Origin of the sequence: Parabacteroides sp. AM08-6 (genome assembly GCF_003473295.1) — a bacterium.
GTDB lineage: Bacteria > Bacteroidota > Bacteroidia > Bacteroidales > Tannerellaceae > Parabacteroides.
In genome coordinates, this window is record NZ_QRMP01000026.1 from 6,427 (window position 1) to 55,905 (window position 49,479).

Below are 49,479 nucleotides of genomic sequence, written 5' to 3' on the forward strand. Positions count from 1 at the left end.
GCTGTTGAACACTGAAATGCGTATTGTAAAATGGCGCATTAAGTACCCTGAACAATTCAAACAGCACGCAAACAAGCTGTTTCTTTCCCCTCTCCATTTAGCTGACAAAACAAGCCTTGTCAATATCATGGAAATAGTCAGCGGTTTATTTCTTTCCAAACGCATCGTATATCAGAATGGCAAACCCGTTCACCTGACGGACTTAGGCAAAGCCTTTGAATGGCTCTTTAATATAAAATTGGGGGACTATTACCAAAAACATGAAGATGTTATAAAGCGAAAATCTACCAAACTAACGGAATTTCTTAATGGATTAATAGCCTTTATCCGAAAGGAACACGAAAATAAAGGGTATAGATAATCAATGACTTAGCATCAATTTATACGGGGTAGCACATACTACCCTGTAATTTCTTTGCTTCCATTTTCTGAACTTTGCTTCATCAATCGATTGGTAATCATTTATGTGTAACCTGAAAAATGAAGCAAATATGTATGTAGATAGTTACGAGTTCAAAGACTGGATGCAAAAACTACTCGATAAACTGGAAGAAGTTGGCAAAGATGTAAAGAGTTTGCAAACCAACCCCGAAGTAATGCCGGGTGACAAGCTATTGGATAATCAGGACTTGTGCCTGTTGTTCAAAGTGAGTACCCGAACATTGCAGAGATTGAGAAGCAAAAAACTACTGCCCTTTATGATGATTAGCGGAAAAGCCTATTATCGGGCTTCCGATGTGCGTGAGTTCATAAAGGAAAGGTTTGATGTGGGTACGCTCCGCAAGTTTGAAAAACAACACGGAACGGACAACTAAGAAAGAAACTATCCCGAAGTTGTACACGTGGCAACTCCGGGATTTTTCTTGTTGGGCAAGCTGTTTTTATTCCTCCGCTGATATTGTCCCCTCTCTTTGGTAGGACTGTTCAAACCGTCTGCTTAACATTACTATCATTTCATTGGTCTTTATCAGTTCCAAAGTACATTGTTCCAGTTTATAAAGCAAAGCAAGTGCTTTCTTTTCTGAAAAATTGGAATGAAGTTCTTTCACTACCTGATTATAATTCTGTCCTATACTCCTGAATTGTGAGTAGAACTGTGTTAGCTGAATGTAATAATCAATCTTACTTTTATCCCTGACTATTACCTTAAACGACTTACCGAAAATACAGTTCTTAATGAAATGCGCTTTAACCGTATAACCTGACCTGTCAAAGAATGATAGGAATTTGGCGTTCTCCACATCGTCCAAATTAAACGAATAACGGTGTGTGCGTGGGTCAAGTTTAGGCTTGCGCCCTCCATTGTGTTGATACTTCTTTTTCTGTTCCATAATTATAATTTTTACAAGGTTTACGACTTCGGAGTAAATCAAACCACCTTATCAGGTGGCAAGGTTTTGAGGTGCAAAAAACGAAGTGCGGACCTCAAAACACACCTTGCTATGTTCTAATGAACATAAAAATCCTCCCTACGGTCAGATTGCCAAAGCAAGCGGTTCGGCTTCTTCCTCTGTCTGTTTATCGATTACAAAATTACAGACAGCAATTTGTCTTTGAAATATAGCCTACTACGCCAAATTGCGACACTAACCGTCAAAGTAACCCTATTTTAAAAAGCGTCTGTTTTTACCCTTTTCTTTGCCAAAAAATGATTGAATGAAAGCAATATATAAGACTACCAAACAATCTTTAGAAATGGCTTTAAACTATGCTTGAAAGCTATTTAAAGAAAAAGCGATATAGCTATAAAACTGGCTGGCTTTCTTTCAATCAGTACCAGAAATCAATCAACTTATTTATAAACCATTAAAAATTGAAAGCATGGAAGAAGTAAAACAATCATTACAACAGAAACAGGAGAACTACAAAGCGGCGTATCTCCAAAAGCGAACAATCTGCAACCGTCAAAGTGTGTATATAAGCGGAGAGGTACAGAAACGTATCATGCAGATTTTAGGCGTGATTACAGGCAAACAGGTAAGTATCGGAAATTTCATTGATAATGTACTGGAAGAACATTTGAATACGCACAATGATGTTCTTTCGGCTCTCTACCGGGAAGAAATGCAAAAAGGAATATTCAACCAGCCAAAAGAGAAAAACGTATGAATATCGTAACTGTTGAGGAACAGACCTTTAAACAGGTGTGCGGTCGGTTTTCCGGCTTCGCCAGTCAGGTGGAAAGGATTTGTAAAGGGAATACCCGCCAGCCGGATGAATGGCTGTCAGGTCGTGAAGTGTGTGCCCTGCTGGGTATCAGCATCCGAAGTTTGCAGAACTACCGGGATAGCGGTAAACTGGGCTACTCCCAAATAGGTAACAAGCTGTACTATAAATCTGCCGATATTGAAAGACTGATTGCAGAATGTACGGAAAACAAGATAACGAATTATAAATCAAATAATAAATAAATATTGTCCTATGGAAAAGAAAGAAGAAAATAATACGGAAGTAAACCAGTCATTCAAATTGTCTGCTATTGTCGGAATATGGGAAAGTTTAAACCTTCATCCTACGGTGATGATATACCAAAGCAAGAAAAAGTATTTCCTTTCGATGCTCCATGTATCTGATAACGGACAGGCGAAACCTGCCGTTTACGAGATACAGAAAGAAGATAACCGTTACTTTATCGTTGAAGCCTTTAAACGGCTTTATATCGGTTATGACAAGGCAAAAGACAGCCTTTCCATTTCTTATTATGGCGAGTATCTGCGTAATTGACGGGTGTATGTCTGTCAATCATTCAAACGAATTATAAATCAATATAACGATATAACAATATGGAATTGATAAACGGCAACAGTGAAATAATTAAAGATTTCTCTCAGTCTATGGATAGACTGTTAGACGGTATCAGCCGACTGGCAAAGGAAAACAAACCGCACTTGAACGGTGAAAAGTTTCTAAGCAACAGGGATGCAGCCAAATGTCTGAAAGTAAGTATCCGCACGCTGCAAGAATGGAGAGATACGGGCGTTATCCCTTACATTCAGATAAAAGGAAAGATTATCTACCGTCAAAGCGATATAGAAAGGCTTTTGCAGACCTACTATAACAAGGAACGGCAGGAATAACCTATCCCCCTTTAAAAAACACATTTTTTTCCGAAACTGACTAAGAACATTAACTTTATCAGTGTAGTAGTCCGTCTGTGCAAGCCTTTGGAAGAAAATACTACCCGAACATCGTGAGGTGTGGAGATTTTCTTTCAAACCCGCAGGGCTTGGGCTTGAACGGACGGAATACGGAGCTTACCTTTGTTAATGTTTTATTCAGCTTTGGAAAAAGTACGAAAGCCGGATAGTAATTGCTTGTATTTTTCTATCTTCGTGAAAATTTAAATTTTAAAGTATTACCAAAATGGAAGATTTAAGCGAAAATGAAAATACGGTTGCTATACTGACTATTTATTACAAGGAAAAACAACTGACAAATCTTGTTTTTAAAAGGCGTGAAATGGCTGATAAATTTGTTGATACCTTGCAACAACTATTGAATGAAGAGGGGAAAAAGGATTTTTCTTTCAGTGGTTCAATTACTACGGTTTATGACAGTCAGACGCTTGAAAATGAATTGGGCGGTTTTCTGAATGGAACAATCAAACCTAAAGGTACATTGGCAGAGATAATGCAACTAATCAAGGTGGCAGGAATGAATTAGCAGGACTGAATTAAAAAGAAGATAGGTTTTGCCTATCTTCTTTAACCAGTATTTTATTTCTTTTCAGGAAATATTTGTTTCACTTTCAGCCATTGAGAAAATTTCTTGTGTGCTATGTCCGAAGTAATGTCACTTTCAAGGACTTGGTATTTACCGCTTACTTTAGTAAAGAGTTTTTTCATATCCTCGTTTACTTTCTGATTGGTTATTTTGGCATATAACTGTGTCGTTTGAATAGAACAGTGTCCCATGAGTTTGGAGAGCGTTTCTATCGGAACTCCCTGTGAGATACACGTTTGAGTTGCATATGTATGTCTTGCCATGTGATAGGTTAAATTCCGGTCTATACCGCATAATTTGGCTATTTCTTTCAGGTTGATGCAGATATTGGAAAGGCTTATCATGTTAAACACCTTATCCGTTTTCCGTTCGTCCTTGTACTTCTCAATAATCATCAAAGGAATACTTAATAGTTTGATGCTGCATACCGTCCCTGTCTTTTGGCGTGGTATCTTTATCCATGTGCTGCCATCCTGTTCCGTTATCAGGTTATCAACCGATAAGGCGCACATATCCGCATAAGACAGACCCGTAAAAGACGAAAATACAAACCAGTCCCTTGTACGGTAGTATCGTTTGGTTGTTATAGGAGTGGTGAGTAACTTTTGAAATTCTTCTTCCGTCAAATGTCTGTACTTTTTCAAAGGCTGTTCCACTACATAGTTCATAAACGGGTTACGTCTTAGTGTTCCCTGATTGATGGCACGGGTGATTATTTTTTTCAATGCAATCATACGTCCTAAAACGGTGCTTGCCTGCATACGCTTTTCTACCCTCAAATAGAAATCAAAATCATTTACAAACTTATGTGTCAGGCTGATTAACGGTACATCTTCCGAATTGTATTTCATGCGGATAAAGTTTGAAAGATGCTTGTACGTCAGCAAATAGGAATAATAAGTATCATAGACACGGTTCACGCCTACACGCTTTTCAAATTCGGTATTGTGTTCCTGAAATAGCTGTAACAGGTTGGATGCTTTTTCACCTACCCCGTTCATGGCGTTCTTTACCCTTTCGGCTGTTACATACCCCTCTGTTTCCACTATCCGGGAATAGTGGGCTTTTACCTGCTTTTCCAAACGGTCAAGTGTCCGGTTTATCTCGGAAAGTTCTTTTCTTTCTTTTTTCGCCCGCCCTTTCTTTGCGTCCCAATCAGGGGAAGAAAGATTGATTTTCGTGCTGAACTGTACGGAATTTGTATCTACCGTTATACGTCCCACTATCGGACAAGTACCGTCTTTTCTACGTTTGGACGTATTGAGATAAAACAAGATAGCAAAGGTGCTTCTTTTGGCTTTTGTATTCTTTTCCATATTAATAGTTATTTAGAATGATTTATTTATTGTTCTACGTCAACCAACCGGAATTTATCTTTTATCCGTTCTTCCAGTTTGTCGGTGTCTTCCGAAATTTTATTATTGCTGATTTTGGCGTATATCTGCGTGGAACGTAAATCCCTATGTCCTAACATACGGCTGACGGTTTCTATCGGTACGCCTTGCGACAGGCAAATTTCCGATGCGTATGTATGCCTTCCGGCATGAAAAATGAGTTTTCGTTTCAGTCCGCAAAGTTGGGCGATAACTTTCAGGTTCTTGTTCAGCCTGCCACAGCTTTGCATTGGTAACAGTTTACCGTCAGGGGCTAAACCCTTGTATTTGTCAAGGATTTGCAGGGGGATTTCCATCAGGGGAATTTCACAAGGCGTTCCGGTTTTCTGCCGGGTGGTTTCTATCCATAGCACGCCATCGGAAGCCCTTGCAATATTCTTTTCCGTAAGGTTGCAAATATCCCTGTATGCCAATCCGGTGAATACAGAGAATAGAAACATATCACGGGTTAAATATCTGCATGGATGGTCTAAGGGTGTGGTTATTATCTTGTCTAATTCTTCACGTGTCAAATATTTCTGTTCGGCTTTTGGTCTTTCAGGTGAATAACCGTCAAACGGGTCACGGATTATAATTCCCTCACCAATGGCGAGTTTTATCATTTTACGCAAGTGGCGCACGATACCCAATATTGTGTTGGGCTTTAATTTCAATTCCACACGCAGATAAAAATCGTATTTCTCGATGAAAGGAAAATCAAGCTGTGTAAATGGAATATCCGATAACTTGCATTTCAGGGACATAAACCGTTTAAGATGGTTCAGGGAGTTTTCATACTGTACCTGTGTGGATAACTCACGGTTCACGCCTACACGTTTCTTAAAATCTTCATTGTGGCGTGTAAAGTATCTGATTAGTGTTTCCTGCTGGGATGCGATGCCCTGAAATGCGTTCTTTACCTCGCTTGCGGTGATAGTGTTCTTTTCTTCCTGCAATTTGCGGTAACTGGTGTTTATCGCCACGCTTATTTTATCCAATGTAGCGTTTATTTCGGTGGCGTGTTTGCTCTTGCCTGTCACCCTGCCTGAAACAATATCCCAAAGGGATGCTTTGGCGGTAACTTTTGCACTGAACTGTGCAACGTCTTTTCCGATGGTGATTTTTCCGATTACGGGACACTCACCGTTTTTCTTTTCATCGGTCTTTCTTAAGTAGAAATGTACTTTCAAATCTGTTTTCATATCTCTGTTTTTTAAGTTGATAAAATTACTTCCAACAGAGTTATTTGAAATGATGCAAGCCACTGACAAACAGACCGTTCAAAGGTCTAATGAGGACAGCGAAAAGAAAGAAACGAGCCGGTTTGCAGAAGTCCGTCCTAATTCCTTGTTTTGCTGTCTGTTGCCGACCTCTAAAAAGGGTAACGGATAAGCAACGGAACTACTGCCTGAATACGCTCCTTTTTTCTTTTTCAAGGGTGGACAGCTAACGACTACAAACGACAAACATACATGATTATCTGCGCTTTACGTTCTATTGCTAATGATTACCTTTTCTGTATATACTTTTGCCACGACCACCACGCTGTCAAAGGGCGTACCCATTGAAACGGTTTCCAAGATGCTGGGACACACCAATATCGAAACGACACAAATCTACGCCCGCATCACCAACAGCAAGATTGGCAGCGATATGCAGGGGCTTGACAAGAAGTTTGTCGGCATCGAGAAGATTTACAAGGAAGCCGCCATGTAAATTTCCAGTTACCTATATACCGTTGGTAACAGAACAGGTAACGATTTCGGTAACGAAATTTCACCTAACAAACTATATCCCAGCATTGTACATTTTTCCACCTTGCGGGCAGTCCACCGACTACCCGCATTTTTTATATCCTTTTCCAACTGGCACATTCCCCGAAACGCCAGCCGTGCGTGGCATGGCTGACTGTATTTCGTGAAAAGAGCCGTTGGAAACCCGCACAAGCGTACCGCAAGGTAAACTTGCCATACCCTTGTCTTTCCCGCCCGCATGGAGTGTTCCCTAAAAGATGAAAGGGAACAGGCACTTTTCCCCGGTTTCCCTATCTGTAAATCTTCCTCTTACGCAGTCCCCCAGCCGGGACAGTCGTTTTAATCATTTCAATAGGCAAAGGTAGCTACGGGGGCTTTTGGCTCTGCAAATTGGGTTTCATCGAAAAAAATTGTTCCAGCTTCCCGTTGGTCGGAAAAAATTTTTGTCGGAAAAATTTGCATAGCAAGACCCCTTCACAAACCAGCCTATGTGAAACGAAAACGACCGACCCGACCGGAAGACGCATAAAAAAAAAGTCGGATTTACGGGAAACAGGAAAAAAGTTCAGTGAAACTTCAACTCCCTCACCTCTCAAATCCGCATAAAATTAAAAACATTAAAAATCAAAAGGATATGGAAGCAAAGGTATTATCAGAAGCAAAAGTTTATGTAGGCACTTACGGCAAGTACAACAACGGTTCATTGTTCGGGGCATGGCTCGACCTTTCGGACTATTCGGACAAGGAAGAATTTTACGAAGCCTGCCGGGAACTTCACAAGGACGAGGAAGATGCGGAATATATGTTTCAGGACTGGGAGAACGTGCCGGAGGGCTTAATCGGCGAAAGCTGGATTTCTGAAAACTTCTTCGCCCTGCGTGATGCGGTGGAGGATTTGGACGATACCGAGCAGGAAGCCTTTTTCGTGTGGTGCAACTACAAAAGCCATGATTTGAGCGAGGAAGATGCGGACGACCTTGTGCGTGATTTCCGGGACGAGTATCGGGGGCAATATGACGATGAAGAAGATTTCGCCTATGAAATTATCGAGGAATGCTACAACCTGCCGGAGTTCGCAAAGACCTATTTCGATTATGAAAAGTTCGCCCGTGACCTGTTTATGTGCGATTACTGGTTTGATGACGGTTTTGTGTTCCGGGCGGCATAACCGAATACTAATCCGGGCGGGGTGTCAAAGCCCTGCCCGCCAAAATAACAAAGTTCATAACCATTAAAAAATAGAACATCATGCAGTCACTTAACAAAAACGGGGTAAGCATTACCCAAACACCGGGAGAAGAAAAGTTCGTGAAATGCTGTTTAGGGGCTTTCAGGGGACAGATTTATATTCAATACGACTACCGCCATACCGATATGGAACTTTTCAGCACGGTAGCCAAAACGCTGGACGAGTGCCGCCGCAGGCGTGACGAGTGGGTAGCGAAGAAAGAACGGGGTAATAAATAAGTAAATTTTAGGGACATGAAAACAACAGAAGTAAACAAAGGGCTTATCGGCAGACGTTGCGAGTGCATTTTTACAGGCTTAATGGTAACGGGCGTTATCGAGGACATCCAAGACGAGCAACATTCGGCGGCGGTCAAAGTCCGTTTCGACCACCCGCACCAGTGGGGCGATGATTTGTATAATGATGTGTGGGCGTGGGGGCGCAAAATTGACGGGTTCGGCACGTTGCGCCATTTGCAACTGCTGGAGGACAAACCGGACTTTCAGACAATGACCGTAGTTTTCGGCGAGCCAATCAGCCGGATAGACCGCAGTGTTTTTGAAGATGTTGCAACGTGGGGCGTCTGTTCCCTGCAAGGCTGGGTAAACAGCTACGAGAGTGTCCGGTTTGTAGCCATAAACGACCATACGGCAATTATCACGGGCGAATACAACATGGAACAGGTAAAGGTGTGGTTAGAGAAATATACGTCCATAAAGAGCCTTAAAACCAGTTGATAGAGAACGGCGGCAAACAGCCGCCGTTACTTTCTTCCGTGAGCCTGCCAGCGGGTGAAGAAAGTAACAAAGAAGCCGTCCGTTTTCCCTATCATGGAAACAGCCCGCCGATGCTTCCCGGCGGGCTGTCTGCCCGATATTTACGCCTTGCGTATCATTCCATATCCGGTTTCCCAAAAGGATGATGAAAACGAATGTCACGACTATAAATCCTCACAGTGAATAAATTTTACACTAAGTATGCACACGGTTTCTTCTTCCTCTATGTCGTATTTCCATGTCCGCTTAGTGACAAGCATTTCCGTGTCGCAATCGAACCATACCATTACGGGCGCATCATCTTCTTCGTCCGCCCATTTGAAAACCTGATTGGACGGCGTTTTCCACAATTCAGCCCCGTCACGTTCGGAAATACAGTCCTTGTCCACAATGATGATGTCACCTACTGCCGGAACTATATCCGTTTCCAACGTGGTTTCTATATACCACGAGATGCCTTTTATATCCAATTCTATTTTTACCATGTCATTTTATCTGTTTAGGGGTTATTGTTTCCGTTTCTTCCCCGCTGTTGTCATTATTGAACGATAGCGAAAGTTGCTGCACCTGCCCGAAGCAGTCGATGATATAAATGTCAATCGTCTGCTGGTCGGTCGATGCCGAGGTGTAGTAGAGCCGGAACGTTTCTTTTTCCAGCGGGTACAGGTCATTGGGCAGGAACACCGTGCCGTTATCCATTTCCAGCTTCCCTTTGCCGTCCGGCTGGAAGTACCTTATTTGATAGGTAGTCGGCTGGTAATAGCCGCCACGCACCAACTGGCAGCGTATTTCGGCGGTTTCCCCGACTTTCAGCCTTTTGGGTACTGGCAGCGTTTCGATGCTGAACGGGTACGCCTGCTGAATATCCAAGTTGTCATTACAGGCGGTGACAAGCACAAGGGCGGCCACGATGTAGCAGCCCATGATGATTTTATACATTACATTCTTCATATACATTATTATATAGCGGTCAGTTGATAATGAATTTCAGTCCCAAAGATACCTGCGTGTGGAACTTGCCTATGTCCGAGCCGAACAACGCCCGTTCCCTTGCGTTCAGTAGCAGAGCCACCCGGTCAGTCAGATAGGCTTCCAGTTCCAGCGTCAGCGCACCGCCGTAAATGAAGCAGTCCTTATCCAGCAAGGTAGAGCCGTCCGGCAGCAGCTTTTCGCTGCGGTTGCTGGTTTCATACCCGGCGAGAGCCGACAATCCCAATGAAAGGAAAAAGGTCTTTCGCCTGTCCGATAGGAATTTCAGGTAATAGCCGCCCTCTGCGGTGAACTGTTCGACCGGAATACGCATATCCTTGTAGTCATACTTCTTGTGCAGGTATTCCCCGCCAATCACCCAGCGGTTGGCGTTCTTGGTGTAAACGCTGTACGCCGCCCCGATGTGGTAGGCGAAATCCGTGTCGGAGTTCCAATGTACCCCGTCCGCCATGCCCGCCGTGACCTGCAAGCCTTTCATGCCCGGCAGGTATCTTTGCGCGTGTGCCTGAAACGAGGTCAGGCACAGCGCAAAGAGCATCATTATAAAGACGTGTCTTTTCATTCCCTATTTGATTTTTAGTTCGTCAATCACTTCTGCGTTCACGATGTCGGCGTTTTCCACCCGGATAACCTGATGCCGCCCGCCGTTCTTCTCGTAGAGTTCCACCAACAGCAGTTTGTCGTCAGGAATGGTGAACTTCGGCAGGGCGTACACCGTGCGCACGGTACTTTTTCCTGCAATCTCTACCACCTCGTTGTAGCTGCGTACCGCATCCAGTACCGTTTCCTGAATGGCGGTGCGTTTCGGCACTTTCTTATCGACTATCTTAAACCTGATGAAGTCAGTATCGAAAGGCACGTTGGAACTGTTCTTTGTCTGCGTGTGTACATAGAGCATCCCGTTATAGGTATAAATGCCCTTGATTAAGAACTGTATGCCGAAACGCTTGCTACCCAAGTGGCGCACTTTCCGGTCATTGTTCTTGTAGATGCTTTGCATTATCAGTTTCACCAGCAGCGGGCTTTCATTACCCAGTTCCCGGAAATAGATGTTCATGCGGGTATGCGAAAAGTCGCTGGTGTCCTCGTTCTCCAAGAAGTCTTTCATTTCGATGTTGAGCATTTCCGGTTCACGGGCGTACTTGGCGTTGAACGAAAAGAAACTGCCGTCCTCGCAAATGACGGAGAAGTTCGTTTCGCCCGGAAAGCCCTCTGTCGTGGCTTTCACCCGGATTACGTTCTCCGCTCCGTCCGCCTTGCCCGCTATGATGTGGTTGCTTCCCAAATCGACATAGCGGACGGCGGCGGGAAAGATGATATGCACCGTCTTGGCAAAGGTCACTTCCACACCGTAGGGCGTTACCATTTGGCGGTACGGGAGTTTCCGGGTAATACCCCGGTACAAGTCGTTTCCAGCCGCATACTTCACGGTGTCAGTAGTTTGTGCGTTTGCCGCACACACGCCCAGCAAGAGGGCGAACAATACAAAAATCTGTTTCATCGTTAATTGAAATTTTAGTGGTTGAATAATTATTGTTGTTTGGCGTAAAGCATGACTTTATAGCCTGCTTTCAGTTTTACTTTTACAATCCTGAACTTTTTCGCAAGATAGCCGGACGTTCCTTGCAGCAAGCCCCTTGTCACGTCCATAGCCACCTGCTGCCCTGCACTCCGTGCAAAGGATATGCTTGTGCCCAGCCCGCTGCCTATATTCGCCATTGCCTCGTTGAACGCTTCCTGCTCCATTGAGGACGGGACGGAAAGCCCTTTTTGCCCGTCCGTATCGAACACGGCGAGTTCAACCGGAATAATGTTGCCCGCATACTCAATCGAGGACACCTGTATATCGAGCCGTTCACCCTGCACTTTTGCCGTCCCCGCCACAAGGGTATTCTTCGGCACAACGATGTTCCCCGCCTGCATGGGTTCGAGCAGCCGTAGTTTCACCGCCTGCCCGTCCACCAGCGTTTGGTCTTGGTGGATGCAGGCGGCTACCGTGTTCTTTCCCATAGCGTACCCCGTGCCTACCGCCGTGTTGAAGCCGTAGTTTCGTGGCTGGCTGTAAGCCCGGATGAAGTCGGCATCGCTCATGGGCTGCTGCAATCCCGAAACGGTCGTTTCCCTGACAGCCTGCACCGCCACCGCATCCGGCTTGCGGTTAATGTCGCCCGTTACCGGGACTTGTGCGACTTGTCCCTGCCCGCCGTTCATGTACTTTGCCGCCAGCTCGTAGGACTTTTCCAAGAGTGCCATTTGGTCGTCAGCCGTAGGCGTGGCATTCTGCTGCTGTTGCAGTCGGTCTGTCAGTTCCGCCACCTGCCGCTTCAAGTCCTCTTTTTCCTCGTCCACCGCCGGACTTTCATAGAACGTGCTTAACTGGCGGTTGATGTCCCGGTAAGCGTATGCCGAAGAAGCACCGCCGCCCCTTTGGGGCTTCATATCTTCTTCTTCCGGCATCAGGTCGATTTCCGCTTGCGGTTCTTCCGCTTCATCGTTCCCGGTGAAACCGAAGTCCTGCAAGGATTGTATCTTGTCCTGCTGTTTGCGGCTCATCATCGCCTGCTCGTATGCCTTTTGCTTGTCGGCTATAATCCCGTCCTCTGCGGGCAGGGGTATGTCGGCGTTGAAGCCGCCCACGCTCTCCACGTTCACGTCCTCTTTGCCGGAGGGGGCGAATATCAGGTACATGCACCCGGCAAAGGCAAGGAACATCAGCGGGAAGACTATCATTTTCCTGCGCTGCTGCACTTGCTGGGGTGTCAGTTCCTTTTCGGGCTTCTTTTCCTTTTCAGGCTGCTTGCCCGGTTGCTGCACGGTCGTGCCGTTCTCATTCTTCTGTACTTCTTCCATGTTCCGGTCTGTTTAAGGGGTTGATACTGTTGATTGTGTCGTTGCCTTGCAACGGCAGTTGTTTGATATGTTCTATTTGCAGCCGCCTGCCGTCCCGTTTCCCGATATTGTAGATTGATGAAACGGTGATGTAGATAGACAAGCCGCCGAAAAAGAGGAACATCACGAGGATAACCGCCAGCCTTTTGCCCGGCGTAATCCGTCCGCACATTCGGCGCAGGCGGTCGTCCGCCCAGTCCTGCACCGTTTCGATATAGTTTCGTTTTCTCTCCATAAGGCTATCTCTTAATGGTTTGTAAATCCTTGTTCTCGGTAATGGTGAACGCTTCGATGATGAAGCCGTGCGGGTTGTTATCGCTCCGTGTGGCGTTGAGCAGGCGGCACGAGGTCACAAGGCTTCGCACCGTCAGGCTGCTTTCCCGGACAATCAACTGGCGGGCATACGTGTTCACCTTGTAGGGGTACTGGTCGAAGTTGCACTTTACGCTGTCAATCTCAACCGTCTGCGTGACGTTTCCGGAAATCACCCGGTTGTAGTAGCCCTTTTCCGCCAAGTCCTTGTAATAGTTGAAAGCGGTCTTATCGGCGAGGAACAGCGAGCGTTTGATGTTACTTTCGATAGCCCCCTTGTCGGGCGAGAGCGTGAAGAAAAGCTCGTGGAAACGCCGCACGTGCGATTTGGCTTCCACGGGTCTGTTCTGTGCCATGTCCTGCGAAAGAGCCAGCATCAGGCTTTTACCGTTGTCGAGGACGTAAATCTTCTGCCGTTGCTTTTCGGCGAAGCTGTACGAGTTCCACACGGCAAAGCCCGTCACCAGTGCGCACAGGCAGATGAATACCAGCGCAAAAAGCCGGATTTGCCGGAAACTCGTTTCGATGTTTGTCAATGACTTAAATTCCATATTCTAAATTTTGATGTTGGTTATTTGAGTAGTTTCCCGGCTACTTTCCCGGTTGCCGCACCGACCGCCGCCCCGGTTATCGCCCCCGCTTTCGCCCCCGCTTTCGCCACGTTCCGGTTGTAGGCGGTAGTGCCGCCAGCCGACACAATCCAGCCTGCCACCGTTGGAATGGTGAAGTAGCCCACGATGCCGATAATCATAAAGATTACGTACACGGTGCTGCTCCCGTCAGGAATGAAATTCGGGTCTGAAAGCTGCTCGATGTCCTTTTGGAGCATCAGCGTTTGTATGCGTGCCAGCACGCTGCTGAACAGGTCGGACACGGGCAACCACAGGTAAATGGAGATATAGCGTGAAATCCACTGGGTCAGCGTGCTTTGGAAACCGTCATAGACGGAAATCGCAAACGCCAGCGGACCCAGTATCGAAAGCACAATCAGGAAGAACGTGCGCAGCGTGTCTATAATCAGCCCCGCCGCCTGAAAGAGCATTTCCAGCAATTCCCTGAACCAGTCCCGGACGGACTTCTTGATGTTGTAAGCCGCCCTATCCATATACATACCCGTCATAGTCACCATGTCGGACGGCGACCAGCCCAGTTCTTCCAGTTGTCTGTCAAATTCCTCGTCCGATGCGAGGTAAGCCGTTTCGGGGCTACGCATCAGGGCTTCATATTCCAGTCGGTCTTTCTGCGCCCGGTACTCGTTCATGTCGAAAGTCTGCGTTTCCATAAGCTGGTTGCACCCTTTCACCACTGGCGACAGCACCGTGTTGATAGTCCCTAATACGAACGTGGGAAAGAACATGATGCACAGCCCCAGCGCAAAGGGGCGCAGGAGCGGGTACACGTCTATGGCTTCCGCCCTTGCGAGCGACTGCCACACTTTGGCGGCTACATAGAACAGCGCACCCAGCCCGGCTATCCCTTTGGCTACCCCCGTCATGTTGCTGCACAAGGGCATCATTTCATCATATAGCACCCGCAACACTTGGTGCAGGTTGTCAAAATCCACCGCTGCTAATAACATAGGCATACCGATTTATATGTTACCAGTAGCGTTCATCCGCCGAGCCGTAGAGAGCCAGCACCCGGTCGGTGTCGTTCTTCTTCTTCGCCCGCAGGTAGGACACGGATATGTTCTTGCGGGTGTAGTAGTTCACGAGGTTGCGGTAATTCAATAGACTTCGGTAGGCATTATCAATAATAGCCAGCCGTTCGGCATCCGTCAGCGACATACCCGTGATGTTCACTACATTCTTCAAGTCCTGCAACACGTCCGAGCTTTCCGACATCAGTTTGGCATAGCCGAACGAGATTGCGGAAAGTTCGTCAGCCGTGAAATTCGGGTCTGCCAGCATGTTTTGGAAGTTGCGCACGTAGATTTCGGAGATTTCCGCCACCAGTTCGATAGACTTTCCCACCTTGACACCGCCCTTGACAACATCGTGTACCGATTTGAGCGCATCGTAATATTTTTTACCCTGCTGGAAAATCTTCTGCGCTTCCATGAATCCGTCCAGCGTGTTCTTGGCTGTGGTGGAAGTCTGCACTATCTGCTTGGTGGTGTTGATGATACCCTGCGCCAAGTTGCCGGGGTCTGACACCACCCATTGGGCGGATGCCTTGCCGATGAAACAGCAGCATACCGCCATAAGGAGAATTGTTTTCTTCATCTTTTTCTGTTTTTAGGGTTTGTAACTCGTTTGTATTCGCCGCCGGGTGAAAGGGTTATCCGGTCACGTCCCTTGTCATACGTCAGCAGTATGGCAAAGCCTGTTTCGATAAACAGCTTTCCGTCCCGTTCCGACACTTGATAGGCGGTTTCCAGCACCCTGCCCCTGACATTCGCTTTCCGGGTGACGGTGTATCTGCCGCCCGTTTCCGAGAGCGTGAAAGCCGGGTGTCCCTTGACGTGTACCCATTCGCCACGCATCTTTTCCAGTTGTTTTTCCCCGCTGCCAGTACAGCCAGCCAATGACAGGCAGGCGCATAGCAGCATGGGAAACAGTCTGTTTGTCCGTTTCATGTTTCTTTATTTTAAGTTGTTGATGATTGGGGATTACGTTTGCTTTCGGCAAGCCGTTTGATAGCCAGTTCAAGGTTGCCGCCCAGCTTCTCGGCGAGGGCGAACAGTTCCATTTTCTCGCTTTCCTCTGTCGTGTACGTGTAGTATTCTTCCAACGAAACTTCTGTGGCATATACCGCCGACTGCGTGCCGCCCAGCGAGAAGAAAACTTCCTTGTACTTCCGTCCGGGGTGGTTCGCCATGTTGATAGACAATATCTGCGAACGTTCCTTGTCGGTCAGTCCGAGCAGATTTTGTATGCTGTCGAACTTGTTAAGATATTTTCTTTGGTCTAACAGGATTTTGCAGTCCGAGTTATTGATGATACTTTCTTTCACGATAGGGGAAGAAATAATATCTTCCACTTCCTGCGTTACCACAATCGCTTCCCCGAAATACTTCCTGACGGTTTTGTACAAATATTTTATGTAGTCCGCCATGTTCGCCGATGCAATCGCTTTCCACGCTTCCTCAATTAGTATTAACTTCCTTATTCCCTTTAACTTGCGCATCTTGTTGATGAACGCTTCCATGATGATGATAGTCGTTATCGGGAATAAAATCTTGTGGTCTTTGATGTTGTCCAACTCAAAGACAATGAAGCGTTTATGCAGCAAATCCAGCTCCTTGTCAGAGTTCAGCAGGTAGTCGTATTCACCGCCACGATAGTACGGTTCAAGCACGTTCAGGAAATTGTCAATGTCAAAATCCTTTTCCCTGACGTTCTTCTGTTCAAGCTGTCGGCGGTAATCATCCCGCACAAATTCGTAGAACGTGTTGAAGCAGGGCGTTACCGACCTGTCGCCCGTGATACGTTCAATATAGGCACTCACGGCGTTTGACAACGCCACTTCTTCCGACCGCTTGGGGGCTTCATCGTCCCGCTTCCATAAAGTAAGGATAAGCGTCTTGATACTCTCTTTCTTCTCGATGTCAAATACCCCGTCCTCGACATAGAACGGGTTGAACGCTATCGGGTTCTCGTTGGAGTACGTGAAATAAATCCCGTCCTCGCCGTGCGTGCGGTTGTGGATAAGCTGGGACAGCCCCAAATAGCTGTTACCCGTATCTACCAGCAGCACGTGCGCACCCTGCTCGTAATACTGACGCACCATGTGGTTGGTGAAGAAAGACTTTCCCGACCCGCTCGGCCCAAGTATGAACTTGTTGCGGTTGGTCGTGATGCCTTTCTTCATGGGCAGGTCTGAAATATCAATGTGCAACGGTCGCCCGCTTACCCTATCCACCATTTTGATACCGAACGGGGAAAGCGAACTCTTGTAGTTCGTTTCTTCCACGAACAGGCAGAGAGCCTGCCCCAAGAACGTGTAGAAACTTTCCTCTGCCGGGAAGTCGGATTCGTTGCCGGGTATGCCCGCCCAAAAGAGCGTGGGCGTGTCGGTGGTGTTGTGCCGGGGCTTGCACTCCATTAGCGCAAGCTGGCTTCCCACATCGTTGCGTATGCGTTTGAGTTCTTCCCGGTCGTCACTCCATGCCATGACGTTGCAGTGGCAGCGTACCGATACAAGCCCCTTGCTGTGGGCTTCGTTCAGGTACTCGTCTATCCACTCCTTGTTCACTTGGTTGGCACGGGAATAACGGGAGAGCGATTGCATATTCCTTGCGGTCTGCTCGAAGTTCTTCAGGTTTTCGGAGTGGTCGTCTATGAAGATGAACTGGTTATAGACGTGGTTACACGACAACAGCACGCCCACCGGGGCGGCGAATGACAGTCGGCAGTCGCTCCGGTCGGTGGACAGCTTCTCAAATCGGCAGTCCGTCCCGACCTTGCCCGGCAAATCTTCCACGTCCGAAAGCGTGTGCAGGCACAGTATGTCGTCCCCGACACGCATTTCTTCCGGGTACAGCCCGATGTCTTTCAGGCAGGTGGTATCTGTCTGCGAGAGCGAGAAGTATTTCTCGATGATGCCCGCCTTTCCGTCCTGCCCGGTGATTTCCGATGCCGCCAGCCGGGTAAGGGTGACAAACCCGCTGTCGTTCATGATGCGCTCAAACTGCCCGACCGCCTCGATGAACTTTGCCGCCGCTTCCTTGTCGGCTATCTCCTGCGGGACAATCCTGCCCCGGCAGAGGGTGGAGAAGTCGCTCTGTCGGCGGCTTCTCTCCCTTGTCGTCTTTGTCAGGAACAGGTAGCAGTAATGGTTCAGGAACGGGCGTTCATTGAAGTGCCGTTCAAAGGAGCGGCTTAAAAAACTAAGTTCGTCCCTTTCGGTGTCGGGCTGGTAGTTCTCCTTGATGAAGAAGTCCTGCTTGTGTACTATGGAGTAGTCGGGCAGCACCTTGATTGCCTTGTACCACGCCGAATGTATGGCTTCGTACTCGGCACTGGTAACGGTGAACAGTTCGGGCAGTTCCACCCTGAAAGCCACCGTTATGTCGGCATCCTTTGAAATGATGCAGCCGTTCTCCACCGCCAAAAGGGGAAATTTCCTTTCCAGCGTGGTAGCCTTTAATGTATTCCTCATGTTCTTTCTTCCTTTCTTCTTTTGTAGTTGAACAGCCGGGGTATCGCCTTTCGGCTGATAATGAAGCGTGGGTGTCTTTTGCGTGCGGCTGCTTTCATCAGCCCGTGCGTGCCGTACCGTGCGTTGAGCCGGAACGTCTGCCACACGAGCAGCAGCGAAGCCGACACGATGAAACCGATACATAGCCACTGATTCACGCCTGCCATGAACAGGACGATGAACACTACGAAGACGGCGAGCAAGCCGCCGCAAAAGATAAAGAGGTACTGGCTTTTCAGTCCCTTGAACTCCACCGGCTTCCCGATACCCCTGTTTACCGGATATTCAGACATAGCCGCCGTTTTAGAGGAAGAACGAACGCAGGATAGTGGCGGCGACAATCAGGAAGATACACGCCCCGAACCAACTGGCGGCGGTCTTTGAGGTGTCGGGGTCGCCGCTTGAAAACTTGTTATACACTTTTACCCCGCCAATCAAGCCGCAGACCGCCCCGATTGCGTACACTAATTTTGTTCCGGGGTCGAAATACCCGGTTATCATGTTCGTGGCTTCGGTGATGCCCGCCTGCCCGTTGCCTTGTGCGTAGGCACTTACCGCAGCGGCAAGGATAGCCGCCGACAAGAAGATTTTCTTTCTCATTGTGATTTGTTTTTAATGCCGGGCGGCGGGTGGGAAGTCCGCCTTTCCCGGCTGGTGAATAATTTGAAATTTTAGTGGTCGGGAACACTCCCGTTTGTCTGTTTGGTTTTCAGGTTGCCAATCAACCGTAATCACGTTGTTTCATGGTGTCAGGTTATACATTATTATATTATAGGAAGTCGTTCATGTCGAACGCTTCGTGTTCCTTGCTTGTATTGCCAACTTCGGCAGGGACGGCAGCCGCAGCCAGTTCCGCTTCGTTGCGTCCCAGCAGTTCCGCCACCTTTGCCAGCCCGCCGTTGATGTTCTCCACCACCGCATCGTAGAGGTTCGTTCCCTCAATCCTTTCCAGCGTCCCGGCGGCTTGCCACTGTTCCGCTTCGGTGGGGTTGTCGGCGTTCGCCGTGCGTACCGCTTCGCCCAGTTCATCGAAGCTCACGCCCGTAGCCCGCCCGGTATCATCGTCACCGTCCATGTACCCGGCTATTTCCTCGTCCTCGTAGTCGGGTTCGTCATTCTCGTAACCGGGTGTTTCATCCGCTCCGGGGGCTGCTTCCGAAATGTTTTCTTCCGGCTGTCCGGCAGCCTGCGGCGCAAAAATAGCATCATTTTCAGCCGCTTGCGGGAGGTGTCCCGATTTGTCCTGCGCTGTCTGAAATTGTCCGCCCTTGTATCGGCTTTCTCCTATCAGCGTGTAACCTGAAACCCCGTTTCGTGGAAGCGGCGCATCATCCGTTTTGCCCGGTGATGTCTGGCTGTCCGTGTAGCGATACCACAACCACAGGGCGATATAGTACACCGCCAGTCCGGTAAGTATGAAATAGACTGCCATAGCTAAAAGGGTTTTTGGAAGTGGCTTTCGTACAGAGCGTTTATCTCGTCTTGGTATTGCTCAAAGTGGCGCAGCAGAATGTTTTCCACGTAGCTGCTTACCGTCACCTTTCGCCCGCCTATCACCGTCACGATACGCATCAGCTTCTCGTGCGTGGTGCGGCTTACATACAAGGGCTGTCGGTCTGCCAGTTCCACTTTCTGAAAGTAGGTTTCTCGGTAGTCACCCGAACCGCCCTTGCGCTTGCGGGGTGTCGTTTTCTCCACCCGCACCGTTTCCGTCTGCCGTCCCTCTTGGGCAGTTCCCGTTTCGCCGCCGGGCTGCGGTGCATCATCCGGCTGGCTTTCCCGCTTGGCGGGTACGCCCTGCGAGATAAGTTCTTTCATGAAATCCTCGTCTATCTTCGGCATCCCGCCGCTTTGCTTTGCCATATCATTGTAATTTGATGTAGTACACTATTTCGGTTATCAGTTCTTCCAAGTTGCTTCCCCTTACCAGCGGGCGGCTGGCGGGAAAGAGCGTGGAGCGGAACACCGCCTTTTTATCCGCCACCAGTTCCTTTTTGTAGCGTTTGGTGTCGGGGATAAAGGTTCTCATCAGCGGCAGTTCCAGTTCCTTAATGGTTTTGTCATAGGCAGTGTAAAGGTCTGTTTTCTCCCGACCGTCCACCATGTTCCAAAAGAGGTACAGCCCGGCAAGTCGGCAGGCTTCATTCTTCACTAATAGCTTTTGGATAGCCATTGCGAACGACAGGCTGCTTTCCAGCACCACCTTGTCGGCTGAAATGGGGGTGAAGATGTAGTCCATGCCCGCAAGGGAGTTTATCACGCCCTCGCTGTTCACCGTGCCGGGCAGGTCGAAAAAGACAATATCCGGCACGTGTCCGGCGGCTATATACCCGTCAGCCGTTGCAATCGCCTTTTCAGGTGAACTGCACAATACCGGGTAGGCTTTCTTTCCCAGCTGGGTAAACTGTTCATACGCCATGCGCTTGTAATCTTCATCCGCCCCGACCTGCTCGGCATCCCGCTTGCGCATCCCGGCAATGGAGTGTTGCGGGTAGTCGCAATCGACCACCGCCACATCGTAACCTTTGAGGTAATAGAGGTAGCTCGCCGCCAGCACGGTAAAGGTGGTTTTGCCGACCCCGCCCTTTTGGGTGGAAAAGGCGACATAAAGGGGTGTTTTCTCGTTTTCCATATTTCTTTCAATCTTGGTTTGTTTATTTCTTTCAATCAATCTTTCATTCTATCAACCTTTCAATCTTGAAATATTGAAAGACTGTTTTATTTCAATCTTGTTTTCTTGTTTTCATTCTTTCTTGGAATATTGAAATCCTGCAATCCTGCTTTCTTGAAATCATGTTTTCAATCATTCTTTCCTGATTGGAATATTTCTTTCAATCTTGCTTTCAATCTTGAAATCCGATGCAAAAAAAAGGAGAAAAAACGTCCCCTGAAAACCTTGTCCCGATTTGTCCTGCGCTGTCCCGATTTGTCCACCAACTACCTATTTTACAGCATTATAAATCACCGTTACTTTGCAGCGGAGTAACGAACCGCAGGAGGCGGGGTGTAAAACCGGGCTGGTGAACGACCGGGCTTGCCGCTTCACGCTAACCCCAATCCGTCACGGACGGATTTCGATTTTCGTCAGAAAATAGCAAGGTGTGTTCTATGGCACATAGAACCGTTTTCCGTGCCTGAAAACGCCTTGCCCCTTGCGGGGGTAAAAAATCACTCCGAAGTCGTAATTTTTTAATTCAAAGAAGTATGGAAACAAGGAAACCCAACAAGGGCGGTCGTCCCGCCCTCGCAGACCCGGCGAAGCACCGCCATGTCCTTTACCTGAACGACCGGGAGAACGCCCGCTTCCTCTCGCAGTGGGAGCAGTCGGGTGTCACGAGCAAGTCCCGTTTCATCGCCGCCCGGCTGTTCGGCGAGCCGTTCCGGGTGGTAAAAGTGGACAAGTCGGCGGTCGAGTATTGCGCCCGGCTGACTGAATTTTACGCCCAGTTCCGGGCGGTAGCGGTCAATTACAACCAAGTTGTAAAGGCGTTGCACGGCAATTTTTCCGAGAAAAAGGCACTGGCTTTTCTCTATAAACTGGAGAAAGCGACCACCGAACTGGCTATGTTGAACCGTCAGGTTATCGACCTGACAAACGAGTGCAGGGAACTATGGTTGCCAAAATAAGCACGGGCGGCAATATGTTCGGCGCACTGGCTTACAACCAAAACAAGGTGGACAGCGAAGAAGCAAAGGTGCTTTTCTCCAACCGGATGCTGTTAAGCGAGGACGGGAATTTCTCTATCGGCGAGTGTATGCGCAGCTTTGAGATGCAGATGCCCGTCCAGCTATCCACCAAGAAGCCGATACTTCATATTTCCATAAACCCGCACCCGGAAGACGTGCTGACCGACCAGCAGCTTTCCGACATTGCCAAAGAGTATATGCGGAAGTTGGGCTATGGCGACCAGCCTTATTTGGTTTACAAGCATACCGACATCGACCGCCACCATATCCACATCGTTGGCTTGCGGGTGGACGAGAACGGCAAACCGCTGAATGACAGGTTCGAGCATCGGCGCAGCAAGCAAATCACCCGTGAACTGGAAAAGAAATACGGGCTGCACCCGGCAGAGCGAAAGGAGCGTGCCGAACGCCCGGAACTTAAAAAGGTGGACTATGCCGCCGGGGACGTGAAGCACCAAATCGGCAATACCGTGAAAGCGGCTTGCTACGGCTACCGCTTCCAGTCGTTCGGGGAGTACAAGGCTTTGCTTGCCGCTTACAACGTGTGCGCCGAGGAAGTCAAGGGTGAGATAAACGGCAAACCCTATCAGGGCATAGTCTATTCCGCCATGAACGACAAGGGCGAAAAGACAGGCAACCCGGTAAAGGCTTCCCGCATCGGCAAGTCGGTGGGTTATGAAGCGGTGCAGCGCAGAATGGAGAAATCGGGCGAAGTAATCAGGAATGGAAAGCTGAAAGAGCGCACCCGGAAAATTGTCGCCGCCACCATGCAGACCGCCCGCAGCCGCAAGGAACTGGAACAGCAGCTAAGGAAGCAGGGTATTGACGTGGTATTCCGTCAGAACGACAGCGGGCGCATCTATGGCGTTACGTTCATCGACCATGACAGCCGGGTGGTGCTGAACGGTTCACGCTTGGGAAAGGAGTATTCGGCGAACGTGTTCAACGAACTGTATTCCGATGAAAGAAAAACGGATATACGGCAGGAACAATCCACGCATCAGGAACAGCCGAACTTCATATCGAAAGCCGACATCGTTTCGGGCGTGGCTTCCTTAGTAAGTGCGTTCGGTGGATTGTTAGGCGGCGGTGCATCAGGCGGTGACGAGCCGCAAGACATAGCCCGCCAAAAGAGAAAGAAGAAAAAGAAGCGCACAAGGCGCATCGACTAACTTAAAAACATACAATTATGCAGCAAGAAGATGATTTAAGAGGGCTTGCAAGGGTCATGGACTTTATGCGGGCTGTCAGTATTCTATTCGTGGGAATAAACGTGTACTGGTTCTGTTACTCCACCCTGAAAGAATGGGGAGTAACCTTTGAAGTGATAGACAAGATACTGTGGAACTTCCAGCGCACCACCGGGTTGTTCTCGTCCGTTCTTTGGACGAAACTTTTTGCGGTGGTGTTCCTCGCCTTGTCGTGTATCGGCACTAAGGGCGTGAAAGAGGAAAAGATAACGTGGACGAAGATACATTGCAGCCTTACAGTAGGAGTAATTTTGTTCTTTCTGAACTGGTGGCTGCTGGAACTGCCACTGCCACATACGGCGGACACCGTGTTTTATATCGCCACGCTGTCGGCGGGCTATATCTGTATGCTCATGGCGGGTACATGGATGTCCCGGTTGTTGAAAAACAACCTCATGGATGATGTCTTTAATACGGAAAATGAAAGTTTCCAGCAGGAAACAAGGCTTGTCGAGAACGAGTATTCGGTAAATCTGCCTACCCGGTTCTACTATAAGAAGAAATGGAATAATGGCTGGATAAATGTTGTAAACCCGTTCCGTGCCAGCCTTGTATTGGGAACGCCGGGCAGCGGAAAATCTTATGCGGTGGTAAACAGTTACATAAAACAGCAAATCGAGAAAGGTTTTGCACTCTATTGTTATGATTACAAATTTCCTGACCTTTCAGAAATCGCTTACAATCACCTACTTAATCACTTAGACGGTTACAAAGTCAAGCCTAAGTTCTATATTATCAATTTTGACGACCCCCGCAAGAGCCACCGATGCAACCCTATAAACGCCAGCTTCATGTCGGACATTGCGGATGCCTACGAAGCCAGCTACACGATAATGCTTAACCTCAATCGCAGTTGGATAAGCAAGCAAGGCGACTTCTTCGTGGAAAGTCCGATTATCCTGCTTGCAGCCATTATTTGGTACTTGCGCATCTATCAGGGCGGCAAGTATTGCACGTTCCCCCATGCCATTGAACTGTTGAACAAGAAATATGCCGATGTTTTTACCATTTTGCGCAGCTATCCCGAACTGGAAAACTATCTTTCCCCGTTTGTAGATGCTTGGGAATCAGACGCTCAAGAGCAGTTGCAGGGTCAAATAGCAAGTGCAAAAATCCCGCTTTCAAGGATGATTTCACCCGCTCTTTACTGGGTAATGACGGGTGATGATTTTTCGCTGGACATCAACAACCCGAAAGAGCCTAAAATCTTGGTTGTCGGCAACAATCCCGACCGTCAGAACATCTATTCGGCGGCACTGGGATTATATAATTCCCGTATCGTGAAGCTGATAAACAAGAAAGGTCAGCTTAAAAGTTCGGTGATTATAGACGAGTTGCCAACGATTTATTTTCGTGGGCTTGACAATTTGATTGCGACCGCCCGAAGCAACAAGGTTGCGGTTCTGCTGGGCTTTCAGGATTACAGCCAGCTTACCCGTGACTACGGGGACAAGGAAAGCCGGGTAATCCAAAATACTGTGGGCAACGTGTTCAGCGGTCAGGTAGTCGGTGAAACGGCAAAAATACTGTCGGAGCGTTTCGGAAAGGTGTTGCAGAAACGGCAGAGCATGACGATAAACCAGCGGGAAAAGTCCACCTCGATAAGCACTCAAATGGACAGCCTGATACCCGCCAGTAAAATATCCAACCTCACGCAAGGTATGTTCGTGGGTGCTGTGGCGGACAACTTCGATGAACGGATAGAGCAGAAGATTTTCCACTGTGAAATCGTGGTGGACAATGAAAAGGTGAAGCGGGAAACCGCCCGTTACGTGAAGTTGCCGCAGATAATCGACTTCACCGACAAGGACGGCAACGACCGGATGCAGGAGGAGATACAAGCCAATTACGACCGCATCCGTCAGGAAGTCCGTCAGATTGTCGAGGACGAGATAACCCGGATTAAGAACGACCCGGAGCTATGCCACCTGATAAGAGAGGAAGAATAACCGATATTCTTTCCTGACAGACAGTATTTTTACTAATTTTGCAGACAAAGAAATGATTATGAACGAAAACCAAAATACGGAATGGAAAGAAAGCTGGCGTGACGAGTATCTGAAATGGATATGCGGCTTTGCCAACGCCACAGGCGGCAAGATATATATAGGTATGAATGACGACGGTGAGGTAATTGGCGTTGCCGATGCCGACAAACTGCTGGAAGACATACCGAACAAAGTGCGTGACGTGCTGGGTATCATCGTGGACGTGAACCTGCTGGAAGAAAACGGGCTGAAATATATCGAGATTGATGTGCCGCCTTATTCCAATCCTATCAATTACAAAGGTCAGTACCACTATCGCAGCGGCAGCACGAAACAGGAGTTGAAAGGTGCGGCGTTGAACCGTTTTATCCTGCAACGTACTGGCAGGCATTGGGACGAATTTCCCATAGAGTGGGCGGGCATAGAAGAACTTTCCACCAGCGCATTAGACCGTTTCCGCAAGGAAGCGGCGAGAAGCGGGCGTGTGGACGAAGATGTGTTGAAAGATACTACCGAAAATTTGCTGCACGATTTGCGGCTGATTGACACTCAAACCAACCGCCCGACCCGTGCCGCCTTGCTGTTGTTCCACCCCGACCCGGAACGCTTTGTAACCGGGGCTTATATCAAGATAGGTTTCTTCCGGGATGATAAGGGTAACTTGGAGTTTCAGGACGAGGTTCACGGCTCTTTAATGGAACAGGTAGATAAGGCAATGGACTTGATAAAGACCAAATACCTGATTTATCGCATTTCATACGAGGGCATTTCCCGGCGTGAAACACCGCAGTTCCCGGTGGAAGCTGTCAGGGAGTCACTGATGAATTGTGTGGCACATAAAGACTATGCCAGTGCCGTCCCCATTCAGATTAGTGTGTTCCCCGACCATATCACCTTTTGGAACGCCGGGCAGTTGCCGGAAAGCTGGACGACCGAAAAACTTTTTGAAAGCCACCCGTCCTCTCCCTATAACCCGTTAATCGCCAACGCCTTTTTCAGAAGCGGGGATATTGAAAGCTGGGGACGTGGTTACAAGCGTATCTTGGAAGCTGTCAGCGCATACAAGTTGTTGCCGCCCAAACTTGAAATGTTAAGCGGTCTGATGATTACCTATTATACCGATATACGTTCGCAGTTATTGGCGCAGCGGGTGGATGAAAGGTATATACCCATTATTGAGTATGCAGCCCAAAATGGAAGCGTTACCAACTCGGACGTTCAAAGAATATTGAACACCAATCGGACTACTGCATATCGTTTGTTGCAACAAATGGAAGCGTGGCTGGAAATGCAGGGTGTTACAGGGAAAAGCACTTATTACACAATCAAAGGCTTGCCAAACGCTTCACAAACGCTCCAAAAATAAGCTGTATTTCAGTCTTGTTCTATGTGTATGGCTCATTATTAGCTTGTTAGCAAGACGGCAAACGCTTCATAAACGCTTCACAAAAGGCTCACCCCAAGAGAGTGATTAACTTCGCTCTCTTTTTTTATGCCCTTTTCAATTCTGCAACCAATGGTTGCGGAATTTCGTCCCACCCGGACAATTTGGGACATCGTAGGACAAATTCGGACAGCCCTTGCCGCCCGTCCAAATATAGCATATTTAGTCGCTACCTTTGGACGGGACTATTCCCGTAACCACTAAAATTTCAATTATTTATGGCAAACAGAATGACCCTGCCCGCAGAGGGACAGGAAAAAGACGTGCTGCTGGTCTTGGATAAACAGCAGGGAAAGGTGAGTGCCGTTAAGGGTATCGACAAGGACGGCAATTTGCAGACCGTACCGCCGACACGTGGCGGCGAGTTCATGCAGGTGGACAGGAACAGCGATGTGTTCAGCAACTTCATTTCCAATTTCTTCCGCAAGTTCCAAGACACTTCCGGGCTGGAACTTTTCAGTGTCAGGGCTTCCGAGGTGGAGCTACACGCAAAGGCAATCGAGGACAACCACCGCAACCCTACACCGGAGGGCAACAAGCGGGCTGAAATGTTACGAGTTCCGAAGCCCGACTTCCACGAGTTCAAGCAGGGCTACCGCTTCGACCCGGCAAAAATCGACTGGGAGAACCTGAAAAAAGTCGGCATCACCGCCGACACCCTGAAAAACACGAGGGACTTCGACCGGGTGATGCGTGGCTATAAATCACGCAACACCTACACCGTTTCGGGAACGGTGGGCGGCTTCTACCTCAAACCTACCGATGTAAAACTATCATTCTATCAGGCAAAAGACGGCACGGTAGTACCCAAGCTGCACGGCGTACAGCAGGACGAGAAACTGTTGCAACGCCCATACAACGGACACGAGTTTACCAAGCAGGAGCAAAGTAACCTGCAATCTATCGGTAACTTAGGAAGCATCGCCCAAATCAAAGACCCGAAAAGCGGCGAGCCAATCCCCGTGTTCGTCAGCCGGGACAGGTACACGCACGAACTAGAGTATATGCGGGCTGACAAGTGGAAATGCCCCGACACCATTTGCAACGTGAAAGTCAGCCCGGAACAGAAAGCCGCCTTTGAAGCTGGGCAAGCGGTGAAAATGGAAAACCTGCAATTCAGGGACGGCACGAAGCGCAGTGCCTATTTGCAGGTCAGTGCGGTGGAGCGTGGCTTGGAATTCCTGCCGAGGTCTGCCGTCCAGTTCTTGCAGCAGGGACAACAGCCCGCAGAGCAACAAGTCGCTGGCATAAAGGACGGCAAGGGCGTTGAGTTCAACGGTCATGTGCAGCCCGGTGCACAGGGCAAATCCCCCGACAAGATACAGCCGAAAGACGTTACCCCCGCCGCCGAGAGCCGGACGCAGGTAGCGGTCAATTCGGAGGGCAAGACCAACGAAGCCACCAAGCAGGGCAAAGAGCCGCTGAAACAGGGGCAGGACAAGCCCACCGCCAAGCAGAAAGAGAAGCAGGAGAAAGCGCAGGACAAGAGCCTGAAAGCGGACAAGCCCAAGAAGTCCAAAGGAATGAAAATGTAATATCCACCATTAAAAAGTAAAGAATTATGATTGCATTGATAGCAGAGAAGCCCAGCGTGGCAAAAGACATCGCCCGCATCATCGGGGCGACCCAGAGTAATGACGGTTATCTTTCCGGCAACGGGTATATGGTGACATGGGCGTTCGGCCACTTAATCCAGCTTGCCATGCCGGAAGCCTACGGCGTGGCGAACTTCCGCAGGGAGAGCCTGCCCGTACTGCCGACCGATTTCCAATTAATCCCCCGTCAGGTGAAAGCGGAGAAAGGTTACAAGGCAGACCCCGGCGTTCTGAAACAGTTGAAAGTGATAAAGGAAGTGTTCGACCAGTGCGACAAGATTATTGTAGCCACCGATGCCGGGCGAGAAGGTGAGTTAATCTTCCGCTATATCTTCCACTACCTGAACTGCCGCAAGCCCTTTGTCCGCTTGTGGATAAGCAGCCTTACCGACAAGGCAATCCGTGAGGGGTTGGAAAACCTGCAACCGGGCGGGCGTTACGATAACCTCTACCTCTCTGCCAAGTCCCGTAGTGAAGCGGACTGGCTGATAGGGATAAACGCCACCCAAGCGTTGAGCGTGGCAGCCGGGCAGGGCGTGTTCTCGTTGGGCAGGGTGCAGACACCCACGCTCGTGATGATATGCAGCCGCTATTTGGAGAACAAGAATTTCGTACCCGCCAAGTTTTGGCAACTCAAAAACCATACCACCAACGGGGAAATAAGTTTCACCGCCCAATCGACCGCCAAATGGGAGCAGCAGCCCGAAGCCATAGCCGCCCTGCAACGGGTAAAGGATGCCGGGCAACTTGTAGTTAAATCCGTTGAGAGGAAAGAAGCCAGCCAAGAACCGCCGCTTTTGTACGACCTTACCACGCTGCAAAAGGAAGCAAACACGAAGCTGGACTTTTCGGCAGACAAGACGCTTTCCATAGCGCAAAGCCTATATGAAAAGAAAGTGATGTCCTATCCGAGAACCGGAAGCCGCTATATATCTGAGGACGTTTTCGATGAAATGCCGGAGCGTGTCGCCCTGCTGAGGCAATACTCCCGCTTTGCCGGGTATGCCGCTGGGCTGGACGGCACACCCCTGAACCGCCGCAGCGTGAATGACGGCAAAGTGACCGACCACCACGCCTTAATCATTACCGAGAACCTGCCCGGCGAACTCTCCAAAGACGAACGGGCGGTTTACGAGCTGGTAGCCGGGCGTATGCTTGAAGCCTTTTCAGGCAAGTGCGTGAAAGACGTTAGCACCGCCGTGCTGTCAGGGGGAGATACCGACTTCACAGTGAAAGGGTCTGTGATGAAAGAAGCCGGGTGGCGTGCCGTGTTCGGCGAGCAGGAAACGGGCGGTGATGAAGAAGCCGCCAGCCTACCGCCACTCCAAGAGGGCGAAAGCCTGCCGATTTCCAACGTGGAACTGTTGGAGAAGCAGACCAAGCCGAAACCGCTGCACACGGAAAGCAGCCTGCTTGCCGCAATGGAGAACGCAGGCAGGGAACTGGAAAATGCCGAACTGAAAGCCAGCCTGAAAGATGCCGGGATAGGCACGCCCGCCACCCGTGCGGCGATTATCGAAACGCTGTTCGCCCGCCAGTACATCGTGCGTGAGAAGAAGAACCTTGTGCCTACCGAGAAAGGGCTTGCCGTTTACAAGATTGTCAAGGACAAGAAGATTGCCGATGTCGAAATGACGGGCATGTGGGAAACCGCCCTTTCCAAGATAGAAGCGGGCAGCATGGATGCCGACACGTTCCGAAAGGGCATCGAGGTGTACGCCGCCCAAATCACGGCGGAACTGCTTTCGGTGCAGTTGTCTGTCGCCAATGGCGAAACTTGTTCCTGCCCCAAATGTAATAACGGGCGTATCTTGTTCTACCCAAAAGTGGCGAAGTGTTCCAACGTGGACTGCACGCTTACTATATTCCGTAACAAGTGCGACAAGCAACTGACTGACAAGCAGATTGTCGAACTGGTAACGAAACGCAAGACCGGGCTAATCAAGGGGTTCAAGGGCAAGAACGGCAAGGCTTTCGATGCCTCGCTGGTACTGGACGGGCAGTTCAATGTCGGTTTTTCATTCCCCGAAAAGAAAGCGAAACCGAAGAAATAGCCTATCTTTACCGCTGAAATTTCATTGTGATAGGTTTTGCCACTTATGATAATTGAAATTTTAGTGGTTGCGCCCGGCGGGAACCGGGCGCATTTTTTATACGCACCCACTAAACAGGTAGGTCGAGCGGACAACCCCGTTATCCAGCACCCCGCTTTCCGAGAACTTCCACAGCGAGCCGAGTGTTTCCCCTATGAAGCCGATGCCTTTTCCCACCATGACCGGGACGGTGTAGATTGTCAGGCTGTCCAGCAGTCCGGCTTTAATCAATGAAGTAAGCAGCTTGCCGCCGCCCACCACCAGTATGTCGGTTTCCTGTTTCAGTTCATAAATCCTTTGCAGCGGTTCTTCGGTCAGGAACTCCACGCCGCAGTCAGGTGTCACGTTGGTATCATAGTGTGACACCACAAAAGACCGCTTGCTTTTGTGCGGCCACCCGCCCCAGTGTTCAAAGATGTAGTTGTAGGTGTTCGCCCCCATAAGCAGGCAATCTGCATCCAAATAGTATTTGCCGATGATAGCTTTTACTTCATCAGGCAACCAGTCCAATTCTTGGTCTAAGGTGGCTGTATGTCCGTCAAGAGATACGGCGATGTGCGCTTTAATTTGTTTCATCCTATCAGGTGTTAAACAGTTGATAATTCTTTTCAAATCGCCCGCCTGCATCTCAAAAAAGAAGCGTGAACTTACACTGCTCCAAAGTAGAGGTACTGGCATACCTTAAATGACGAAACAGGCAAGCCCACGCTATGACAAAGCATAGCATAGACATTGCGCTGAAAATCTCGTCATTTTTGAAAAGTGCCAGTTTTCTACTTTGAGATATTCGGCGAACGAATATGTTATATATAAAGACGAAATTACAACCGAGGCTGTTCAATCGCCGTTATTCTCTTATATTGCTTTTGCAAAAGTAGTTAAAATCACCGGAATAACCTTGTAAACAGAAAAAATCCTGCCGTGTTTCACAACAGGACAGGACACAAGCACCTAAAAATACACAAGTTCCGCCCATACGCCTACGGGCAGCTTGTGTTCCATTGAAGATTATATGACCCGATGACAAAATAGCTTTGGTTCGCCATGTCTTTGGTGATGATGTCCCTTTCCCGCATGAAGCGGATATAACTCTTTGCGGTACGTTCCTTGATGTCCAAGACCTGCTGCAACTGCTCGCAAAGGTCTATGTAGGTGATGCGTGTCTGTCGTCCAAAAATGTCCCGTGCGACATTCACCAGCTCCCTTTCCTTGCGCTTTTCCTTTTCCTCTCGTGGTTTCTCGCCCTTGTACACGTGCATCCCGGCTTCCTTGTCCCATGCAAAGAGCATCAGCGGCACGTCCAGCGGGCTTCCGTCCCTTACTTTCAGGGCTTTCACGACCGACTGGGCGGGTTCATCGTCTTTTTCAATGGACAGGATAGTAGCCGCCTTGCGTTGCAGTTCGCTACCCAAATGCCCACGCAGCTTCAAGCCGTTTGGGACAAAATGCAATACACACAGAATACACGTGTTATAGATGCCCGCCAACCGATAAAGTTCATCTATCACCGCCACGCTTTCCGCTTCATCGTTGGCACTTTTCACAAGGTCTGCGATGCCGTCAATGACGACCAACCGGATGCCGCCGTATTGGTAGTGAAACTTGTCCATGCTCTGTACAATGGCGTTCAGGCGTTCTTTGCGTGACATACCCGTCAGGCAGAACGCTTTCAGTTCATCGGGTTTGTCCGGCTGTTTGGCACGTGCCAGCAGGTTGCTTACGTTCTTGAACAGTTGCACTTCCGACTGTTCGGTGTCATAGAGCAATACTGCCTTGTGCCTGCTATTGGCGGTTATCTGTATGCCCAGCGTATCTGTTTCCGCACCAACCGGGCAGATACAGCCCGCCACGATTGCGGCTACATAATTGCTCTTTCCCGTTCCCTCGCCCCCGGTGATGCCGAACAGGTTGCCTTGTGTTCCTAACGGAACTTCACCCGCCGAAATAATCACTTGCGCTTTGGCGGGCGGGTTGTTGAAATCTATCTCGCACGATTTAAGCATAATCAATGTGTCGCTATACAGGTTGTCTAAAAATTCGATAAACAGCTTCAGGAAATCTTCACGGGTGTTCCCGGCTTTGAAGTAGTCGGATATGTCTTTTTCCTCTTTCGTACCCGGAAGCGGGAGCAGCAGGCGTTTCACGCCAAATTCTTCCAGTAGTTTTTCCTGCTTGCATGAACTCTCCCTGCCCGTCTTGTCCATGTCAAAGAGCAGGACAATGTGCTTGAAGCGGAACGTCAGCCGGTAAACCAGCGTGGGCGGTATCGTCACCGTTTCGCTGTTGAAGCAGATAGCGTGAAAGCCGTGCGCCGCCAGCGAAAGCACGTCTTTCTCGCCGCCCGTGATGAATAAGGTATCGCCTTTGGCTGGCAGTTGTTCCAGCCCGAAACAGTAGTTTTCGCCGAAGCTGCCGCCGTAGAGGAAGCGGGGCGTGGAGAATGGGCGGTACAGCTTAATGTGCTGTTTGCCCTTGTAGCCGTACATGGGTTCTGCCACCGATGATGTGTAGGTGTACGGTTTGCCTTCTGCCGTTTCGCTGTGGTATTCCCGGAGCGAGCAGACCTTGTAACGTTCCAGCAGTTCGGACGTGATGCCGTACTGTTGCCAGTACACCAGCTCGGCAAGCGGGAACTTCTGTTCCCGGAACTGGTAGGGCTTGACGGGCTTTTGGGTTGTTTCTTCGGTTTTGTCCGGCACTGCCCGACGGACGGTTACCGGGGGAACGGAAACCGGAGTGCCGGAAGCCAGCCCCAAGCCCAAATCCCGGTCGATGATTTCCAGTATCTCCACGAAGTCAGCCGCCCGGTTGCAGTCCAGCCCCTTTAACTGCCCCACGAGGAAGAAACAATCGCCGCTGTAACTGTCGTTGCCGAAATCTTTCATCTTGTATATGCTGCTCCGGCGGTCGAAATAGATGTTGCAGGAAGCCTTGCTGTCCCCGTACAGCGGGTTAAGGAAGTTGCGACCTATGCGCCAGTTTCCGGGCAGGTAGTGTTTGAACACCGCCAGCCCGTTACTTGTTCTTTCTAAGATTTCTTCTTTCCTTAGCATACAGTTGGTGGTTGGTTATCAGGTTGTCGATGTTCTCCTTGTTGCTCCTTATCAGGCGTTCTTCCAGCATCCGGCGTATCTCGCTGACCTTGTAGAAGTAGCGTCCCCTGATGTTGGAATAGGCGATAGTCCCCGATACCCGCAGGCGTTGCAGGGTCTTTTCGCTTATTTTCAGGAACGTGCAGACCTCGTAACTGTCCACCCACATATTTTCCTCGCTTGTCTTTTCCACTTCCGAATGATTGAATACATAATCGGCAATGGCGGTAATCTTGTTATCCAGTTCCTTGTAGGCTTTGGACTCGAATGTTATTATTTCCATAATGGTAACTGATTGATTTGCCGCAAAATTGCATCTTTCTGCGAGATAAAAAATACAAGGTTGTACCAACTTGGTTGAAATTTTTTTTAGTGCTTTTTGGGGTGGAATTTAAAGGTGCATTATACTTTTTATTCCTATTTATGTGCTTAATTTGTGTAAAAAGAAAAACTACCAAGTTGGTGGTAACTTGGTAGTTTTCTAATCAGCTAAATATCTTATTTACAAATTATCATCATCCATACGCTTTTGTAGTTGTTCTACTATGAATGTGAAAAAAGCTGTTCGGTCTTTCTTCCGGTTTTTAAGGCTTAGGTAGGTTCGGTAATAGTCGCCCAGTTCGATGTCAAAAGTATCTTCTACAAATGTCATTACTTCTTTTATTGTAGCATTACCATTATTCAGAATTTTAGCAGCAAATAGTCCATATCCCCATTCTATTGCTTCCGATTTCGTCCCAGTCCATTTCAACTTGAAGTTTGATAGTTCCGTTTGGGTTTTGTCTGACTGCTGTTTCTTATCCAATAATTGGAGTTGTTGGTTTAGATAGATATTCAGCATATCATTACATAAAATTTTTGCTACTTTATAATCAAAGCCTGTCGAAAATGCAGGGTCTTTATCAAGAAAGGAACTATCGGTGCATAGTTGGAAATTCATATATCCCCTTATAAAATAGTAATTATCTAAATGGGTTGCTTTTGAACGGTAATACTGGTAGAAGTCTAAATTCCTGTCAAAGAAATATTTCAAGTTCCCTAATTCGCTTGTAAAGTATTCCCTTTGGGTTTCTGTACTGCCAATAGGACATTTCGTTATGATATTGCATATTTTGTTGTAATAAAGGTATCTGCTTAATATTTCTGGCTTTAATCTCTTGAAGAAGTCTATTTCGTCTTTTTCATCCTCAAATTTAAAGAGTGATACGTTTGCACGAAGTTCCCAAAATAGTGGTTTGATAAAGTTTACCATATGTGAAGTTTGTTCCAATGAAAACATATCATCGGAACAAACTTGTGCTATTTCATTCTCTATCTTTTGCAATATATCTTTCGCAAACTGTATCATCTATCCCTTATTCATTGACTAATTCAAAAGTCACATTTATGTCACCTGTATTTTTAAAGGCTTCCACACCGGAGTTGATTTTACCTAACTTCTGCATACTGAAATGCTCTCCGTTCTGTGCATACATAATCACGAAACTGTGCATTGGCGGGTAATAGACAATTTCCCCCACTTCATAACCACTATTATTTACATCATCCGTAGGTAGAGCTTCGGGAAAGCGGTAACACATTTCCCGGTTATATAAGTCCAGCATAGGTAGAGTTATCGGAAGTTTTTCCACGAATGCCCGTGTAGTGGCATTGTTTAACAGTGTAGCGGAAAGTTCTTGACTGCCAAATTTTACTTTAATGTTAAATGCTGATTGGTTCATATTATCTTCTGTTTGATTATTATTGTCTTTTCTTTCAATTACCACATCAATAGTAGCGTCCAATTCCCTTATTCTATCAATATCATCTGTCACGTGTCCAATGACAACAATATTCCCAGTAGATGATGATGTTTCTTCATCATCGTGGAAGATTACAAAGTCATTTCCTGTAACCCAAAATGCTAAATCCCCGTCTTTCCAGCCATTCTGTATTTCTTCTTCCTTGTACGAAAGGGCAGGGGTGATGTCACCGCAATAGTCGTGACCTGAATTTGTCAGACGTACCGTTACAGGCAATCGTGATAATAAATCTGTTGCCGCCGTATTGTTATTCAGATAAGCGTTCAAGACTTTATCACCTATGGTAAGTGTAATAGCTGTTTGCTCTCTATCCTCATTGCTACTTCCGGGATTTTCTATCGGATTTTCCGGTTCTTCTTGGAAATCATTCTCGCTGCCACAAGCAGAGAGGGAAAAGGTCAGTAACATAGACCACATCATTAAGAATATTCGTTTCATACTTTTTTATTTGATTGTTCTTAAATCTATAACATAACGGAATTTCACTTTTCCGTCTATCACATCTTGATATGCTTTGTCTATGGCAGAAGCATCAGCAGGAATAACCACTGTTTCAGGGTAGATGTCGTGGGCTACCGAGTAATCGACTACTTCCTGTGTTTCCTTGATACCACCAATAATGGAAGTCGTGAGGTAACGACCACGCAAGGCTGTCACGCTGATATGGGGCGTTTCCTTAGCCGCAGGCATACCGACCACAGCTAATGTGCCACCCACTTTTAAAATATTTATATACATCATAGGATTGTAGTTTGCTGGAATAGTGGAAAGGATAAACCGTAAAGTGTTATTCATTCCCTGCAACTCTTCTTCACGTGTTACGTTGATATATTTCTTTGCCCCCAAGCGTAAAGCATCCGCACGTTTTTCTTCTGTAATATCGAATACGGTAATTTCCGCCCCCAAGCTAACAAGGTATTGTACAGCCATGTGTCCCAAACCGCCGAAACCTGCTACGCCTACTTTATCGCCAGCCTTGATGCCGCACTGCATAATGGGCGACCAAGTTGTAATCCCGGCACACATCAGCGGTCCGATTTTCTCTAACGGAGCATTTTTAGGGACGCAGATTGCAAAAGCTTCATCTACTACCATATTGGTTGAATAGCCGCCTTGTGTCATTTCACCGCCATGATAGATGTCTTTATTGGCGTAGGTCAGCACACGTCCGTCTGTACAATATTGTTCTTGATTATCCTCGCAATATTCACAGTGACGGCAGGAATTTACCATGCAGCCTACCCCGGCAATATCGCCTACCTTAAATTTGCTTACGGCACTGCCCACTTTTACCACCTCACCTACAATTTCGTGACCGGGAACTATCGGATATGTTTCCTCTTTCCAATCGCTATGTACTTGATGAATATCGCTGTGGCAGATGCCGCAGTATAAGGTGCGAATAAGTATGTCATGTTCACCTATGGAATGGCGGGTAAACTCATAGGGTTGGAAACTTCCGTCCTTGCTGAATAGAGCATAGCCTTTGGACGGTATTCTGTTCTCTTGTGCTGAAACGTGTGTACACATAATGATTGTTGTTAGAATTAATATTATCTTTTTCATCGTTTCAAAGAATTAAAGTTTTCTGATTACCCGGCAAGGATTGCCCACAGCTACACATCTTGCCGGAATACTGCGTGTCACGACACTTCCTGCCCCGATAGTAGTGCCCTCTCCGATTTCCACTCCGGGTAGAATGACTACCCCGCCACCTATCCACACCTTTTCCCCTATTTTGATAGGTCGTACCGATGCTTTCCCGGCTGTCCTTTCTTCGGGGTCGATAGGGTGAATAGTGGTATAAAACTTCACGTCCGAGCCGATATATACATTATCGCCAATCTCCACGCCGCCTGCGGGCTGAAAGGTACAGTTGGCATTGATGAATACACGATGCCCGAAGCGGATATAATTGCCGCCATAGTTGCAGTGCATCGGCGGAGCAATGCTGACATCTTCCAACGATTGTCGAAAAAGTTCTTTCAATACTTGTTTATCTCCACTTGTATTGAAGCGAAGCATCGCTTTATGCGTTTCGTCCCTCAATGCTACCAGTTCTTTATCCCATGCCCGATATTCCGTTTCGGGCAATAAATTCTTTTCGTTCTTGTTTTCACTCATGGTTATTGTCTTTTTTATGTATTTTATATTTCAACCATACGACACCGTCCCTGCATTGCTTTATATCTATTAGCTCAAGTGATTGCCCATAAGCAGGATATGCGCAATTCTTTCCCTTGTATTCATAAATGGAGGAAATGCCGGAAAGCGCATCAATACCCGGATAGATAACCAAGCTTAATTCGTCTATAAGCTGCTTTTTGAGGAATAGCCCGTTCAGCACACCGCCACCGTCCAATAACACAAGGCGCATGGCAAATTCATCGTATAACGTATGCAGTGCTTTTTTGTAATCGTGTCCGTCCATTCCGGCAAAAAGATAGGATATGCCCGCTTGCCGCAGATGTTCCAAGTATTCCTCACTTACATTTTCGCCCAATACAGCTATAATGTTGTCGCCAAACACCTTATCATCCGTATATCTGATAAGACCTTTGGAATCGAATACGACAAGAGAACGTTTGCTATTCCGATGTCCGATGTAGGTTCGGGGAGCTGTGACAGGTGTAAATGTTTCATTGTCGAATGTTTCCGGAAAGAAGTGTTTCTGCACACTGTTTCGTCCCAATATCCACGCATCGGCGGAATATCCGTCTTTGATTTCTGTATAAACAGAAAGTACATCTTCGATGTCTTTGCCGTTGAAAGGCAACGTCCAGCGGTCTGCAACCAAGCGACCGTCCACAGAACTGTTTATGTGGCTTATTATTTTAGGTAATCGTTTCATATTTATTTATCTTCTAATTCATTAAGCCAATTATCTATTTCAGCTTTCCAATCTCCCGATAGTGTGTAGCCTAAGCGTAATCCTTGTTTAATATCCGCATCCGGGATAGTATTTCTGAAATCATCCATGCTTTGTTCTATTCCTACCGCCATGCTCGTGCAGAAAGGAATGACAGTCTTTCCCTTAAAATCATATTCGTTCAAGAAAGTAAGCACAGCCATAGGTTCACGATATACCCAAATGGGGAAACCGACAAAGACAATGCTATATTTCTCCATATTTTCTACATGGGAAACCAGTGCAGGACGGGCATTGTCTTTTACTTCTTGTTGGGCGATAGCGGAACAGTCGCTATGTGATACAGGATAATTTCGCTCTGGGATAATCTCAAAAATATCTCCCCCGATTTGTTGCTCAATATAGTAAGCTACGGTTTGTGTGTTCCCTGCTTTATTGGTCGCACCGGAAACTCCGTCTGTGCCTTCCGGCACATAGTTCGCACGAGAGAAATAGGCAATAAGCACTTCTTTATCATCAAAAGATATAGTATCTTCTGTGTTAGTCGTATCGTTATTGGAGTTATCCGTTTCTATTTCTTCATTTTTACTACAAAAAGCGAAAAGAAGCAGCAACAATGATAGCATACAAGCTGATAGGATGAATTTTACAAATGCTTTCATCTTCAATTATTTTAAGAGTTGATAATCTTCTTCATTTACTGCTTCCAACCATGTGTCCTTATTCTTTTCGGGATTGGGAATGACAGAAAGGTGACTGAACTCATGGCTTGCAGATGCCCCGTGCCAATGCACTACTCCCGGACGAATGACAACAACATCTCCGGCTTGAAGTTCACGGGCTGATTGCCCTTGCTCCTGATACCAGCCTTTTCCGGCAGTACATAACAATATTTGTGTCCCGGTATGAATGTGCCAGCGAGTACGTGAACCGGCTTCAAATGTTACATTACTGGCTTGGCATTGAGTGACGCTATCGCTCGATACTAAACGCTGGTTCCATACGGTTCCCGTGAAATAATCAGCAGTTGATATTCTACCTTTCGGAAATACATCTTCGATAGGACAGCCCATTGAAAACTTACGTTCGTATGCTGCACTCATTACCTTATTGGCACGGTAGGCTTCTTTGTTGCCAACTTGTTCTTTCAGCACATCTATGATGTTCCAAATTTGCATTTCGTTCAATCCTGCATTGTTGGCGTAGCGAAGATGTGATTTAAACTGCCCCTCTGTCCCCTCTAAGGCAGACAAGGCAGAAAGGGTTGCCAATTCCCGGTCACTTTCGGAAATGTTGTCACGTCCGAATATATCGCCAAACAGATGTGCTTTTAGGTAATAATCTATTACCGGAGCAAAATTCATAGCACCACCTGTTACGGGATTGCCTGAAAGTCGGGTTTGTACTTCTGTCCCCAGTTCCAAGCTACTTTTATTATCAGGAAGTGGTGTTGCTTCTTTTCCTGTTTCATCTACAATTCCTTTGTCTGTTCGTTCTTTCAATACCGACATAAAGCAACTTATTCCGTTTAGGCTTCGAGGGAATCCGGTATAAGCATAAAGGTGTGTAAGCACTTCTTTGATTTCATTTACAGTCAGTCCGTTGTCCAGCCCTTTATTCAAGGCTGTACTTAAATTTTTCATATCTCCTTTGGCTGTAAAAGCGGCAATGGGGATAATGCTCTGTTGCCTTTTTGTCAATTCATTTTCCATATTTTGCGCCATTAAAGGATTGCATAAAGCCAATAGCAATACCCACGCAATCCACATTTTTCTGTTGATAAAACATTCTATTTTCATACTATTTTCTCTTTAATCATTTATATGTTGCAAAATTAGGGGATAGTTGGGAGGTGCTTTGTATATAAAACTCTGATGTTCCTACCATTTTCTCTGATGAATGAAGTATATCCAAATAATGTAGTAACTTTGTGACAGTTAAAACAATAATAGAGCTATGAATGAATTGATAAAAGCAGATAATATCTGCATCTATAATGAATGGGCAGGAGTAGAAACCAAGCATCCTTTGGTTAGTTTCATAGACTTCTCTACGGTGAAACCGTTACGTCATGCTCGCAAATTATACGGTTTTTATGCTATATTCCTGAAAGATGTAAAATGTGGGGAACTTCGTTATGGTAGGCAGTATTATGATTATCAAGACGGAACTTTGATTTTTGTTGCTCCCGGTCAAGTTTTTGGAGCAGAAGATAACGGAGAAGTGTTTCAACCTACGGGCTATTTATTAATGTTCCACCCTGATTTATTAAGAAATACCTCATTGGGCAAGTTGATGATGAAAGACTATACATTTTTTTCATACGAAACGAATGAAGCCTTGCATCTAAGTAGTGAGGAACGACAAGTGATAATGGATTGCTTTCACAAAATCCAATACGAATTGCAGCATCCGATAGATAAGCACAGTAAAGGTTTAATAGTGGATAGCATCAAAATGTTTTTGGATTATTGTACCCGTTTCTATGACCGCCAATTTATTACTCGTGATAATGTGAATAAAGATGTTCTTGTTCGTTTTGAAGCACTACTGGAGGACTATTTTATGAAAGGGAGAGCAGAAAAGACTGGATTGCCGACTGTTCAATATATAGCGAACGAACTTAATTTGTCTGCTAACTATTTGAGTGACCTTTTGAGAAAGGAAACGGGGAGTACCGCTTTACGTTATATTCACGACAAGGTAATAGATGTAGCTAAGACGCAAATTGTTTCAACAGATAAAACTATTAGTGAAATAGCTTATTTGTTAGGTTTTCAATATCCCCAACACTTTACACGGCTTTTCAAAAAGGAAGTAGGGTGTACGCCTAATGAATATCGGTTGCAAGTTGGATAAAAACTTAGTGCAAGGTGCAAGTATATATTTATATATATAGCTTGCACCTTGCACTAATCGCAGAAGATTTATTATCAATGATTTGCGTATTTCAAAAGAAAGACTTATCTTTGAACCCGAAAGTTAGGCAGACAAACAGCGGTCAAAGTTGGACAGGCTTAACGGTTGAAAATCGTTACTGTTTCGTTACCTATTTGAAATTTTGAAAGCAAAGTAGCTGAAATATAAGCGGTTAGAGTTATAGGTTCAAAACCCTATCTCTCCGCTGAACTAACCGGACAAAGAACAGTCAAGTTCCACAAATTCAACGATTTGTGGAACTTTTTTTTATCCCCTTATTTCTACACTACCGGACATCATTTAGCCCTTATTTGTATATTTCAGGAATGACAATCGTGTATGATAGCTTACTGCAAAAGATATAGGTATTTATTGTATATATAAGAGTTTCCATGTACTTTTATGGCAGAATGAAAATAAGATATAATTTTATAGATGGATGAGTAAACAACAACCTCGTTATTATCTACAGAAAGGTGCGACAACTATTGTAATCTTTATACATGGTATAGTTGAAGGACCGGATCAGTTTCTGGATTTAATGGAACTGGCTTCCGGATATGGCTTTGCTATAGCTTCTTTATTATTGCCCGGTCATGGAGGAACAGGAGAGGAATTTGCACATAGTTGCAGGCAGCAGTGGATGAAACATGTGAATTCTGAAGTAGGTCGTTATAAAGAAATATACGATTCGGTTATCCTTGTGGGGCACTCTATGGGTAGTCTTCTTTCGTTTATCACATATGTGGAAAGTCCGGAGCAGGTTATTGGTATTGTGGCGATAGATACACCTTTATATGTAAAGGTTAAGGGAAGAGCGATTCGGAATAATCTGAAAGTTGCTTTTTCGAAGCATATCGCAGAAGATGATCCGGCTTATGCTTTGCTGAAAGCGAGTAGTGTAGCCCCTTGTTCAATTTTTACTTATTTGACTTGGGCGCCGAGGATGATCGATTTGTTTCGTCTGATGAAGAAGACTAGGAAATTGCTATGTCAAGTATCTGTGCCTACGTTAGTTTTCCATGCTGCTGATGATGAATTAGTCAGCGCTTCCAGTGTGAAAGTTTTTAAGAAAACACTCCCCGCAGACTATTCCAGGATTGTTCTTCTGAAAAATTCAACCCATTTTATTTGTGAACAAGAAGACTTGGCATTACTGCATAAGACTTTTTGTTCTTTTCTGATATCTATTAAAGAAAGACATTTTTGAAGAACTCTTCTCAATTATTTTGTAGGAATAGATTCAGGTAATTCTCTTGCATGGCTGTTTTCAATGGCATGATATTCTGCTTTTGAATTACCATTTCTTAACCTCGCCTTGTGAGGTTTTCATGTCTTTATTTCCATTATAAATAGCAAAACATTGCTCAGGAGTTGCACCCGATAGCTTTGCCCATTTGGAGATACCCTTGAAAAAGTCAGAAGAGTATGTGACTCCTGATTTTATTTCATAGGCATATTGTTTGCCTTCCTCCGTGCACAATAAATCAACTTCATTGCCTATACTGTCTCTCCAAAATGAAAGGTTGGGCTCTTTTCCTTTATTATATGCTTCTTTGATAAATTCATTAATCACAAGATTTTCAAATAAACCTCCACGAAGGAAATGAGTCGCTATTTGGTCGGCATTTCTTATGTCGAGCAGTGAACATGCTAATCCTGTGTCATAGAAATAGAGCTTTGGAGCTTTTACCAGCCGCTTAGCATAGTTGTTATGATCAGGTTTTAATAAATAGCAAATGTAACTTACCTCCAAAATAGAAATCCATGAGGTTGCTGTGGTTACGGATACTCCACATTCATTGGCCAACGACGAAATATTGAGGAGTTGTCCAATACGTCCTGCACACAATTTAAAAAAACGGATAAATTTACTTAAGTCACCAATGTTCCGCATCAAGCGCACATCCCGTTCTACGTATGTCTGGGTGTAGAATGGATAGTAGTCAGAAGGAGCAATGTCTTTATCGTAAAGACGAAGATACGCTCCTTTGAAAATCTCTTCGTTCACAGTAGGGGGAAGTATATTGCTTTCTTTTATTTCAAGATGAGAAAAAGGTAATAACCGAAGAATTGCTGTTCTACCTGCAAGTGATTGGTTGATGCTCTCCATTAAAAGAAAGTTATGAGAGCCCGCAAGCAGGTACATTCCTACCCTATTCTCTTTATCGGTATGAGTCTGGATATAGGAAAATATAGATGGCACTCTTTGTACCTCATCAATAATTGTTTTATCAGGATACGTAGTAAGGAAACCTCTTGGATCTTCAGTTGCAAACAATCTCATATCCAGTTCTTCTAATGATACGTATTTATACTCTGGAAATGATGTTTTGAGTAACGTCGATTTACCCGATTACCGTGGTCCCGTAAGGGTAACAATCGGATACTTTTCCGTTAGCTCCAATAGCCTGGTTCTTAATATTCTTTCTATCATATCGAATCTGTTTTATGCAAATCTACTATAAAAAAGTGGATTTGCAATTTATTACAGGGTTATTTTGATAAATGAATGATTTGTACTATCGTTGTGCAGTAATGTTTAGATGAACGGACACCATTTAGCCCTTAAAAGAGAATTGTTAGTAACCGAACTCATTAACAATTATAATTAATCATTAAAATCTAAAACCATTTGGTTGTTTTCAGCTTCAGATTCTTCGACTAATAATGGCGGCATATGCAATATCCTATCAGTTATTTGTTCATAATTGAAAATCAAATCTGTTCCATTTTCATTAATATCACTAAAATCAAATTTTTTGTTTTTTATTTGCTCTAAATTAAGCTTTAAAACATTATCCCATTTATCATTTATATGTGCTATAATTTGTTTTCTTTCTCTTAAAGAAACAAGTAATCTTTTTACTATACTATTTTGTTCCTCAAGAGCTGGTATAGGGATTAGTGTTTTTTCGACATCACTGTCAAGGATTGCAGGATAACTTGACCCTGTTGCAAATTTCCTAAACTGTTCCATTGTCGAATCTAGTCTTAACGCATAATGCAAATATAATGGATTCACATTATGTTTAGCCCTAATTACAGAAAAACCAGTAGAACAAATTTGTCCATGTAAATTTTCTGGGATAACAGCAATTGCTCTTCTTGTCGGGCGACAAGTCGAAATTATAATATCATATGCTTGGACTAGTTTACGTGCTCTTGATGGTGCTTCAGCTCCCGTTAATTCTTGGATTCTTTCAACTTCACCTGTATCAATATTTATACCAGATATATCTATATACTGAAATATAGTATTAGCTTTTTTAGTTGGATCTTTTTTAATATGTATTACATCTGCAACTTCTGAAACTTTTTTTACAATACTTATATCAAATTGACGTATTAAGACTGGTGGTTCATGATAGTCATAATCCCAACGTTCAGCTTTTATCAATTTCTTTTTGTATGTTTTCAAATATTTCATTTCCAGCCTATTTCTTTGTGAAATAAATCTATAACATCTTGTACTTCACTTCCTGTTTTACTACGTCCAGTAGCATCATATCCCAAATTTTCCACTTCTACAAGTAGTGCTGTACTATTAGGATTATGGGCCTCACTATTTTCTAGTTTTCTAAAAATACACAATGAAGTTTTAACCATTGCACCATAAGCATTAAATGCTTCTTCTGGAAGACTAATAATAGCTTTTATTTCCGCCACTTGTTCCACCCATTTTCTTACAAATTTAGCATTTTTATTTTTCAATAATCCATCGGGTAAAACAATTGCCATTCTACCACCTGGTTTAAGAAATTGAAAAGAACGCTCAAGACCCAAAATCTCCAATGGCAAAGATTTTTTCTTATCTCCCAAACTAAAACGGCCTATCATTTCTTTTACCTCTCCCCTCATGATACTGCCAAATGGTGGATTTGTTAATATCATGCTAAAAACAGCAGGATCAGACTCACCATCATCTCTTAATGCTAAAATATCAGGATAATTTTCAAAGCTTAATAAAGCATCCAAATTACGAATATTAGAGTGTCCATCATCATGCAACATCATATCGGTCATGGCAATTCTTACCATACGTTCTGATTTCTCAATTCCATGTAAATGAAAGAACTTAAACTCATATAAATCTGCTTCTTTTATTCTATCTCCATAATTTTTGACAACATAATCTAAGCTACTAGTCAGAAAATGTCCTGAACCACAAAAAGGGTCAAGTATCATATCATTAGGCGTTGGCTGTAAAATACCAACTGCAATTTCGACAATAGGGTCTGGAGTAAAGTATTGTCCCATACCTGCTCTAATTGCAGAACTTAAAACCCCTTGGAATGCTCTACCTTTAATATCTATAGCTGTATCTACAAGAGAATATTTTTGGAGTTTTTCAACAACACTATATAAAGCCGGGTCACTAAGCCTTATTTGTGTTTTAAAAACTCCTCTAGATCTCTCATAGTTAGGTATTCTTTTTGAGAAAATCTCTAATTCTTTATCCCTTGCTTCTTCATATAGCACACGGATATTTGAAGCAACTTCAGAAGGGTTACTTGCACCATATATTTGAAATCTAAATTCAGCTTTATCTCCTTTTTTTATCGTTGTTTTTTCATCGTATATTTTCACATAAAGTACTTTTGACAATTCATCTAGGGCTTCATCTGCATGAAGTCCATCAATATCTCTCACAATACTATGGCAATCAAATAAAATTTTTTCATAATCTGCATTAATGGGAGTTAATCCGGTTTTTGTTTTATCTCCGCTTTCGGGAATCTCACGGACTAATTTGACTTGGCTTGCTTGACTTCCACCATAAGCGTAAATATCAGGTATATACTCAAAATCATTAGGATCTATTTTTTTTCTAATTGCTCTTACTTTATCACCGTCTGTCACGAGCCCTATAGTTGCTGTATGTGTTGAAGAAAGATAAGTCTCTAACTGTCTTTCGGCTTCATTAAACATCTCTTCCGAAATACCACGTTTTTTTACCTCAATATAAATAAATGTTCGTCTTGTCGAGTTTTTTAATGATATATCTGCTTCTTTTTCTGTAGAACCCATTTTTACTGGTTCTTCAATAATTAAACGTTCACCTATCCATTCTTTAGGGTAATTATAGCAATTTATTAATTGATATAAAACCCACTGCCTGACAAACTCTTCAATATGAAATTCAGCACCTTCATAACTACCTTTATGTTCCAAATATGTTTGAGCTCTTCGTTTTGCCTCAATCACATCACCATGCGTTTCAAATAACCATTTTTCTGGTTCTATAGTGAAATAATTCCCAATTTTTGGCATATCCTAATTATTCATTTTTTATTTTAAACAAATATGTTATAGCTTCCTATTCTTGCAGAATTATGACAAATCGTAAACTTAACATATTAAAACTATCTATATCCCGTCACAAGAAGTATTTATTATGATGCCAACTTTATTATAGAAAGATGTTGCATTAGCCATTTTTGATTTCCAACTTCATTCTTAACTTGTATCAGTTACTTCTCAGTGCAAAGATACACATTTCTATTATAGGCTGATTGTAATATGATAAAAATAAGTATTTATGAGATTAAACCCCATAAAATACTTATAGTGCTCTTTTTAGGAAAACTGTTACTCTATTTCTTTATCGCTATCATTACTAAAACCAAATGTGAGCTGTCATATCCATCCCATCGGACATTTTCAGCGTTCCCGCTCCGTCCGGTTGGAAATAGTGGATGAAATATTTTGTTTCTAACCGTCCGTTCCGGTGAAGCAGGCAGTGTATTTCCACCGTTTCCCCCACCTTTAATTTTTCCGGTACAGGTATCGTTTCGATACTGAACGGACTAGATTGCAGTATATCCACATCATCATTACACGCATCCACTAATAACAAGGCGATTACATAGCAGCCCATCAAAATGCAGCTTAAAATCTTTCTCATTTACACTAATCAGGAACACCACCCGGATGGAAAAGGCACTCGATTCAAAGAACAAACAAATTTGTCTCCCCTTACACTAACCATTTTCTACAATTTGCACAACGAAAAAAATTACTATATCTTTGAATTCTTATTTTAGGCAGACAACGGATACATGAAGTTTTTAACCTTTAAATTTTGAATACATGAAACCTACGAATAAAGAAAAGAATACGGTCAAGAACATTATGAGAGATAAATCTCCAATCATTTATGTTTCTGCTTTATTGCTACTACTAACCATGCTAAACACACGCATCACTTATGGGCAATCCGTAGAAAACAATTTGGATGCACCTAAAAAAGCATTCATCCTATCTCGTTTCTGCAGTGAAGTGAAATACAACTTTGTTCATTACAACAAGCTTAAAATAAACTGGGATAGTTTGTGTATAGCAAACTTGCCTCGATTAACAGCAACTCATTCCGATGAAGAATTTATGGATGAATTGAAAAAAATATGCGCGCAACTGCATGACGGACACACATTCCTTTATATCGCAAATACCCCTGGGGATGAAGCAAATTGGATACGTCCTTTTCCTATGGAGACAAAACGAATCGGAGACCGGGTGTTTGTAACTTCTGTTTACAATTCCAAATTCAAAGAACAGGGGCTTGATGCCGGTTGTGAAGTGCTAAAAATAGATGGAGAAAATGTGATAGAATATGGAGAACGCCATATCAGCCCATTTTTTCCTTCTTCAACACCCCAGTGGTCTAAATATGCACCTTTTAATAACTTTGAGCTAACCAAGGACAAAGGGACAAAGGTTTCGACAATAGATTTTCGTACTCCGAAAGGTAAAACTTTTACTATAAGCAGTAATCGCAATATTTCTTGGGATATTGAAAACACTTCCTCTGTTTTTGATTTTAAAGTATTGAAAAACAAGATCGGAATTTTGACTATCAGAAATTTTCAATCAGGAAACTTTAAAAAGGAAGATTTCGATAAAATATATAACGATATATTAGCAACTAATGCTTTAATCATTGATATTCGTAATAATGGAGGAGGTAACTCCAGTTATGCAGATTATGTAATACGTCATTTTGATAACAAACCTATTCGGGTAGGGCGTTGGAGTAGCCGGATGTACATTGCTGCTCATGCCTCCTGGAATTTTCCTCAAGAATGGTATACGGAAAGCCCCGATGCCATGAATCCAATTTCCGATAAACCTATCTATAAAAAACCGCTTGCACTATTAGTAAACGCTTGTACATTTTCTTCTGCAGAGAACTTCTGTGTCACGTTTCGCGGTTTAAATCGAGGGAAAATCATTGGTACTCCAACAGGAGGAAGTACAGGCAATCCAATATTTATAGACCTTGGTTTTGGGGTTAGCTGTGGTATTTGTACTAAGAATGAGTGGGATGTCGACAACAATGAGTTTATCGGAATAGGAATTATTCCTGATATTGAAGTTGAGGAAAATGCTTCAATTTATCTCAATGGTAAAGATAATGTGATTGAAACAGCAATTAATATGCTAAAAAAGAATTTATAACAATATAAAAGCAAAGAGAATCTTGACAATAATAGTAAAAATTTAAGGTGATTATATACTACTTTACACCTACTTCTATTTTTTTTACTCAAATCACACACAGGATGAATAAAATAATCAATATTGATATTTTCTGTAGAGACCTAATGGTACATTTTGGAAATAGAAAGGAGTTAAAGGATGTACTAAAGAGATATTGTGACAAACAGACCATAAAGTATGTTATAAATGAAATAGACTTTTCTGCAAAAGGTTATACATTGTGTAATTCAAATAAAAAAGTACTAATTGTTTATATGCCCACTAAGCCCTATGATTCAAAAAGTATGGGGTTTTTAATTCACGAACTTTTGCATGTTACTAATTGTATAATGGAAGAAATAGGCGTAGAACCATCCGAAAGTTCAGAAGAAGCTTACGCCTATTTGATTGGATTTCTTACGAGAAGAATAATAGATGAGTTTTCTATTTCTTTGTCTTAATCTCGATTTTATCCTTTTCAACAACAATTGTATTAGGATGTTTTTTAGCATACTCTTTAGTCGTATATTGACCATTGTCTGCTCTTCTGGCTCTTTCCACTGTTTTCGTTTTTGTTTTTCCCATGATATAAGATGTTAAGTTATGTGAAAATATTGCCATGACAAAATTATATAGAAAAATCGAGTTTTTCTACACCGGCGTAATAAAAAGCCGGGACCAGCCCTAAAACTCCGTTTCATACCTCGTTTAATAGATATAAATGTCCTATATTTAAGGAGTGTTACTAAAAAAATCAAATATGGACAGAAACAGAAACGTGGCTGGTCTCGACATTCACAAAGATACGATTTATCTATGTGTAATGGACCATACCGCGACCATTATTTTTAAAAATGTTTATGGCACATTGACTCCTAATTTGCAACTTATGTGCTCCGATATGGTTTTTCACGGAGTAACAGAAGCTGCAATGGAAAGCACTGCGACCTATTGGATTCCGGTGTGGAATGCCTTGTGCGACAGCATGTCGCTCAAATTGGTAAATCCTTATTTTATAAAGCAATTACCCGGTCACAAAAGTGATGTGAAAGATGCCCAATGGATAGCGGA

At 45.2% G+C, this 49,479-nt stretch carries 54 protein-coding genes and 3 pseudogenes; 23 read left to right on the forward strand and 34 right to left on the reverse strand.

Going from position 1 to position 49,479, the window contains the following annotated elements; translation table 11 throughout:
• Position 1 precedes the first annotated feature (1 nt).
• Together DW103_RS13840 and DW103_RS13845 are read left to right on the forward strand one after the other, a co-directional pair.
• Positions 2 to 361, forward strand: a complete 360-nt coding sequence (locus tag DW103_RS13840; protein WP_233545694.1) for an RteC domain-containing protein — start codon at positions 2 to 4, stop codon at positions 359 to 361.
• Between the two features lie 130 nt (positions 362 to 491).
• Complete coding sequence (locus DW103_RS13845; protein ID WP_122277232.1) at positions 492 to 815, forward strand: helix-turn-helix domain-containing protein; 324 nt, start codon at positions 492 to 494, stop codon at positions 813 to 815.
• A gap of 66 nt (positions 816 to 881) precedes the next feature.
• On the opposite strand, the gene mobA (DW103_RS13850) is transcribed toward DW103_RS13845, so the two are convergent.
• The gene (gene mobA, locus DW103_RS13850) at positions 882 to 1,331 is read right to left on the reverse strand and encodes a conjugal transfer protein MobA (protein WP_122277234.1); all 450 of its coding nucleotides are present in this window, start codon (positions 1,329 to 1,331) and stop codon (positions 882 to 884) included.
• Positions 1,332 to 1,821: 490 nt separating this feature from the next.
• On the opposite strand from mobA (DW103_RS13850), the gene DW103_RS13860 reads away from it, so the two are divergent.
• The 5 genes from DW103_RS13860 (at position 1,822) to DW103_RS13880 (ending at position 3,663) form a co-directional block, all read left to right on the forward strand.
• Positions 1,822 to 2,109: a DUF3408 domain-containing protein gene (locus tag DW103_RS13860; protein WP_122277135.1), complete on the forward strand. Its 288-nt coding sequence runs from the start codon at positions 1,822 to 1,824 to the stop codon at positions 2,107 to 2,109.
• A complete protein-coding gene (locus DW103_RS13865; protein WP_122277137.1) occupies positions 2,106 to 2,411 on the forward strand; it encodes a helix-turn-helix domain-containing protein in 306 nt (101 codons plus the stop codon). Before DW103_RS13860 ends, DW103_RS13865 begins: the two co-directional genes overlap by 4 nt.
• Positions 2,412 to 2,421: 10 nt before the next feature.
• Entirely contained in the window at positions 2,422 to 2,724 is a 303-nt protein-coding gene (locus tag DW103_RS13870; RefSeq protein ID WP_122277139.1) for a DUF3876 domain-containing protein, read from the forward strand.
• 59 nt (positions 2,725 to 2,783) lie between these two features.
• Positions 2,784 to 3,077, forward strand: a complete 294-nt coding sequence (locus DW103_RS13875) for a helix-turn-helix domain-containing protein (protein ID WP_122277141.1) — start codon at positions 2,784 to 2,786, stop codon at positions 3,075 to 3,077.
• Between the two features lie 286 nt (positions 3,078 to 3,363).
• Positions 3,364 to 3,663 carry a hypothetical protein gene (locus DW103_RS13880; RefSeq protein WP_122277143.1) on the forward strand — a complete coding sequence of 100 codons (300 nt, stop codon included), beginning with the start codon at positions 3,364 to 3,366 and terminating at the stop codon, positions 3,661 to 3,663.
• Between the two features lie 53 nt (positions 3,664 to 3,716).
• On the opposite strand, the gene DW103_RS13885 is transcribed toward DW103_RS13880, so the two are convergent.
• Positions 3,717 to 5,039 carry a site-specific integrase gene (locus DW103_RS13885; RefSeq protein ID WP_122277145.1) on the reverse strand — a complete coding sequence of 441 codons (1,323 nt, stop codon included), beginning with the start codon at positions 5,037 to 5,039 and terminating at the stop codon, positions 3,717 to 3,719.
• Positions 5,040 to 5,065: 26 nt separating this feature from the next.
• Positions 5,066 to 6,298, reverse strand: a complete 1,233-nt coding sequence (locus DW103_RS13890; protein ID WP_122277147.1) for a site-specific integrase — start codon at positions 6,296 to 6,298, stop codon at positions 5,066 to 5,068.
• A gap of 319 nt (positions 6,299 to 6,617) precedes the next feature.
• Here DW103_RS13890 and DW103_RS13895 point away from each other — a divergent pair.
• The 5 genes and pseudogenes from DW103_RS13895 to DW103_RS18280 form a co-directional block, all read left to right on the forward strand.
• A pseudogene (locus tag DW103_RS13895) lies at positions 6,618 to 6,812 on the forward strand (tyrosine-type recombinase/integrase); the annotation flags it as partial.
• Positions 6,813 to 7,484: 672 nt separating this feature from the next.
• The gene (locus DW103_RS13905; protein WP_122277149.1) at positions 7,485 to 8,018 is read left to right on the forward strand and encodes an antirestriction protein ArdA; all 534 of its coding nucleotides are present in this window, start codon (positions 7,485 to 7,487) and stop codon (positions 8,016 to 8,018) included.
• A gap of 80 nt (positions 8,019 to 8,098) precedes the next feature.
• The gene (locus DW103_RS13910) at positions 8,099 to 8,317 is read left to right on the forward strand and encodes a DUF3873 domain-containing protein (protein WP_009291835.1); all 219 of its coding nucleotides are present in this window, start codon (positions 8,099 to 8,101) and stop codon (positions 8,315 to 8,317) included.
• Between the two features lie 15 nt (positions 8,318 to 8,332).
• A complete protein-coding gene (locus tag DW103_RS13915) occupies positions 8,333 to 8,815 on the forward strand; it encodes a hypothetical protein (protein ID WP_122277151.1) in 483 nt (160 codons plus the stop codon).
• A gap of 54 nt (positions 8,816 to 8,869) precedes the next feature.
• Complete coding sequence (locus DW103_RS18280) at positions 8,870 to 9,037, forward strand: hypothetical protein (protein WP_199653029.1); 168 nt, start codon at positions 8,870 to 8,872, stop codon at positions 9,035 to 9,037.
• Here the strand turns inward: DW103_RS18280 and DW103_RS13920 are convergent.
• From DW103_RS13920 to DW103_RS13995, 16 genes are all read right to left on the reverse strand, one after another.
• Positions 9,019 to 9,339: a hypothetical protein gene (locus DW103_RS13920; protein WP_009291837.1), complete on the reverse strand. Its 321-nt coding sequence runs from the start codon at positions 9,337 to 9,339 to the stop codon at positions 9,019 to 9,021. The two genes, DW103_RS18280 and DW103_RS13920, sit on opposite strands and share 19 nt — an antisense overlap.
• 1 nt (position 9,340) lies before the next feature.
• Positions 9,341 to 9,811 (reverse strand): DUF3872 domain-containing protein, encoded by a 471-nt coding sequence (locus tag DW103_RS13925; protein ID WP_122277153.1) that lies wholly within the window; start codon positions 9,809 to 9,811, stop codon positions 9,341 to 9,343.
• A 13-nt stretch (positions 9,812 to 9,824) separates the two neighbouring features.
• The gene (locus DW103_RS13930) at positions 9,825 to 10,406 is read right to left on the reverse strand and encodes a conjugal transfer protein TraO (protein WP_122277155.1); all 582 of its coding nucleotides are present in this window, start codon (positions 10,404 to 10,406) and stop codon (positions 9,825 to 9,827) included.
• A gap of 3 nt (positions 10,407 to 10,409) precedes the next feature.
• Positions 10,410 to 11,345, reverse strand: coding sequence for a conjugative transposon protein TraN (traN, locus tag DW103_RS13935; RefSeq protein ID WP_122277157.1), 936 nt, complete (start codon positions 11,343 to 11,345; stop codon positions 10,410 to 10,412).
• A gap of 29 nt (positions 11,346 to 11,374) precedes the next feature.
• Positions 11,375 to 12,694 (reverse strand): conjugative transposon protein TraM, encoded by a 1,320-nt coding sequence (gene traM, locus DW103_RS13940; RefSeq protein ID WP_122277160.1) that lies wholly within the window; start codon positions 12,692 to 12,694, stop codon positions 11,375 to 11,377.
• The gene (locus DW103_RS13945) at positions 12,672 to 12,968 is read right to left on the reverse strand and encodes a TraL conjugative transposon family protein (protein WP_122277162.1); all 297 of its coding nucleotides are present in this window, start codon (positions 12,966 to 12,968) and stop codon (positions 12,672 to 12,674) included. Before DW103_RS13945 ends, traM begins: the two co-directional genes overlap by 23 nt.
• A 4-nt stretch (positions 12,969 to 12,972) precedes the next feature.
• Positions 12,973 to 13,596, reverse strand: coding sequence for a conjugative transposon protein TraK (gene traK, locus DW103_RS13950; RefSeq protein ID WP_117945570.1), 624 nt, complete (start codon positions 13,594 to 13,596; stop codon positions 12,973 to 12,975).
• A 20-nt stretch (positions 13,597 to 13,616) separates the two neighbouring features.
• Entirely contained in the window at positions 13,617 to 14,624 is a 1,008-nt protein-coding gene (traJ, locus tag DW103_RS13955; RefSeq protein WP_122277164.1) for a conjugative transposon protein TraJ, read from the reverse strand.
• Between the two features lie 19 nt (positions 14,625 to 14,643).
• Complete coding sequence (locus DW103_RS13960; RefSeq protein WP_122277166.1) at positions 14,644 to 15,270, reverse strand: DUF4141 domain-containing protein; 627 nt, start codon at positions 15,268 to 15,270, stop codon at positions 14,644 to 14,646.
• Positions 15,267 to 15,623, reverse strand: a complete 357-nt coding sequence (locus tag DW103_RS13965) for a DUF3876 domain-containing protein (protein ID WP_122277168.1) — start codon at positions 15,621 to 15,623, stop codon at positions 15,267 to 15,269. The genes DW103_RS13960 and DW103_RS13965 overlap by 4 nt, the downstream gene beginning before the upstream one ends.
• Positions 15,624 to 15,634: 11 nt before the next feature.
• Positions 15,635 to 18,148: a TraG family conjugative transposon ATPase gene (locus tag DW103_RS13970; RefSeq protein ID WP_122277170.1), complete on the reverse strand. Its 2,514-nt coding sequence runs from the start codon at positions 18,146 to 18,148 to the stop codon at positions 15,635 to 15,637.
• Entirely contained in the window at positions 18,145 to 18,480 is a 336-nt protein-coding gene (locus DW103_RS13975) for a DUF4133 domain-containing protein (protein ID WP_010803765.1), read from the reverse strand. Before DW103_RS13975 ends, DW103_RS13970 begins: the two co-directional genes overlap by 4 nt.
• Before the next feature lie 10 nt (positions 18,481 to 18,490).
• On the reverse strand, positions 18,491 to 18,787 hold the full coding sequence (locus DW103_RS13980; RefSeq protein ID WP_122277172.1) for a DUF4134 domain-containing protein: 297 nt from the start codon (positions 18,785 to 18,787) through the stop codon (positions 18,491 to 18,493).
• Between the two features lie 169 nt (positions 18,788 to 18,956).
• Positions 18,957 to 19,619 carry a hypothetical protein gene (locus tag DW103_RS13985; RefSeq protein ID WP_122277174.1) on the reverse strand — a complete coding sequence of 221 codons (663 nt, stop codon included), beginning with the start codon at positions 19,617 to 19,619 and terminating at the stop codon, positions 18,957 to 18,959.
• Positions 19,620 to 19,621: 2 nt separating this feature from the next.
• The gene (locus tag DW103_RS13990) at positions 19,622 to 20,050 is read right to left on the reverse strand and encodes a DUF3408 domain-containing protein (RefSeq protein WP_122277176.1); all 429 of its coding nucleotides are present in this window, start codon (positions 20,048 to 20,050) and stop codon (positions 19,622 to 19,624) included.
• 1 nt (position 20,051) lies between these two features.
• Positions 20,052 to 20,819 carry a ParA family protein gene (locus DW103_RS13995; protein ID WP_122277178.1) on the reverse strand — a complete coding sequence of 256 codons (768 nt, stop codon included), beginning with the start codon at positions 20,817 to 20,819 and terminating at the stop codon, positions 20,052 to 20,054.
• 572 nt (positions 20,820 to 21,391) lie between these two features.
• On the opposite strand from DW103_RS13995, the gene mobA (DW103_RS14005) reads away from it, so the two are divergent.
• The 6 genes from mobA (DW103_RS14005) (at position 21,392) to DW103_RS14035 (ending at position 30,205) form a co-directional block, all read left to right on the forward strand.
• Positions 21,392 to 21,814, forward strand: a complete 423-nt coding sequence (gene mobA, locus DW103_RS14005; RefSeq protein ID WP_122277182.1) for a conjugal transfer protein MobA — start codon at positions 21,392 to 21,394, stop codon at positions 21,812 to 21,814.
• Complete coding sequence (gene mobB / locus DW103_RS14010; protein WP_122277185.1) at positions 21,799 to 23,046, forward strand: conjugal transfer protein MobB; 1,248 nt, start codon at positions 21,799 to 21,801, stop codon at positions 23,044 to 23,046. Before mobA (DW103_RS14005) ends, mobB begins: the two co-directional genes overlap by 16 nt.
• 17 nt (positions 23,047 to 23,063) lie before the next feature.
• The gene (gene mobC / locus DW103_RS14015; RefSeq protein ID WP_122277187.1) at positions 23,064 to 25,073 is read left to right on the forward strand and encodes a conjugal transfer protein MobC; all 2,010 of its coding nucleotides are present in this window, start codon (positions 23,064 to 23,066) and stop codon (positions 25,071 to 25,073) included.
• A 58-nt stretch (positions 25,074 to 25,131) separates the two neighbouring features.
• On the forward strand, positions 25,132 to 26,478 hold the full coding sequence (locus tag DW103_RS14020) for an ATP-binding protein (RefSeq protein ID WP_122277189.1): 1,347 nt from the start codon (positions 25,132 to 25,134) through the stop codon (positions 26,476 to 26,478).
• 296 nt (positions 26,479 to 26,774) lie between these two features.
• Positions 26,775 to 28,091, forward strand: a complete 1,317-nt coding sequence (locus DW103_RS14030; protein ID WP_122277193.1) for a DUF3945 domain-containing protein — start codon at positions 26,775 to 26,777, stop codon at positions 28,089 to 28,091.
• Between the two features lie 26 nt (positions 28,092 to 28,117).
• Positions 28,118 to 30,205 carry a type IA DNA topoisomerase gene (locus DW103_RS14035; RefSeq protein WP_122277195.1) on the forward strand — a complete coding sequence of 696 codons (2,088 nt, stop codon included), beginning with the start codon at positions 28,118 to 28,120 and terminating at the stop codon, positions 30,203 to 30,205.
• Between the two features lie 96 nt (positions 30,206 to 30,301).
• Here DW103_RS14035 and DW103_RS14040 read toward each other — a convergent pair whose 3' ends face one another.
• From DW103_RS14040 to DW103_RS14085, 10 genes are all read right to left on the reverse strand, one after another.
• Positions 30,302 to 30,820: a dihydrofolate reductase family protein gene (locus tag DW103_RS14040; RefSeq protein ID WP_122277236.1), complete on the reverse strand. Its 519-nt coding sequence runs from the start codon at positions 30,818 to 30,820 to the stop codon at positions 30,302 to 30,304.
• 404 nt (positions 30,821 to 31,224) lie between these two features.
• A complete protein-coding gene (locus DW103_RS14045) occupies positions 31,225 to 33,297 on the reverse strand; it encodes a bifunctional DNA primase/helicase (RefSeq protein ID WP_122277197.1) in 2,073 nt (690 codons plus the stop codon).
• Complete coding sequence (locus DW103_RS14050) at positions 33,260 to 33,619, reverse strand: helix-turn-helix domain-containing protein (protein ID WP_233545695.1); 360 nt, start codon at positions 33,617 to 33,619, stop codon at positions 33,260 to 33,262. Before DW103_RS14050 ends, DW103_RS14045 begins: the two co-directional genes overlap by 38 nt.
• Before the next feature lie 219 nt (positions 33,620 to 33,838).
• Positions 33,839 to 34,684, reverse strand: a complete 846-nt coding sequence (locus tag DW103_RS14055; RefSeq protein WP_122277201.1) for an RteC domain-containing protein — start codon at positions 34,682 to 34,684, stop codon at positions 33,839 to 33,841.
• Between the two features lie 7 nt (positions 34,685 to 34,691).
• Entirely contained in the window at positions 34,692 to 35,576 is an 885-nt protein-coding gene (locus DW103_RS14060) for a cyclophilin-like fold protein (RefSeq protein WP_122277203.1), read from the reverse strand.
• Between the two features lie 6 nt (positions 35,577 to 35,582).
• On the reverse strand, positions 35,583 to 36,704 hold the full coding sequence (locus DW103_RS14065) for an NAD(P)-dependent alcohol dehydrogenase (protein ID WP_122277205.1): 1,122 nt from the start codon (positions 36,702 to 36,704) through the stop codon (positions 35,583 to 35,585).
• A gap of 12 nt (positions 36,705 to 36,716) precedes the next feature.
• A complete protein-coding gene (locus DW103_RS14070) occupies positions 36,717 to 37,262 on the reverse strand; it encodes a sugar O-acetyltransferase (RefSeq protein WP_122277207.1) in 546 nt (181 codons plus the stop codon).
• Positions 37,255 to 37,989 (reverse strand): dihydrofolate reductase family protein, encoded by a 735-nt coding sequence (locus DW103_RS14075; protein WP_122277209.1) that lies wholly within the window; start codon positions 37,987 to 37,989, stop codon positions 37,255 to 37,257. Before DW103_RS14075 ends, DW103_RS14070 begins: the two co-directional genes overlap by 8 nt.
• Before the next feature lie 2 nt (positions 37,990 to 37,991).
• The gene (locus tag DW103_RS14080) at positions 37,992 to 38,669 is read right to left on the reverse strand and encodes a flavodoxin (RefSeq protein ID WP_122277211.1); all 678 of its coding nucleotides are present in this window, start codon (positions 38,667 to 38,669) and stop codon (positions 37,992 to 37,994) included.
• A gap of 6 nt (positions 38,670 to 38,675) precedes the next feature.
• Complete coding sequence (locus tag DW103_RS14085) at positions 38,676 to 39,806, reverse strand: carboxymuconolactone decarboxylase family protein (protein ID WP_233545696.1); 1,131 nt, start codon at positions 39,804 to 39,806, stop codon at positions 38,676 to 38,678.
• Positions 39,807 to 39,963: 157 nt separating this feature from the next.
• Between DW103_RS14085 and DW103_RS14090 the strand changes: the two genes are divergently transcribed.
• The gene (locus DW103_RS14090) at positions 39,964 to 40,866 is read left to right on the forward strand and encodes an AraC family transcriptional regulator (protein ID WP_122277213.1); all 903 of its coding nucleotides are present in this window, start codon (positions 39,964 to 39,966) and stop codon (positions 40,864 to 40,866) included.
• A gap of 499 nt (positions 40,867 to 41,365) precedes the next feature.
• A complete protein-coding gene (locus DW103_RS14100) occupies positions 41,366 to 42,136 on the forward strand; it encodes a carboxylesterase (RefSeq protein WP_122277215.1) in 771 nt (256 codons plus the stop codon).
• An 87-nt stretch (positions 42,137 to 42,223) separates the two neighbouring features.
• Here the strand turns inward: DW103_RS14100 and DW103_RS18660 are convergent.
• From DW103_RS18660 to DW103_RS14120, 4 genes and pseudogenes are all read right to left on the reverse strand, one after another.
• A pseudogene (locus DW103_RS18660) lies at positions 42,224 to 43,363 on the reverse strand (ATP-binding protein).
• Between the two features lie 174 nt (positions 43,364 to 43,537).
• On the reverse strand, positions 43,538 to 44,356 hold the full coding sequence (locus tag DW103_RS14110) for a restriction endonuclease subunit S (RefSeq protein WP_122277218.1): 819 nt from the start codon (positions 44,354 to 44,356) through the stop codon (positions 43,538 to 43,540).
• Positions 44,353 to 46,200, reverse strand: coding sequence for an N-6 DNA methylase (locus tag DW103_RS14115; protein WP_122277220.1), 1,848 nt, complete (start codon positions 46,198 to 46,200; stop codon positions 44,353 to 44,355). The genes DW103_RS14110 and DW103_RS14115 overlap by 4 nt, the downstream gene beginning before the upstream one ends.
• Positions 46,201 to 46,576: 376 nt before the next feature.
• Positions 46,577 to 46,807: pseudogene (locus DW103_RS14120) on the reverse strand (TraQ conjugal transfer family protein); the annotation flags it as partial.
• Between the two features lie 212 nt (positions 46,808 to 47,019).
• Between DW103_RS14120 and DW103_RS14125 the strand changes: the two are divergent.
• Complete coding sequence (locus DW103_RS14125; RefSeq protein WP_122277222.1) at positions 47,020 to 48,387, forward strand: S41 family peptidase; 1,368 nt, start codon at positions 47,020 to 47,022, stop codon at positions 48,385 to 48,387.
• A gap of 104 nt (positions 48,388 to 48,491) precedes the next feature.
• Positions 48,492 to 48,869: a hypothetical protein gene (locus DW103_RS14130; protein WP_122277224.1), complete on the forward strand. Its 378-nt coding sequence runs from the start codon at positions 48,492 to 48,494 to the stop codon at positions 48,867 to 48,869.
• On the opposite strand, the gene DW103_RS14135 is transcribed toward DW103_RS14130, so the two are convergent.
• Entirely contained in the window at positions 48,853 to 48,993 is a 141-nt protein-coding gene (locus DW103_RS14135) for a multidrug transporter (RefSeq protein ID WP_122277242.1), read from the reverse strand. The two genes, DW103_RS14130 and DW103_RS14135, sit on opposite strands and share 17 nt — an antisense overlap.
• Before the next feature lie 175 nt (positions 48,994 to 49,168).
• Here DW103_RS14135 and DW103_RS14140 point away from each other — a divergent pair.
• Positions 49,169 to 49,479 (forward strand): transposase (locus tag DW103_RS14140; RefSeq protein ID WP_147381218.1); only part of this gene is annotated, 311 nt, incomplete at its 3' end.

Excerpts from the sequence above, each read along its gene's own strand:
- DW103_RS13845 (WP_122277232.1), top strand. The coding sequence starts at position 492 with ATGTATGTAGATAGTTACGAGTTCAAAGACTGGATGCAAAAACTACTC.
- mobA (WP_122277234.1), bottom strand. The coding sequence starts at position 1,331 with ATGGAACAGAAAAAGAAGTATCAACACAATGGAGGGCGCAAGCCTAAA.
- DW103_RS13860 (WP_122277135.1), top strand. The coding sequence starts at position 1,822 with ATGGAAGAAGTAAAACAATCATTACAACAGAAACAGGAGAACTACAAA.
- DW103_RS13865 (WP_122277137.1), top strand. The coding sequence starts at position 2,106 with ATGAATATCGTAACTGTTGAGGAACAGACCTTTAAACAGGTGTGCGGT.
- DW103_RS13870 (WP_122277139.1), top strand. The coding sequence starts at position 2,422 with ATGGAAAAGAAAGAAGAAAATAATACGGAAGTAAACCAGTCATTCAAA.
- DW103_RS13875 (WP_122277141.1), top strand. The coding sequence starts at position 2,784 with ATGGAATTGATAAACGGCAACAGTGAAATAATTAAAGATTTCTCTCAG.
- DW103_RS13880 (WP_122277143.1), top strand. The coding sequence starts at position 3,364 with ATGGAAGATTTAAGCGAAAATGAAAATACGGTTGCTATACTGACTATT.
- DW103_RS13885 (WP_122277145.1), bottom strand. The coding sequence starts at position 5,039 with ATGGAAAAGAATACAAAAGCCAAAAGAAGCACCTTTGCTATCTTGTTT.
- DW103_RS13890 (WP_122277147.1), bottom strand. The coding sequence starts at position 6,298 with ATGAAAACAGATTTGAAAGTACATTTCTACTTAAGAAAGACCGATGAA.
- DW103_RS13905 (WP_122277149.1), top strand. The coding sequence starts at position 7,485 with ATGGAAGCAAAGGTATTATCAGAAGCAAAAGTTTATGTAGGCACTTAC.
- DW103_RS13910 (WP_009291835.1), top strand. The coding sequence starts at position 8,099 with ATGCAGTCACTTAACAAAAACGGGGTAAGCATTACCCAAACACCGGGA.
- DW103_RS13915 (WP_122277151.1), top strand. The coding sequence starts at position 8,333 with ATGAAAACAACAGAAGTAAACAAAGGGCTTATCGGCAGACGTTGCGAG.
- DW103_RS13920 (WP_009291837.1), bottom strand. The coding sequence starts at position 9,339 with ATGGTAAAAATAGAATTGGATATAAAAGGCATCTCGTGGTATATAGAA.
- DW103_RS13925 (WP_122277153.1), bottom strand. The coding sequence starts at position 9,811 with ATGTATATGAAGAATGTAATGTATAAAATCATCATGGGCTGCTACATC.
- DW103_RS13930 (WP_122277155.1), bottom strand. The coding sequence starts at position 10,406 with ATGAAAAGACACGTCTTTATAATGATGCTCTTTGCGCTGTGCCTGACC.
- traN (WP_122277157.1), bottom strand. The coding sequence starts at position 11,345 with ATGAAACAGATTTTTGTATTGTTCGCCCTCTTGCTGGGCGTGTGTGCG.
- traM (WP_122277160.1), bottom strand. The coding sequence starts at position 12,694 with ATGGAAGAAGTACAGAAGAATGAGAACGGCACGACCGTGCAGCAACCG.
- DW103_RS13945 (WP_122277162.1), bottom strand. The coding sequence starts at position 12,968 with ATGGAGAGAAAACGAAACTATATCGAAACGGTGCAGGACTGGGCGGAC.
- traK (WP_117945570.1), bottom strand. The coding sequence starts at position 13,596 with ATGGAATTTAAGTCATTGACAAACATCGAAACGAGTTTCCGGCAAATC.
- traJ (WP_122277164.1), bottom strand. The coding sequence starts at position 14,624 with ATGTTATTAGCAGCGGTGGATTTTGACAACCTGCACCAAGTGTTGCGG.
- DW103_RS13960 (WP_122277166.1), bottom strand. The coding sequence starts at position 15,270 with ATGAAGAAAACAATTCTCCTTATGGCGGTATGCTGCTGTTTCATCGGC.
- DW103_RS13965 (WP_122277168.1), bottom strand. The coding sequence starts at position 15,623 with ATGAAACGGACAAACAGACTGTTTCCCATGCTGCTATGCGCCTGCCTG.
- DW103_RS13970 (WP_122277170.1), bottom strand. The coding sequence starts at position 18,148 with ATGAGGAATACATTAAAGGCTACCACGCTGGAAAGGAAATTTCCCCTT.
- DW103_RS13975 (WP_010803765.1), bottom strand. The coding sequence starts at position 18,480 with ATGTCTGAATATCCGGTAAACAGGGGTATCGGGAAGCCGGTGGAGTTC.
- DW103_RS13980 (WP_122277172.1), bottom strand. The coding sequence starts at position 18,787 with ATGAGAAAGAAAATCTTCTTGTCGGCGGCTATCCTTGCCGCTGCGGTA.
- DW103_RS13985 (WP_122277174.1), bottom strand. The coding sequence starts at position 19,619 with ATGGCAGTCTATTTCATACTTACCGGACTGGCGGTGTACTATATCGCC.
- DW103_RS13990 (WP_122277176.1), bottom strand. The coding sequence starts at position 20,050 with ATGGCAAAGCAAAGCGGCGGGATGCCGAAGATAGACGAGGATTTCATG.
- DW103_RS13995 (WP_122277178.1), bottom strand. The coding sequence starts at position 20,819 with ATGGAAAACGAGAAAACACCCCTTTATGTCGCCTTTTCCACCCAAAAG.
- mobA (WP_122277182.1), top strand. The coding sequence starts at position 21,392 with ATGGAAACAAGGAAACCCAACAAGGGCGGTCGTCCCGCCCTCGCAGAC.
- mobB (WP_122277185.1), top strand. The coding sequence starts at position 21,799 with ATGGTTGCCAAAATAAGCACGGGCGGCAATATGTTCGGCGCACTGGCT.
- mobC (WP_122277187.1), top strand. The coding sequence starts at position 23,064 with ATGCAGCAAGAAGATGATTTAAGAGGGCTTGCAAGGGTCATGGACTTT.
- DW103_RS14020 (WP_122277189.1), top strand. The coding sequence starts at position 25,132 with ATGAACGAAAACCAAAATACGGAATGGAAAGAAAGCTGGCGTGACGAG.
- DW103_RS14030 (WP_122277193.1), top strand. The coding sequence starts at position 26,775 with ATGGCAAACAGAATGACCCTGCCCGCAGAGGGACAGGAAAAAGACGTG.
- DW103_RS14035 (WP_122277195.1), top strand. The coding sequence starts at position 28,118 with ATGATTGCATTGATAGCAGAGAAGCCCAGCGTGGCAAAAGACATCGCC.
- DW103_RS14040 (WP_122277236.1), bottom strand. The coding sequence starts at position 30,820 with ATGAAACAAATTAAAGCGCACATCGCCGTATCTCTTGACGGACATACA.
- DW103_RS14045 (WP_122277197.1), bottom strand. The coding sequence starts at position 33,297 with ATGCTAAGGAAAGAAGAAATCTTAGAAAGAACAAGTAACGGGCTGGCG.
- DW103_RS14050 (WP_233545695.1), bottom strand. The coding sequence starts at position 33,619 with ATGGAAATAATAACATTCGAGTCCAAAGCCTACAAGGAACTGGATAAC.
- DW103_RS14055 (WP_122277201.1), bottom strand. The coding sequence starts at position 34,684 with ATGATACAGTTTGCGAAAGATATATTGCAAAAGATAGAGAATGAAATA.
- DW103_RS14060 (WP_122277203.1), bottom strand. The coding sequence starts at position 35,576 with ATGAAACGAATATTCTTAATGATGTGGTCTATGTTACTGACCTTTTCC.
- DW103_RS14065 (WP_122277205.1), bottom strand. The coding sequence starts at position 36,704 with ATGAAAAAGATAATATTAATTCTAACAACAATCATTATGTGTACACAC.
- DW103_RS14070 (WP_122277207.1), bottom strand. The coding sequence starts at position 37,262 with ATGAGTGAAAACAAGAACGAAAAGAATTTATTGCCCGAAACGGAATAT.
- DW103_RS14075 (WP_122277209.1), bottom strand. The coding sequence starts at position 37,989 with ATGAAACGATTACCTAAAATAATAAGCCACATAAACAGTTCTGTGGAC.
- DW103_RS14080 (WP_122277211.1), bottom strand. The coding sequence starts at position 38,669 with ATGAAAGCATTTGTAAAATTCATCCTATCAGCTTGTATGCTATCATTG.
- DW103_RS14085 (WP_233545696.1), bottom strand. The coding sequence starts at position 39,806 with ATGAAAATAGAATGTTTTATCAACAGAAAAATGTGGATTGCGTGGGTA.
- DW103_RS14090 (WP_122277213.1), top strand. The coding sequence starts at position 39,964 with ATGAATGAATTGATAAAAGCAGATAATATCTGCATCTATAATGAATGG.
- DW103_RS14100 (WP_122277215.1), top strand. The coding sequence starts at position 41,366 with ATGAGTAAACAACAACCTCGTTATTATCTACAGAAAGGTGCGACAACT.
- DW103_RS14110 (WP_122277218.1), bottom strand. The coding sequence starts at position 44,356 with ATGAAATATTTGAAAACATACAAAAAGAAATTGATAAAAGCTGAACGT.
- DW103_RS14115 (WP_122277220.1), bottom strand. The coding sequence starts at position 46,200 with ATGCCAAAAATTGGGAATTATTTCACTATAGAACCAGAAAAATGGTTA.
- DW103_RS14125 (WP_122277222.1), top strand. The coding sequence starts at position 47,020 with ATGAAACCTACGAATAAAGAAAAGAATACGGTCAAGAACATTATGAGA.
- DW103_RS14130 (WP_122277224.1), top strand. The coding sequence starts at position 48,492 with ATGAATAAAATAATCAATATTGATATTTTCTGTAGAGACCTAATGGTA.
- DW103_RS14135 (WP_122277242.1), bottom strand. The coding sequence starts at position 48,993 with ATGGGAAAAACAAAAACGAAAACAGTGGAAAGAGCCAGAAGAGCAGAC.